Origin of the sequence: Nocardioides alcanivorans, from assembly GCF_021555175.1 — a bacterium.
GTDB classification, from domain to species: Bacteria; Actinomycetota; Actinomycetes; order Propionibacteriales; family Nocardioidaceae; genus Nocardioides; species Nocardioides alcanivorans.
On record NZ_JAKGRW010000012.1, the window covers coordinates 227,919 to 285,463 of the forward strand.

The following is a 57,545-nucleotide window of genomic DNA, read 5'->3' on the forward strand; positions in this document are numbered from 1 at the left end:
CTTCCTCCTTGAGAACGTAAAGAACCTGAAGTCGCACGACAAAGGTCGTACTTTCGAGGTGATCCGCCGCACCCTTGAAGATGACCTCGGCTACTACGTCCACACCCGCGTAATCAACGGGATCAAGTGGACACCACAGAACCGCGAACGCATCATTATCGTCGGGTTCCGTGAGTCCAACGGGTTCGAGTTCGACGATCTGCTGATTCCGAAAGCTGCGCCGAAGGTCGAAGCCATCCTTCACCGGAAGGGCGAACCGGTCGTTCCCCACGACGAGGGACGGTTCTTCAATCCCGTGACCGGCGATGTCGACCCGCGATACACCCTGACTCCACGTCTTTGGGTGTACCTACAGAACTACGCCGCAAAGCATCGCGCCGCCGGCAACGGGTTCGGCTTTGGCTTGGTACGTCCCGGGATGACCACCAGGACGCTCTCCGCGCGGTATTACAAGGATGGCTCCGAGATCTTGGTCGAGCAGCCGGGCAACAACCCTCGCCGCTTGACTCCGCGCGAGTGTGCGCGCCTCATGGGCTTCCCCGACAGCTTCGTGATCCCTGTCAGCGATACAAGGGCGTACAAGCAGTTCGGCAACAGTGTCGTGGTGCCAGCGATCCGATCCGTCGCAGACCTGATGCGGCCGCACCTTCTGGATACGAACTCGAACTCGACACGAGTGGCCTGAGCCAAACTCAAGCGGATTCCGTCGAGATCGACGGCAACGGCTGCTTCTCGGGCAAGTCAAGAATCCTGCGAAGTTCGGACGGCTCCAGCGGCGGTCGGCGTCGATGGATCATCATGTGACAGTTCGGACATAGTGGCACCAGGTCGCGAATTGGGTCAACCACATAGGTCTCGCCTTCGTACGAGGAGACCAAGACCCGGTGGTGGACATGGATATATCCGGCACCTAGATCGCCATAAGTGTCGGCGAAGCTCAGATCGCACGCCCAACAGCGTGAGCCGTAGTGCGCGATGCACTGCATCCGCGCGACCGGGTTGCGTTCGTACTTGTTGACGTCAACCCGAACCACCGCACCCTCCGACAGGTCCTCAATCATCTCGGTGGCCTGCAACTCCAAACCCGAGAGTGTTAAGGACACGGCAGCCCTACAAGCTGCTAGCGCGGCATCCCGACGTGCTTCAATCCCTCTGCCGACGGTCCGAACCACGCACTCGATCTCGAGTGTGCGGTACTCAAGGTCGGGGAGCTCCGCATTGGAGCTGAGCACCTCGTGGTCCGCGTAGACGGTGACCGTGGCCCCTGCAGACCGGACGCGTGCGAGTTGATCGATCCAGCCTCGTGGGTCAGCTGCCACGTTGGCGGCGAAGGCCCTCACCAACGGGCCGCTGAATCGTGTCGGTCGCATGGTGACCTCTACCGATCGAAAGCCGATTGCCAAGAGCAGATCAAAGCCGAGTCCTTCCTCGACTTGGGCCTGATATCCCACCCTCCATCCCGCGAATCCGTCGACCGATACCTTCGCCGCGTGGAACGGCAACCCTGTCTCGAGCGATATCTGACGGGCAGCCTCCGACGCTATCTCTTCATCGCTGACGACATCAGTCATCGTCTGGGTCCGGCAAGTCTTTCACCAGTTTCTTGAGGTTGCGGCTGACCTCAATTCGAAACTCTGCGAAGGTCTCGTGAGCATCGGTGTCGGTATTGTTCATCTCGGCTTGGGCAAGGGCATAGAAGAGATACTCGATGGCCTGCACCAAGTTCGAGTCAGCCGCGTTCGGAAGGTACGCCTTTCGATACCAAGAATGTCCCGCGTTGAGTGCCACTTGGATGCCTGCCGCGTTGGCGTACCTTGCCTCCCATAGAGCACCATCCTCCAATGTGTCATGCCTGACGACACTGAGCCCTTGCTCATCCTCATCCACGACGATCGCGACGATTCCAGTCTCTTTGCCGGCGTCGTCACGGACGGCGACCTCGCCAGCATTGTTCTTCAAGCTAATGGCGCCGCCGGGCGTCTGCTCGATTGTTGGGACCGTGAGACTGCCCTTGAGCCTATTGATCGTGCGCTCGGTCGGACGCGTTTTTTCTCCACCCTGCTTGGTCGTCGGAGTCTTGCCCTTCCTGGACAAGCGGTCCGCCTCGCGCCTCACCGGTGTCAGCAACTGTCGGAGCGCTTCAATCAGGCTCGGGTCGATGTGGACCCCGGACTTCTTGATCCCGACACCGAAGACCTCGTCCAGCTGACCGGGGAACGACAGGTCGACCCGGAGGGTGTTGAGATGCGTCTCGGTGGCGCCCGTACCGAGCCACTCGGGCCCCTCGATCATTCGGTTCTCGCGGTAGAGGTAGATGCCCTGACGATCGATGCCGATCCGAGCATCAGTGCGTGCCTCGTCGGATTGATATTCATCCTTCCTCGGAAGGATGAAGGCACGAAGCTTGACCTCGAACTCATCCGAGGATGATGCCGCCGCGTAGGCCGGGCTCATCTTCAGGGTCTTGTCGAGCGCCAGCTGCCCGCCGTTGGCGATCTGGAATGGGTCCCAAGGGCTGAGGATGTTCCCGTTGACGGCAATTGCAACATTCGGGACACGATCATCTGTGGAGTCCAAGTAGCGCTGGAAGACCATCTCCAGATGGTCGACCAAGCTCCTCTCCGTCTTCTTCAGAGCTTGGTTGCGATTCTTCGCTTCTTCGCCCGACCTGGTCTTCAACAGCTTGTCGACCTTCTGCCACATCACCACCGTTCCTGCGGAAACAGGACCGCTCGCAATGTCCGCGAGTTCTTCGGCGGCGTCCTCCCAAAGCGACTTCTCGTCGGCGTCGGCGGGCCCGATGCCTAGATTCCACTCACCAGACACCGCGAGGTCGTCGAGATCCCACACCGCAGCGTTCAGGCCTGCGGTAGCAGCGTCTCGGGACATCACCGTGAGTCGACGACAGAAACCCGTTGAGGCCGTTTTGAGCCCCAGTCCAAAGCGCCCCAAGCTGCTCCGGGTGGCCCTCTCGGGCGCGCCGTAGCGCATTGCCTCGAGGAGGCCCTCCTTGTTCATTCCGTGCCCATCGTCCGCGATGGTCAGGATGATCTCCTCGTCGGTCGTCCACCCCAAATACACGCTGACACGACTGGCATCCGCCGCAATCGAGTTGTCGATCAGGTCAGCGACTGCTGAGTTGAAGGTGTATCCGGTGTCTCGCAGGCCCTCAACCATGCGTCGCGTATCTGGCGTGACGACCACGTTCTCCCGTGTCACTTGAAGGTCCCCTTGCCTAGATGATCTCGAGCGTCCAACCGCTCTTCAATACGGTGACGGTATCTGGCTCTCCCGACAAAAGCTGCGGTTCCACAGCTAATTCGATGTCGCCGAGCGAGTTCCGCTGGAACGTGAGGCGGTCGCCAGGCTCTGCACGGAGGTCACGAAGGAGACCAGCGATCTGGGTGAGTCGATACTCCGAACGGGTGCCGATCCCCAAGTCTTTGGTGTTGTAGAAGACGAAGCGGGCTGACCAGAAGATGTCCAGTTCCGGAACCCACATCTGTACCTGCCGAGCCGGATTCTGCACGGTCTTATCCAAGGCCGGGAAGATCCCCAGGACGCGCTGATCCTTAGGAATGAGGATGCCAGACTGGTGTGTCTTGGCAGCACCGGTGTCGGTCGGACTCAGGATCTTGCCAACTTTCACGGGGTCGTCCCTTCTGTAAGGGCCGACCTGTCGGCCTGTCGGACACCTGCTTCCACGGCGTCCGCGACGTCGCGCTTGTGTTCTGCCCTGAGTACCGCGTCCTCCTCGACGGTCCCGGCGTAGTAGAACTCGTGCACGAAGACGGTGCGATGCTGACCCGTGCGATGGGCCCGGGCCGTTCCTTGATCCGTGGCCGCAGGATTCCACTCCGGGTTGAAGTGGAAGACGTGGTTGGCTGCTGTAATATTCAGGCCGACTCCGGCGGCCTTGGGGTTCATAACGAGGACTGCCGCGCCAGCGACCTGGCCGAACTGGTCGATCAGCGCTTGTCGCTCCGTTGGACTCGATCGACCGTCCACCGCAGCAACAAGGTTCACCCCGGGTATCGCTCGAATCCGCTCAACTAAGCGGTCCACGCTCAGCGTGAAGGAGGTGAATACCAATGCCTTTTCGCCACAGGAGGCCAGTTGCTCGATCAGTTCCATCAAGTGGACGAACTTCGGCTCGTTGTGAATCTCCGTTTCGGACCGCTCGGTGTCACCAAGGGCACAGAACTGTCTCTGAGCCTGCAATGCGGGCAGGCCAACCCCTAGGACGGTCGTAATCTGCTCATACCGTTGGCGCATCGCGGGCGTGAGCTCAAAGGTCACGACCTTGTCGATCCTACTCGGCAGTTGCGAACCGACCTCAGCAACTCGGCGTCGGAGGATCACCGGCGCAACCGCCCTACCGGTGCGCTCGGCCTCTGCCAGGTCACGCTCCCGCCCGACAACCGAGGCGCCGTGACAGCGAGCGACCGATGGCACCACGAACTCGACGATTGACCATATGTCAGCCAAGCCGTTCTCGACGGGCGTACCCGTGATGGCAATTCCGACCCTGCGGTTCAATCCCTTGACTGCCCTTGCGCGTTGGCTGTCGGGATTCTTGATTGCTTGCGCCTCGTCGATTATCACGATGTCCCAAGGGTGATCACCCATGAATGTCAGATCGTTCGACAGGGTCTCATATGAGGTGATCACCACGTCGTATGGCGAGAAGGAACCTGCGACGCCGACCCTGGAGCTGCCGGCATGCAGAAGCCATCGGATGTGGGGGGTGAATCGGGACAGTTCGCGCCCCCAATTCAGAAGCAGCGCGGCCGGCGCGACCACCAGTGAGATCCCCGAACTCTTCCGCTCGGCGAGAAGGGTGATCGCTTGGAGGGTCTTGCCCAAGCCCATCTCGTCGGCGATCAGAGTCCCTACGCCGTGGCCGGCCATAGACCGGATGAATGCAGACCCGGCTACTTGGTAGGGATAGAGAGTCGCGTCGACGATGGCCGCCGGCGCTACTTCGGAGGTCGCCCGCTCGGCCTCCAACGTAGGATCCAAGTGCACGTCGTCGACCAAGAGTTCGAACGCTGGGAATCCCACGATCAGTTCTTGGTACTGGCCGAGGCTCAACTTCCCGATCGTCAGCGCTGCCGCATTAAGAGCCTCGAAGGCCGAGGCCACCGCTTCCGGTTGCAGTGGATGACAGGCGGCGCCGAGTATGACGTGTTCCTGCCCTAAACGGATCTGCCGCGCCCGTGCTCCGAACTGTGCCTCCACGTTGATTGCCAAATTGTCCAAGCTGTCGCCCGTGAGGTGGATCCGGACACTCGCCGCCTTGCGAGAGGCTCGCGACAGCATGTCCGCGGGAATCTCCTCCGACGTCACGAGACGGGCGACATCTGCCCACGAAAGGTGACTCCGTTGACTGTCGGCCTCGACACGCAAGAGCTCAGATCCCAATAGTTCGAAATCCATGCTGCCGGTCCTCCTTTCCGCTGCGCGAATCGAGGCTACAGTCTTGGCGCTCAGGTCGGGCCAGTATGCGTCAAGCCGTCGAGACAGGTTGTGATGTCCGCGGCCACCCACGCGGGGTCTTGGTGCTCCCAATACCGACGGACCGTCCAACCGGCGGATTCGAGGTCCCGAGTCGACTCGAGGTCTCGAGCGCGGTTGGCGGCGATCTTCGCCAACCAGAAGCTGGTTCTGGTCTTGGGCGTCACGAAGTGCACCGGACACCCATGCCAAAAGCAGCCGTCGATGAAAACCGCCAGTCGGTGCCGCGTGAACGCGATGTCGACGGTCCGCCGTGAGCTCTCCGGGACCCGGTGGTTGACCCTGTAGCGCAGCCCCTGCCTGTGTAGGAGCGAACGCACAGCGACCTCAGGTTTAGTGTCGCGGCCCCGGGTCACCGACATCCTCCGCCGCACTGCCGGATCAACCTCGGGAACTGTCATGTTCTCATCATGCCCACTCGTGGCCGATCTTTTCTCTACAGTCCCCTAGCGCCCAACCTTGAACCAAGCCAGCGCACTGAATCGCACTGGGTTTCGTTCCGCTTGATCAGTCAGGATGGGAACGATGGCCAGGTATACGAACGAGATGCGTGAGCGGGCAGTGCGGATGGTCGCTGAGGTCCGCCCGGAGCACCCGCACGAGACGGCAGCGTTGCGGCACGTCGCGGGGTTGCTGGGGATGAACGTCGAGACCCTGCGGCTGTGGGTCCACCGTGCTGAGGTCGACGCCGGGAAGCGGCCCGGGACCACGACGGATGAGGCGGAGGAGATCAAGCGCCTCAAGCGTGAGGTAGCCGAGCTCCGCAGGGCGAACGAGATCTTGAAGTCCGCCTCAGTGTTTTTCGCCAAGGAACTCGACCGCCCCACGACGAGATGATCCGCTACATCGACGAGCACAAGGATCAGTTCGGGGTCGAGGCCATCTGCCGGGTGCTGCGTCCGGCAGTTCGTGGGTTCATCACCTCCCGTGGCTACCGGGCCGCGAAGACCAGAGCCCCGTCGGCGCGGTCGTTGAAGGACGAGTTGCTGGTGCCGGAGATCGCCCGGTTGCACGTCGAGAACTACGGCGTCTACGGGGTCCGGAAGATGCACGCCCTGATGCGACGCCAGGGCTGGGAGATCGGTCGCGATCAGACCGCTCGGCTGATGAAACTCGCCGACGTTCGTGGGGTGAAGCGGTCGAAGAAGGTGTTCACCACGAAGCCGGATCCGGCGGCGGTGAAGCCGGCCGACTTGGTCCAACGGCGCTTCCACGCGCCCGCGCCGCGGCGGCTATGGGTTGCCGACATCACCTACGTCGCGACCTGGTCGGGGTTCGCCTACGTGGCGTTCGTGACCGACGTCTACTCACGCCGGATCGTCGGGTGGAACGTCGCCGCGACGTTGAAGGCCGACATCCTCCCCTTGCAGGCGCTCGACATGGCCGCGTGGGACGCCAAGCGCGAGGGCGCGGTCGATCTGACCGGGCTGGTCCATCACGCCGACCACGGCTCGAACTACCTCTCGATCGTCTACACCGACCGAATCGGCGAACTCGGCGCGAAGCCCTCCACGGGCACCGTCGGCGACTCCTTCGATAACGCGCTGGCCGAGGCCGTCAACGGGCTCTACAAGACCGAACTCATCAGACGGCGCGGGCCGTGGCGCACGATCGAGCAGGTCGAGCTCGCGACGCTGGAGTACGTGTGGTGGTGGAACAACCAACGCCTTCACGGGGAGCTCGACATGCGCACCCCGCTCGAGGTCGAGGCCGCGTACTACGCTGCCCAAGAATCATCCCGGCCAGCACTCGCTGTCCAAGGGAACGCATAGGAACGAAACCCAGTGCGATTCACACCCCACAGATGAGATGAACCGCAGGTTGCCCTGCGGTGTACCGACAAGCTCGACAAGCGAGCTGGTGGAGCCTAGGGGGTTTCTGGGTTCAGGACATAGGCAACAGTCCAGTGGTATGTCGAAAACCAGGGGCGCCGTCTTGAAAGTCATCACCAAAGAACTGTCCGTCACCACCGCAGCAAAGAAGTATGGCTACTCCCGCCAGCACCTCCTAGCCCGATACAAAGAGGGCGGGCTCGACGCCGTCGACCCCCGCTCACGTCGGCCCCACACCACGAGCAACGCGACCAGCAGCCAGGTCCGCGACCTGATCGTCGAGCTCCGACTCCAGCTGACCAAGGACGGCCTCGATGCCGACCCCGTCACCATCGCCTAGCACCTGGCCCACCTCAACTTCGGTGTCCGGGAAAGCGGTTACAGGTCAAGACCAGCTTCCGTCGCGCCGGCAGAATGCACCACCTCGGCACCGGCCACGCCCACCGCGGCACCCGAATCGTCGCCATCGCCGACGACGCCACCGTGACCGTCATCAAGCTCGAAACCAGCGAGATCCCCTCCAGCCACACCATCGACCCCGACAGGACCTACTGGCGCAACACGCAGCGAGCCCCCGGCCGATGGCCGGGGCTCGCTGACTGTCACACATGTCGCGACTCAGGTGTCACCCATGTCTCGACTCATCACATCGGTGGAGCCTAGGGGACTCGAACCCCTAACCCCCTGCTTGCAAAGCAGGTGCGCTACCAATTGCGCCAAGGCCCCTGGTGGTCACCGCCCGGAGCGGCCCGGTGACCCAAGAGAAGACCGTCAGGCCTTCTTGTTCACGTCGTCGGTCGCTGCGGCCCAGAGAGCCTGCTCCTGCTTCGACGCGTCGAGCTTCTTCTTGGCGAAGACGGCTCCGGCGGCAGCGAGAGCGATGAGCAGCAACTTCTTCATGGGGGTCTCCCTTGGTCGTGGGTGATACGGACCCAGTGTGTCTGAAGGGGAAAAACTTGTGGGCCTAACAGGACTTGAACCTGTGACCTCTTCCTTATCAGGGAAGCGCTCTAACCGTCTGAGCTATAGGCCCTCAGCGACCGGGAAAGACTAGCCCACCCGGTCGCACGGCAGCAAAACGGGGCTCACTTCTCCTCTTCGGAGAGGGTCAGCTCGACGCCGCCGAGCAGCGCCGCAGCCATGTTGTAGAGGAACGCGGAGAGCGTGGCGATGGCCGTGATGAGTACGACGTCGATCACCGCGACCAGCATCGTGAAGCCGAGCACCCGCGACGTACCGAGGTAGTCCTCGATCGCGAAGTCGCTGCTGTTCTCGCCGATGACGTCGAGCACCATCTGGTTGATCGACGACCACACGCCGGCTGCGCCGAGCACGCCCCAGACGACGGCGACCGCCACGACGGTCACCACCCCGAGCGCCACCGACAGCAGGAACGACGTCTTCATGACCGACCAGGGGTCGATGCGGGTCAGCGTCAGCTTCGCCCGCCGGGGGCGGCGACCGCCTGAGGAGGCAGCCGCCTTGTCCTGGGCCTTCTGCGAGTGCGGGTCGGCGTTGGCCCGCATCTGGTCTGCTGCCGACGAGATCGCCGTCGAGATGCGTTCCTTGAGGGGCGTCTTCTGTTGCTCCTCGGTCATCACTCACCGTCCTCGGTGGGGGCAGATTCGGCATCGGTCGGCTCGATTGTTGCAGGGGCATCCTGAGCAACCGATTCGTCCACGGCCGGGGTCTCGCCCTCCACGCCCTCCACGCCCTCGACGGCCTCGACACCTTCAGCGTCCTCGACACCCTCGCCGTCCTCCGCCTCGTCGTCCACCCGGCTCTCGACGGAGCGGGCCACGACAGCCACGGAGTCGCCCCTCTTGGGGCTCACGAACTTCACACCCTGCGTGGAGCGTCCGGTGGGCCGGAAGTCCTCGTTGATGGGGGAGCGGACCACCTGTCCGGACTGGGTGATCGACAGGATCTCGTCACCCTCCTCCACGATGAACGCGCCCACGAGCACGCCACGCGCGTCGTTGACCAGCTGCATCGCCTTGATGCCGATGCCGCCACGCGACTGCACGCGGTACTCGGTGATCCGGGTGCGCTTGGCATAGCCGCCGTCGGTGATCGTGAAGACATACTGCGGGGACAGGCCGAAGTACGGCGACGCTGCGGGCGCCTCCTCACCTTCGGTCAGGTCACCCTCCTCCTCGGCCGCCACCTGGGCAGCGCGGACGATCGCCATCGACAGCATCGAGTCACCGTCACGGAACTTCATGCCCGTCACACCCGACGTCGCGCGGCCCATCGGTCGCAGCTGGTCGTCGGAGGCCTCAAAGCGGATCGCCTGGCCCTTGCGGGAGACGAGCAGCACGTGGTCCTCGCTGTGCACGAGCTCCGCGCCGATCAGCTCGTCGTCGTCCTCGCGGAAGTTGATCGCGATGACGCCGGCCTGACGCGGCGAGTTGTAGTCGGCCAACCGGGTCTTCTTCACCAGACCGTTGCGCGTGGCCAGCACCAGGTAGGGAGCCTGCTCGTAGTCACGGATCGCCAAGACCTGCGCGATCGATTCGTCCGGCTGGAACGACAACAGGCCAGCCACGTGCCCGCCCTTGGCGTCACGCTGCGCCTCGGGCAGGTTGTAGGCCTTGGTGCGGTAGACCCGCCCGGCAGTCGTGAAGAAGAGCAGCCAGTGGTGGTTGGTGGTGGCGATGAAGTGCTCCACCACGTCGTCGCCGCGCAGGGCAGCGCCACGCACGCCCTTGCCACCACGCTTCTGGGTGCGGTACTGGTCGGCGCGGGTGCGCTTCGCATAGCCACCGCGGGTGATCGTGACGACCAGGTCCTCATCGGGGATGAGGTCCTCCATCGACAGGTCGCCGTCGGCGGCGATGATCTGCGTACGCCGCTCGGTGCCGTACTTCTCGACGATCTCGCCGAGCTCGTCGGCGATGATCTGCCGCTGACGCGTCTCGTTGGCGAGAATGTCCTTGAGGTCCGCGATGTAGAGCTCGATCTCGGCCAACCGGTCGATGATCTTCTGGCGCTCCATCGCGGCCAGGCGACGCAACTGCGTGTCGAGGATGTAGTTGGCCTGCAGCTCGTCGATGTCGAGCAGCGCCATCAAACCACTGCGGGCGTCCTCGACCTCGGGGGAGCGGCGGATGAGGGCGATGACCTCGTCGAGCATGTCCAGCGCCTTGACCAGACCACGCCAGAGGTGGGCGTCGGCCTCCGCCTTGCGCAACCGGAACGCCGTACGCCGCTGGATGACCTCGACCTGGTGGGTCACCCAGTTGCTGATGAAGGCGTCGATCGGCAGCGTGCGCGGCACGCCGTCGACCAGTGCCAACATGTTGGCGGAGAAGTTGGTCTGCAGCTCGGTGTGCTTGAAGAGGTTGTTCATCACCACGCGAGCCACAGCGTCGCGCCGCAGCACGACGACGAGGCGCTGACCGGTGCGCGACGAGGTGTCGTCACGCACGTCGGAGATGCCCTGCACCTTGCCGGAGTCGGCGAGCTCGGCGATCTTCAGCGCCAGGTTGTCGGGGTTGACCATGTAGGGCAGCTGGCTGATCACCAAGCAGGTGCGACCCTTGTTGTCCTCCTCGATCTCCATCACCGCGCGCTGGGTGACGGAGCCGCGACCGGTGCGGTAGGCCTCCTCGATGCCCTGACGACCCACGATGAGTGCACCGTTGGGGAAGTCGGGCCCCTTGACCCGCTCCATGATCGCGTCGAGGAGCTCCTCCTTCGACGCGTCCGGGTGCTGCAGTGCCCACGTCGCGGCGTCGGCCACCTCGCCGAGGTTGTGCGGCGGGATGTTGGTCGCCATGCCGACCGCGATGCCGGCCGAGCCGTTGACGAGCAAGTTGGGGAAGCGCGACGGCAGGATCGTCGGCTCGGACGAGCGCCCGTCGTAGTTGGGCTGGAAGTTGACCGTGTCCTCGTCGATGTCGCGGACCATCTCCATGGCCAGCGGCGCCATCCGGCACTCGGTGTAACGCATCGCGGCCGCGGGGTCGTTGCCCGGGGAGCCGAAGTTGCCCTGCCCGTTGATCAGCGGAGCGCGCATCACCCACCGGCTGCGCCAGGCGCACCATGGTGTCGTAGATCGCCGAGTCGCCGTGGGGGTGGTACTGACCCATGACGTCACCGACGACGCGCGAGCACTTGCTGAAGCCCCGGTCGGGACGGTAGCCACCGTCGTACATCGCGTAGAGCACGCGGCGGTGCACCGGCTTCAGACCATCACGTACGTCGGGCAACGCGCGGCCGACGATGACGGCCATGGCGTAGTCGATGTAGGAGCGCTGCATGGAGGTCTGCAGCTCGATCTGGTCGACGCGGCCGCCACCGCCGCCGGGCGGCATCTCGTTGGTGTTCTCCGGGGGTTCTCACTCATGGAGTTCTGTCCTTCTGAAGTCTTCTACTCGTATCTAAGGGATCCACTAGAGAGTTAGATATCGAGGAATCGGACGTCCTTGGCGTTGCGCTGGATGAAGGAACGGCGCTGCTCGACGTCCTCACCCATGAGGATCGAGAAGATCTCGTCGGCCTGGGCGGCGTCGTCGAGGGTGACCTGCAGGAGCAGCCGGCTGTCAGGGTTCATCGTGGTCTCCCACAACTCGTCGGCGTTCATCTCACCGAGACCCTTGTAGCGCTGCACCGGGTTCTCCTTGGGCAGCTTCTTGCCGGCCTCGATGCCCGCCTTCATGAGCGCGTCGCGCTCGGCGTCGGAGTAGACGAACTCGTGCTCGTGGGGCTTGTTCCACCGCAGTCGGTAGAGCGGCGGCTGGGCCATGTAGACGTAGCCGTGCTCGATGAGCGGCTTCATGAAGCGGAAGAGCAGCGTCAGCAGCAGGGTGTTGATGTGGTGGCCGTCGACGTCGGCGTCGGCCATCAGCACGATCTTGTGGTAGCGCAGCTTGTCGAGGTCGAACTCCTCGTGCACACCGGTGCCGGCTGCCGAGATGATCGCCTGGACCTCGGCATTGCCGAGCACCTTGTCGATGCGCGCCTTCTCGACGTTGAGGATCTTGCCTCGGATCGGGAGGATCGCCTGGATCCGCGGGTCGCGGCCCTGCTTGGCGGAACCGCCGGCGGAGTCACCCTCGACGATGAAGACCTCGCACTCGACGGGGTTGGTCGACTGGCAGTCCGCGAGCTTGCCCGGGAGGCCACCGCCGCCGAGCAGACCCTTGCGGTTGCGGGCCAGGTCGCGGGCCTTGCGCGCGGCCATCCGCGCAGAGGCCGCAGCCTGCGCCTTGCGGACGATGTCCTTGCCCTCGTTGGGGTTCTCCTCCATCCACGCACCGAACTGGTCGTGGACCACACGCTGCACGAAGCCCTTGGCCTCGGTGTTGCCGAGCTTGGTCTTGGTCTGACCCTCGAACTGCGGCTCGCCGAGCTTGAGGGAGATGATCGCGGTCAGGCCTTCGCGGATGTCGTCGCCCTTGACCCGGTCGTCGGACTTCTTGACCAGGCCCCACTCCTCGCCCCAGTGGTTGACCAGCGAGGTGAGTGCGGTGCGGAAGCCCTCTTCGTGGCTGCCGCCCTCATGGGTGTTGATGGTGTTGGCGAAGGTGTGGACCGACTCCTGGTAGGAGTTGTTCCACTGCATCGCGACCTCGAGACTCATGTGGTTCTCCACCGTGTCCGGGGTCTCCGCCTCGAAGGAGATGACCGACGGGGTCGCCTTCTCCTTGCGGCGGTTGAGGTATTCGACGTAGTCGACGAGACCGCGCTCGTACTTGAAGACCTGCTCGAGTCCACCGGCCTCGGCACGGCGCAGCGCGTCGCTGCCTGCCTGGTCCTCGGTGTTGGAGACGGTCTCGTCCTCGACGGCGTCCGCGATGTGCTCGGAGGCGGCCCGCTCGTCACGGATCACGATCTCGAGACCCTTGTTGAGGAAGGCCATCTCGCGGATGCGCGTGGTGATCGTCTCGAGGTTGTAGGTGGTGGTCTCGAAGATCTCGGGGGACGCATAGAACGTCACCGACGTACCAGTGTGCTCGTCGTCGGCGAGTGGGCGCACCTGCTGCAGGTCGTAGTCCGGGTCGCCGAGGCTGAAGGACTGGCGCCACAGGTGGCCGCGGTTCTTCACCTCGACCACGAGCTTGTTGGACAGCGCGTTGACGACGGAGACACCAACGCCGTGCAGACCACCGGAGACCTTGTAGCCACCGCCGCCGAACTTGCCGCCGGCGTGCAGGACGGTCAGCGCGAGCGTGACGGCGGGAAGGTCCTGACCGGGCGCGGTGCCGGTGGGGATGCCTCGACCGTTGTCCTCGACACGGATGCCGCCGTCGTCCTGCAGCGTGATGATGATCCGGTCACAGTGACCCGCGAGCGACTCGTCGACCGAGTTGTCGACGATCTCCCAGATCAGGTGGTGCAGACCTCGCTCGCCGGTGGAACCGATGTACATGCCGGGTCGCTTGCGCACCGCTTCCAGGCCCTCGAGGACCTGGATGGCCGACGCGTCGTAGGTGGACCCTTCTGGGGGCGCCGTGTTCGGGGTCAAGGACTCCGGAGTGACGTTTTCGTTGTCGGCCACGCATACCTCTATCTGGCAGATCTGGACATGCAACGGGCCGCCCACGTTCTGTTTGGGGACGACCCTCGGCCATGTTACCGCGTAGAAGCCTCATAAACACGCTCTGCAGCGCCGTATGGGCGGGGCAATGGGTCCCCCTATGGTCGCGAGGCCCTCAGATCCGCATTTCGAGCCGTTGCGGAGTCGAGTCGACGCGGGTCAGCCGTAGGTGTCGCGTGGACCGCGACCGTCTCGCACCGAGAACCGGCCCTTGCGCCAGTGGGGGAGGTTGGGCCCGAGTACGTCGATCACCAGCACCGAGCCGTGGCCGAGCTCCTCGTTGAGCCGCTTCACCAGCTGTGGCGCCAACAGCTTCATCTGCGTCGCCCACGCCGTGGAGTCAGTCTGGACCGTCAGCTTGCCGTCGGCGAACGAGACCGGCGAGCAGTGCTGCGCCACGTCGTCCCCGACCAGCTGCGCCCACCGGCCGAAGACGGCGTGGACCCGCAGGTCGAGTGCCCACCCCCGGTCCGAGACGAGGCGACCCAGGCTGGAGTCGAGCAGCTGCGGGTCGCGGGCGTCGGGGTGCGCCCCGGACGACTTCGGCATGATCCGCTTGCGTCCGACCCGGCGCCGGTTGGGCTTGGGCTTGCCGCCGGGCGAGCCGGCAATCGCCTTCGACACGTAGCGGGCAAGGTCGAGACCACTCTCGTCATGTGTCTCGTCGATCCAGAAGTCACGCTCGGCCGCTTCCCCCTCGATCGCGGCGTCACCCTCGGGCGCGGCGTCACCCTCGGAGATCGAGCTGCCCTCGGAGATCGAGCCTGTCGAGATCCCGGTCTCGACAGGCTCGACCTCCGGTACCAGCTCCGTCTCCGGTGCAGGATCGACGCTCGACGGTGACGGCTCGGCCTCGGACGGCGGGGAGTCTCGAACTCGTCAGTCACGGGTCACCTCGCCGCCGGCAACCCCATAACGGGTGCCTCCGAGGAAGCCGGGTACGTCGTCGGGCACGGCGGCGGTCACCAGCACCTGTTCGGCACCGGCCACCATCGAGGCGAGCTGCTGGCGTCGCTCCGTGTCGAGCTCGGCGAACACGTCGTCGAGCACGAGGATGGGGTCGTCACCGTCACTGCTCAGCAGCTCATAGCTGGCGAGCTTCAGCGCCAGGGCGAACGACCACGACTCGCCGTGCGAGGCATAGCCCTTCACCGGCAGGCGCAGTCCGTCGGCAACACCGAGGCTGAGCTGCAGCTCGTCGCGGTGCGGTCCGGCCAGCGTCACACCACGATCGAGCTCCTCGCGGCGCTTCTCCTCCAGCACGGCCCGGAAGGCGCCTTCGAGGGGCCCCTGCTCTGGCAGCACCGCACCCAGGTCGAACGAAGGGGTCAGCACCAGGTCGGCCGCATCGCGATCCGCGCCGCGGGCCACGGCGGCGTACGCCTTGCCGAGGTAGGGGCGAAGGGCGTCGACCAGCTCGAAGCGGGCGGCCATGATCTCGGCACCGGTGCGGGCCAGGTGCTCGTCCCAGACCACGAGGGTGTCGGTGATCTCGCTCTCCACTCGACGCGATCCGCCCTTGGCGCGTGCCTGCTTGAGCAGGCTGTTGCGCTGCTTGAGCACCCGGTCGTAGTCGGCCTTGGTGCCAGCCATCCGTGGCGTCCGCAGCACCATCAGGTCATCGAGGAAGCGTCTCCGGTCGCCCGGGTCGCCCTTCACCAGGGCGAGGTCCTCGGGGAGAAGACCACGGTGCGCACCAGACCGATCAGGTCGCGGGTGCGGGGAGCACCGAACGGTTCACCCGGGCCCGGTTGGCTCGGCCGGGGTTGAGCTCGACCTCGAGCACCGCCGTACGACCGTCGCGCACCACTGCGGCCCGCACCACCGCACGCTCCGCACCGGCCCGGATGAGCGGAGCGTCGCTGGCGACCCGATGGGAAGCGAGTCGACTGAGGTAGTCGATCGCCTCGACGAGGTTGGTCTTGCCCTGGCCGTTGCGGCCGACGAAGACGTTGACGCCCGGCTCCAGCGGCAGCTCGAGGGCGGGGTAGGAGCGGAAGTCGTGCAGGGTGAGGTGGGAGACGTGCACCGTCAGGAACCCGGCTCGGGGCGAGTCGCGTGCCCACCGAACTGGGCACGCATCGCGGCAATCGCCTTCATGGCGGGGGAGTCGTCCTGACGGGAGACGAAGCGGGCGAAGAGCGCCGCGGTGATCGCCGGGACGGGTACGGCGTTGTCGATCGCGGCCTCGACGGTCCACCTGCCCTCACCCGAGTCGTCGGCGTAGCCGGCGATGCTTGCCAGACCGGGATCCTGCTCCAGGGCGTCGGTGAAGAGATCGAGCAACCAGGACCGGATGACGGTGCCCTCGCGCCAGGAGTCGAAGACCTCGGTGACGTTGTCGACGAGGTCGACCTTCTCGAGCAGCTCCCAGCCCTCGGCGTAGGCCTGCATCAGCGCGTATTCGATGCCGTTGTGGACCATCTTGGAGAAGTGCCCGGCCCCGACCTTGCCCGCATGCACGGCGCCGCGTTCACCTTCTGGCTTGAGCGCGTCGAAGACCGGTTGGGCGTGGGCGACATGGGCCGAGTCGCCGCCGTACATCAGTGCGTAACCGTTGTCGAGGCCCCACACACCGCCGGAGACGCCGCAGTCGACGAAGCCGATGCCGTGCTCGGCCAGCAGCTCGGCATGGCGGATGTCGTCGGTCCACCGTGAGTTGCCGCCGTCGACCACCAGGTCACCCGGGTCGAGGAGGTCGCCGAGCGCGATGACCGTGTCGTGGGTGGGGAGCCGGCCGGCACCATCAGCCAGAGCAGACGGGGCGTGGGCACGGCCGCCACCAGGGCCTCCAGGCTCGCGACGTCGCTCACCTCGGGGGAGCGGTCGAAGCCCGTCACCGTGAGTCCGGCGCGACGCAGCCGTTCGCGCATGTTGCCGCCCATCTTGCCCAGTCCGATCAGGCCGATGTGCATGGCAGTCTCCCGGTGGGGTCGAGCGGTCAGGACAGCAGGCGGCGCGGCATCAACAGGTAGCGGAACCCGGCAGCGGTGGTGTCGCCCTCCGTGGCGATGCCGCGCATCACCACGGGCTTCGAGGCCTGGGTGAAGGCAAGCTCGACGACCGGTTCCTCGATGGCGCCCAGGCCGTCGAGGAGGAAGGTCGGGTTGAAGCCGGTCGTGATGTCGTCGCCGTTGATGTTGGCCTCGATCGACTCGCTGGCCTGCGCCTCGTCGCCGGAACCCGCGTCAAGGGTCAACACGCCGTCGGAGAAGGCGAGCTGGACCGCGGTGTTGCGGTCGGCGACCAGGGAGACACGCTTGACCGTGCTGATGAGCGATTCGCGGTCGACGGTCGCCGTGGTCGCGTGCTCGGCGGGGAAGAGACTGCGGACCTTGGGGAACTCGCCGTCCAGCAACCGGGTCGTCGTACGCCGGGTGCCACCGGGAGCGATGCCCTCGAAGCCGATGATGCCGTCGCCGGAGCCGCTGGCCGAGAGCGCGATGGTGATCTCGCTTCCGGACGTCATCGATTTGGCGGTGTCGGCCAGGACCTTGGCCGGCACCAGCGCGGCGACGGTCTCGTCGGGGGTGCGGGGGTTCCACGGGATCTCGCGCAGCGAGAGGCGGAAACGGTCGGTGGCGAGCAGGGCGATCGAGGAACCCTCGATCTCGATGCGGACACCGGTGAGCACCGGAAGCATGTCGTCGCGGCCGGCGGCGGTGACGGCCTGGCCGACCGCGCGGGAGAAGACGTCACTGGAGACGGTGCCGGTGGCCGACGGCATGTCGGGCAGCGCGGGGTATTCGTCGACCGGCATCTTCTGGAGGCTGAAGCGTGCCGACCCGCAGGTGAGCGAGATGCGCGTGTCTTCGTCAGAGATCTCAACGGGCTTGTTGGGCAGGCTGCGACAGATGTCGGCGAGCAGGCGGCCGGAGACCAGCACCTTGCCCTCGTCGGAGACCTCTGCCGAGAGCTCCGCGCGAGCGGAGGTCTCGTAGTCGAAGGTGGAGAGCACGAGCCCGGAGTCGCTGGCCTCGATCAGGAGTCCGGCCAGGACAGGGGCGCTAGGACGAACCGGCAGGCTGCGGGCAGCCCAGGCAACGGCATCGGTGAGCACGTCTCGCTCGACGCGGAACTTCACGTAACTCTTCCTCCATGCGCGCAGTGACCGGCGGTCGGGAATGACACGTCCGGACCCAGCATCCTGCCATGCACCAAACCTTCCGGGGAGGCCCGGGTGAGATCAGTTGCTTGTCATTCGCCTCGGAGCCTGGGGGATCGGGGCGGTCGTCCACAGGCAGCAGGCCGGACCAAGCGTTTGTGGGCATCGGGAGCATCAATTGAGTTCATCGTTGTCATAGGAGCTGTGGAAGCTGTGGACAACTCTCGTTCGTGCTGGTCGTGCTGGAAATTGCTGTGCACAGGGGGTGTGCACTCGGATGTGGTGTCACCAGGTTGGGGTGTGCAGACCACGGTCTCCGAATCACAACTTCGCAGCGATCCCACAACTCACTCATTTGTAATTCGGACCCGAGGAGCTGGCTTCTCCACAGAGGAACTTGTGGTTTTGGAGCCCTCTCCTGGTCGCGAAGGGTCGGCTCTCCTGGTCTCGACAAGCTCGACCAACGGACTGTCGTCGGGCGAGCCGGACTGTCGTTGCTCGAGCCTGGACTCCCGTTGGTCGAGCGGACTCCCGTTGGTCGAGCGGACTCCCGTTGGTCGAGCGGACTCCCGTTGGTCGAGCTTGTCGAGACCACCCCGAGCGCGTTGCTCGAGCGGGCCGCCGCTGGTCGAGCTTGTCGAGACCACGATCTGCCTAGCGCAAGTCGCCGTTGGTCGAGCTTGTCGAGACCTCCCGCCGGCGCTGAACAGCGTCAGTTCTGGCGTGCCTGCATCTTGATGCGGTTCGTCAGCTCGGTGACCTGGTTGTAGACCGAACGCCGTTCGGCGAGCAGCTGGTTGATCTTGCGCTGCGCATACATGACCGTCGTGTGGTCGCGGTTGCCGAACTGGGCGCCGATCTTGGGCAGCGAGAGGTCGGTGAGCTCGCGGCAGAGATACATGGCGATCTGGCGGCCCTGCACGAGGTGCCGGCCACGGCTGGGCCCGGTGAGCTCCTCGATCGAGACGCCGAAGTAGGCGGCGGTCTGCGCGATGATCGATGCGGCGGTGATCTCGGGCTCGCCGCCCTCGGGGATCAGATCCTTGAGGACGATCTCGGCGAGAGTCAGGTCGACGTCCTGACGGTTCAGGCTCGCGAAGGCAGTGACCCGGATCAGCGCGCCCTCGAGCTCGCGGATGTTGGTGTGGATCTTCGAGGCGATGAACTCGAGCACCTCGGGCGGCGCAGTCATCCGTTCCATCGCCGCCTTCTTGCGGAGGATCGCGATGCGCGTCTCGAGGTCGGGTGGCTGGACGTCGGTGATCAGCCCCCACTCGAACCGGCTCCGCAGGCGGTCCTCCAACGCCTCGAGCCGCTTGGGTGCGCGGTCGGAGGTGAGGACGATCTGCTTGTTGGCGTTGTGGAGCGCGTTGAAGGTGTGGAAGAACTCCTCCTGCGTCTGCGTCTTTCCCTCGAGGAACTGGATGTCGTCGATGAGGAGGACGTCGACGTCGCGGTAGCGCCGCTGGAAGGTCTCGGGGCGCTTGTCCTTGATCGCGTTGATGAACTCGTTCGTGAACTCTTCACTGGAGACGTAGCGGACCTTGATGCCGCGGAAGAGGGAACGCACGTAGTGCCCGACCGCGTGGAGCAGGTGGGTCTTGCCGAGTCCGGAGTCTCCGTAGATGAGGAGTGGGTTGTAGGCCTTGCCCGGTGATTCGGCGACGGCTACGGCTGCCGCGTGCGGGAAGCGGTTGCTCGAGCCGATGACGAAGGTCTCGAACGTGTACTTGGGGTTGAGACGAGTCTCCAAGGCAGGGGGCTGCGACCCTGAGTTCTTTGTCGACATATCAACATGTCGGTTTGTCTGCTCAGGTGCCGGCTCCGGTTCGACCTCGGGAGTGCGCGGCTCCTCCTCGACCTCGACGCCGATGCCCTCATCGAGCTGTGGGTTGACCGTCACCGCGATGCGGATCTGTTGGCCGAAGGACTCGGTGAGTGAGTCCTCGAGGCGAGTGCGTAGCCGACCTTCGAGTTGGGACCGGGTGAACTCGTTGGGGACAGCGATGATCGCGGTGTTCTCGTGGAGCGTGACCGGCTCACTGGCACGCAGCCAGGCGCGTTGGTTGGGCTGCAGGTCATCGACCAAGGATCGCCACACCTGGTGCAGGTCGGGTTGGTCCTCTGAAGCAGCCACGATGGTCCTTCCGAAATTAATTGATCCACAACTTTCTCCACAGGCTGTGCATCATTCATCCAAGTGGTGGAGATCACCTTTCTCCGGACCGCGAGCGACTGCCCAAGATCTGGCATTCTCGCAGGTCAGAGGATGAATCCCTACTCCTTCCGCCAGCGTTCTCGGCGTCGGGCGAAGGCTCCTCAACGAGGCTGTCCACAGGGTGTGGAGAGGCTGAACCTAACGCGCTGCCGCCCCTGGGATCAACCCGTCATCCACAGGTTCGGTGCTCGTGGGTTTGACCCCCTCTTCCCGGGCCACGTACCGTTGCAAGGTCTGCGTCGGTGTCGACCGGTGCCGCATGCCCATGAAACCCCTCAGGGGCGTCCTGGTCGGGCGGTGCCAGCCGAAGGCTGTTGCCCCAGTTCCGGGCATCGCGTGGGCATCCCTGCAGGAACCAACCAGCCGAAAGAGCAAGCCGTGAGCAAGCGTACGTACCAGCCGAACAACCGCCGCCGTCACAAGGTGCACGGTTTCCGTCTTCGCATGCGCACCCGCGCCGGCCGCGCGATCCTCGCGGCTCGCCGCCGCAAGGGTCGCCAGAAGCTCGCCGTCTGAGTTCACAGACGGCGCCTGCGCGGCCTTGCTACCCAAGCGTTCCAGGCTGCACACCGCCCACGAATTTCGGGCGGTGACTCGTCAGGGTCGGCGAGCCGGCTCCGCGACCTTGGTCGCGCACCTGTTGGTGGATCCCGACGGCGGCCCTCGCCGTGCAGGCTTCGTGGTGAGCCGAGCGGTGGGAAACTCCGTGGTCCGCAATCGCGTGCGGCGTCGACTTCGTCATCTGGTCCGGGAGCACCTGTCGGTGCTCCCGGATTCTGGCATGCTCGTGGTCCGTGCGCTGCCAGCGTCCGCTGCTGCGACCTCTGTCCAGCTCGAGGCTGACCTCCTGAAGGCCATCGGCCGGGTCACCTCATGAAGTACGACCCGCTCCGCTGGCTGCTCATCGGCTTCCTCCGGCTCTACCGGTTGCTCATCAGCCCGCTCTACGGCCAGGTCTGCCGCTACCACCCCAGTTGTTCGTACTACGCCCTCGAGGCCGTCACGGTCCACGGCAGCATCCGCGGTGGTTGGCTCGCCGTACGCCGCCTGGGACGCTGTCACCCGTGGGCGGCCGGGGGTTATGACCCGGTACCCCCTTCCCGCCGTACGCCCGCCCCCTCACAAGGAGCATGAGTGTCCTTCTTCAGTGCCATCGGCAGCTTCATCATGCAGCCCCTCTACTACGCGGTCTCCGCCGTACTGGTCGGCTTCCACAACGTCATCGGGCTGGTCCTCGACCCGGCTTCCGGAGCTGCGTGGGCACTGTCCATCGTCGGTCTCACCATCGTGATCCGGGCGGCGCTGATTCCGCTCTTCGTGAAGCAGATCAAGGCGTCACGCAACATGCAGATGTTGCAGCCGCAGGTCAAGGAACTGCAGAAGCGCTACGGCCATGATCGGGAGAAGCTCGCCCAGGAGACGATGGCGCTCTACAAGGAGGCGGGCACCAACCCCTTCGCCTCCTGCCTGCCGATCCTCTTGCAGATGCCGATCTTCCTCTCGCTCTTCCGGCTCCTCGACCAGGCCGCGAAGAACCAGGAAGGTCGCGGCATCCTCAGCGACGAGCGGGCGACGGAGTTCGCGCACTCGGAGCTCTTCGGCGTGCAGATCTCCAAGACCTTCATCGGCGCTGACGGCGACCACGGCGTCCAGATCATGGCGCTGGTCTTCGTGCTGGCGATGCTCGTCACCACCTTCACCACCCAGCGCCAGCTGATGACGAAGAACATGCCTGCGTCGGCGATGACCGGGCCGTATGCGCAGCAGCAGAAGATCATGCTCTACGTGCTGCCGGTCGTCTTCGCTGTCGGTGGTGTCGCCTTCCCGATCGGTGTCCTCATCTACTGGACGGTCTCCAACCTGTGGACCATGGGCCAGCAGTTCTATGTGATCCGCCGCAACCCTGCGCCGGGCACGCCGGCCCACAAGGCCAAGGAGGAGCGCGAGCGCCGCAAGGGCAAGCTCCCCGCCTCGGACGACACCGTCACCGGCACTGTGGTTGACGAGCCGCCGACGCACCAGCGCGTGCAGCCGAAGCGGCAGTCGAAGAGCCAGCGCAAGAACCCCAAGAAGCGGTCCTGACCGCCCCACCTTTTCCTTTCCCTGCTCAACCCCCAGGAGTTCCACCCGTGACCGAAGAAGTGACTGAGGAGAACCCCCGTCCGTCGCGCCTCGAGCGCCTCGAGAACGAGGGCGACATTGCAGCCGACTACCTCGAGGAGCTGCTCGACATCGCCGACCTCGACGGCGACATCGACATGGACGTCGAGGGCGACCGTGCGTCGGTCTCCGTGGTCGGTGCTGAGCTCAAGCAGCTGATCGGCCGCAACGGTGAGGTGCTCGAGGCCCTTCAGGAGCTGACCCGCCTGGCCGTCCACCGGGAGACCGGTGAACGCTCCCGGCTCATGCTCGACATCGGCGGTCATCGCGCGGCTCAGCGCGAGCGGCTCGTTGCCCTCGCCGAGAAGGTCGTGGGCGAGGTCAAGGAGTCCGGTGAGAAGGTCTCCCTCGATCCGATGTCGCCCTTCGAGCGCAAGGTCGTGCACGACGCTGTTGCGGCAGCCGGCCTCCAGTCGGAGTCCGAGGGTGCCGAGCCCAGGCGTTTCGTCGTGGTCCTGCCCGGCTGACATCACCATGGGCGATGTTTCACGTGAAACACCCCCGCTGCTCCCGCCATGTCGGCGGAGGCACGGGGGTGTTCCCGTCCGAGCGACAGGTGCTCGCAGAGCGCTACGCGGCCTGGTTGGCCGACGCCGGCACCGTCCGGGGCCTCATCGGCCCCAGAGAGGTGCCCCGGCTGTGGGAGCGGCACCTCGTCAACTGCGCCGTCTTGGCCGATGCGATCCCGGAGGGGGTGCGAGTGTGCGACATCGGTTCCGGAGCCGGGCTACCGGGCCTGGTGCTCGCCATTGTCCGCCCCGACCTCGACATCACGTTGGTGGAGCCGCTGCTCCGCCGGACGACGTTCCTCACGGAGGTCGTCGATGATCTCGGCCTGGATCAGGTGACGGTCTGGCGCGGTCGAGCAGACGAGTTCGCTGAGAAGCATGCGTTCGATGTGGTGACGTCTCGCGCTGTCGCCCCGCTCGACCGGCTGTTGACCTGGTCGATGCCGTTGGTCTCCCCGCTGGTGCGCTGGTCGCGCTCAAGGGTTCGTCGGTCGCCGACGAAGTCGAGGAGCACCGGTCGGTGTGGCAGCGGATGGGGTGCGCGGCGCCCGAGGTGTTGACGCTTGGTGCGGAGCTTGCGGGCGGACCGACGTATGCGGTGCGGGTTTCGTGGGCCGATCCCAGCAGAGTAGGTTTGGGCGATCCGGGAAACGGGCCGCGGCGCTCGAAGAAGGCTCGTAAGCGGCGACGTTGATCGGCGCGGCGGTGGGAGTTATCCACCGGTCCGGTTGAACTGCTCAGGCGGGTCATCCACAGAAACACCAGGTTCATCCACAGGAAGAGGCTCAGCGTGGTTTCACGTGAAACATCGCCCGAAGGGACGTTCCGCGTCCGAACAGCAGGCGATCTGGCGCAGAACCCCGAGCACTACGCGGATGAGCTCACTCCCTGGCCAAGGCCGCCGAGCACACCGTGCTGGCTCGCTCTGCGCCTCGGGTCAGCAGCCAGCGCCCGGATGCCACCAGGATCATGGTGGTCGCCAACCAGAAGGGCGGCGTCGGCAAGACGACGTCGTCGGTGAACCTCGCCGTGGGCCTTGCTCAGCTGGGCCAGAAGGTCCTGCTCATCGACCTGGACCCCCAAGGCAACGCCTCCACGGCGCTGTCGATCGAGCACCACCGCGGTACGCCGTCGACCTACGACATGCTCGTCGACGGTCAGCCGCTGGGCGACGTCATGCACGAGAGCCCGGAGCACCCCAACCTGCGGGTCGTACCGGCGACGATCGATCTCGCTGGCGCGGAGATCGAGCTCGTCTCCGTGGTGGCGCGCGAGAGCCGCCTCGACAAGGCGATCAAGGCGCATCCATTCGTTGGTACCGCTGCTGAGGTGGGTGACGATCGTTTCGACTTCGTGATCATCGACTGCCCGCCCTCGTTGGGACTGCTCACCCTGAACGCCTTGGTGGCCGGCCAGGAGATGGTCATCCCCATCCAGGCGGAGTACTACGCCCTGGAGGGGTTGGGCCAGCTCCTGGAGACGGTGGAGATGGTGAAGCAGCACCTCAACCAGCGGCTGACGGTCTCCACGATCCTGATCACGATGTATGACGGCCGGACGAAGCTCTCGCAGGGCGTCGCCGATGAAGTGCGAGAGCACTTCGGTGACACGGTTCTCAAGACCTCGATCCCTCGGAGTGTGCGTGTGTCCGAGGCACCGTCGTACGGACAGACAGTGATGACCTATGACCCGGGCTCGCCCGGTGCGCTCTGCTATCTCGAGGCCGCCCGGGAGATCGCCGCGAAGGGAGCCCCCGCATGAGCCAGAAGCCTCAGCGACGCGGCCTGGGCCGCGGTCTCGGCGCACTGATCCCCACCGCTCCGGCGGAATCCCCGCTGAGGCTCCCGCGGCGTCCCCGACGGCGTCGCAGGCGACTCCCAGCGCGCCTGTGGGTACCGATGAGCGCTCCTCTCGTGCCGCAGCGGCCGCCGGCGCCCCACAGGGCGACAACGCGGTGCAGCAGGCGTGTGAGGGCGTTGAGGGCTCGGCCTACTTCGCGGAGCTCCCAATCCTGCAGATCGTGCCCAACGCACGTCAGCCGCGGCAGGTCTTCGAGGAGGAGGCCATGGCGGAGCTGGTGCACTCGGTGCGCGAGATCGGCCTGTTGCAGCCCATCGTGGTGCGTAGGACCGGTGCTGAGACCTATGAGCTGATCATGGGTGAGCGGCGCTGGCGTGCCTCTCAAGAGGCCGGTCTCGAGTTCATCCCGGCCATCGTGCGCCAGACCGACGACAACGACATGCTCCGCGACGCGCTCCTGGAGAATCTGCACCGCTCGGAGCTCAATCCGCTGGAGGAGGCTGCAGCCTACGGCCAGCTGCTCGAGGACTTCGGCTGCACCCATGACGAGTTGGCGCAGCGCATCGGGCGCTCCCGGCCCCAGATCAGCAACACACTGCGCCTCCTGCGCCTCTCGCCTGCGGTCCAGCGCCGGGTGGCTGCGGGAGTGCTGTCGGCGGGTCACGCACGGGCTTTGCTGTCCGTTGACGACCCCGAGATGCAGGACCGGTTGGCTCAGCGCGTCGTCGCGGAGGGCATCTCGGTGCGCGGCTTGGAGGAGATCGTCGCAGTGGGCGATCATGGCAAGAAGGCGCCGAAGCCGACCCGACGTACTCCCTCTGCCCCTGGTCTCAGTGAGTTGTCGGACCGCCTGGCCGACCGGTTCGAGACCAGGGTCAAGATCGACATGGGCAAGTCGAAGGGCAAGATCGTCGTTGAGTTCGCGACGGTCGACGATCTGCAGCGGATCATCGAGGTCATGGATCCGCGCAACCGCAGCGACCGCCCGATCTGATCGACGCTGTTTGTCGACATAGAGACTTGTCGGCTTGATAACGGACAAATTGGGTGTAAGGTGCGCGGCACTGAGCCAATCCCAAGCCCAACGGCTGTGGTCCCGTTCGGTCCACATCGCTCAGAATCGCTCTCACGGAACCGCGTGAACCTTGTGCCGTCTGCTGGCATGATGAAATGATGGCACTGAAGGCCCCTTGTGGCCACGATCTGACTTACATCGATGTCATTCGCTCCCAGAGGGCCTGATAGGCCCTCAGGGGCCGTGCTTCTCGAGGTCGTGGACGGGCCTTCCGCGGGAGTTGTCGGCGACCGTGAAGTGGGTGCGAAAGGGCCGCTGGTTCCCGGTGTGGGATCGGATTCGGCATGCCGCCACCCATTGATGTTTCACGTGGAACGAACGACCGACGGGCACCGCAGTTGAGTTCCCGATAGTGGTGCGGCGAGGGGCGCGGTCGCCGTGGTCGTCACTGGCGTGTGCGCCGGACGTGGACGCGGTCACCGGGTGGTCCTTCGAGTCAACCTGCTACCGAATCCCCGGGGACCATCACGATGACCGCTCCGCACGCTTTTGTCGACCCCAGCCGGTCTGGTTGGTGAAGCCCCTGTCCGAAGCCAGTCCTGATTTGATGCGCAGTCTGCTCCAGCCGATCAGCACCACCCTGCTCTGGGCCGACGCTGTTGTAGGTGCCGGGCACGGGTGGGTCACACTCGAGCGGGTCACTCAACGCAACGGCGAACGCCATCGCGATCTCGACACCCGCGTCGGCACCATCGACGTTGCGATCGCCAAGCTCCACTACGTCGCCGCATGGCAGCTCGAGCACCGCAAGCGTGCCGAGTCCGCCCTGATCACCGTCGTGGCCGACTTCGACCTCGACTGCGGCCTGGCCGGAGTCCGCCCGGTCACCTCAGATGCCCACGCCGGACTGAGGGACGCGATCGCCGCGAACCTGCCCGGCGCGACCTGGCAACGATGCCGCACTCACTACGCGGCCAACCTGGTGAGCGTGACACCGAAGTCGATGTGGCCAGCCGTCAAAGCGAGGCTGCACTCGGTCGACGACCTGACGCTCCCGCGGTGCACGCCCCGTTTGACCGACTCCCGGACTACGTCGCTGGCAAGCTCCCCGACGTCGGTGAGTACCTCCACGGTGCCCGTGCCGACAGCCTCGCCTTCGCCAACCTTCCCAAGGACATGTGGACCCAGAAAGCGATCGAGTTGCGGCCGTCAGACCAGGCTCCGAACGCGAGCTCAGCGACATGCTGACGTCGGTCCTGCCGCCATGGATCCACGGCAGCACCGGCCGGGGCCGGCGCGAAGGGGATTGGCCACGCGGGACTCCGCGGCCGAGAACGTCGTACGCCGCGGCACCGATGCCGACGTCGCTGCCTTTGGCGTGGTTGGCACGATCAGCCGGGTCCCGGATCGCCCGGCGGTCCGTTGAGCAGCGTTGGTCCGCCCTGCGCTGCCGAGCAATCACGACACCTCGTGCCGGGTCACCCGAACGCGGGTTGACCGTCGAGTGCGGGATCTGGGGGACTGTGTCACGTTTTTGCATGCTTGGTGGCTGTGGCTACGCACACCAAGCTCCCATTTCCCCGCCCGGGCGGGGAATCCACAAGTCGACAAAGCGACTAAGCGACAAACCTACTTCTTCTTGGCGCGCTTGGCGGCGGCCTTCTCCCGACGCCGGATCGCGCGCTGGCGCTTCTCCTCGGCGTCGATCTCCTCGGCCTCCTCGAGCGTGGGCGCGGAGCCGCCGTAGGAGGCGGGGAGCCACCAGGAGCCGGGGGCTGCTCCTCGGCGGGGTACTCCCGAATGCAGGCGTCGAGCAACTCAGTCATGCGCTCATGGAGGAGCGCGGTCTCGGCAAGGGGATCCTCGCCGGTCGGGTGGAGTGGCTCGCCGACCTTGATCAGGACGGTCTTTCCGGGCTTGAAGTCCTTGGGGTGGTCCTTGGTGAACATGCGGTGGGAACCCCAGGTCACGACCGGGATCAGCGGGACCTCGGCCTTGGCGGCGATGCGGGCTGCCCCGGTCTTCAGCTCCTTGATGAGGAAGCTGCGAGAGATGGTCGCCTCCGGGAAGATGCCGACGACCTCGCCGGACCGAAGCGCCTTCTCGGCGATCTCCATCGACTCGAGGCCAGCAGACCGGTCGACGCTGATGTGGTGGTACGACCTCATCACCGGGCCGCCGACGGGGTGGTCGAAGATCTCCCGCTTCGCCATGAAGCGCGTGTAGCGACCCTGGCTCTCTCCGGGGTAGCCAGCCATCACGTAGTCGATGTAGGACGTGTGGTTCACCGCCAACATCGCCCCTCCCTTGCGCGGGATGTGTTCGGTGCCCTCCATCTTGACCTTCACCCGACCGAGCTTGAACCAGGTCTTGGCGGCGGCGATCGTGACGGGATAGCTGATGTCGACCATGGGACAAGCATGAGGCATGGCGCCACGAATGCGCAGAGGGGCGTCCACTCGAAAGTGGACGCCCCTCTGCGACGACTGCGGTCAGGAGACCGTCACGCGATGAACTCCTCGAGCTCGCGCAGGAGCGCGGCCTTCGGCTTGGCACCGACGATGGTCTTGACGACCTCGCCGCCCTTGTAGACGTTGAGGGTGGGGATGCCGGTCACGCGGTAGTTGGACGGCGTGGTCGGGTTCTCGTCGACGTTGAGCTTGAAGAAGCCCAGCTTGTCGCCGTGCTCCCCGGCGAGCTCTTCGAGGATGGGCGCAACCTGGCGGCACGGGCCGCACCACTCGGCCCAGAAGTCGACCAGGACGGGCTTGTCGGACTTGAGGACCTCGGCCTCGAAGTCGGCGTCGGTCACTGCGGCGATGTTGCCCACGGTTGTTCCTCTCTCCTGAGCTGTTGGATGTTGGTGGAACACCGGGGTGCCGTGAGGCATTCCCGGCGCCCCGGGGTGTGTCGGATCAGACAGCCGCAGTGGCGGCCTGCGCCTGCGCGTGGTCGAGATCGGCGATGTAGCGCTCGGCGTCGAGGGCGGCCGAGCAGCCCGTGCCGGCTGCGGTGATCGCCTGGCGGTAGCTGTGGTCGACCAGGTCACCTGCCGCGAAGACGCCGGGCAGATTGGTACGTGTGGAGGGTGCCTCGACGATCACGTAGCCGTTCTCGTCCAGGTCGACCTGGCCCTTGAGGAGCTCGGAACGCGGGTCGTGACCGACTGCGATGAAGAGACCGGTGACGGGCAGTTCGCGCTCCTCGCCGGTGACGGTGTCGCGCAGGGTCAGCGACTCGAGGCTCTCGGTGCCGTTGATGGACGCCACCTCGGAGTTCCAGGCGATCTCGAGCTTGGGGTCGGCGAGTGCGCGCTCGGCCATGATCTTGGAGGCGCGGAGCTCGTCGCGGCGGTGGATCAGGGTGACCTTCGATCCGAAGCGGGTCAAGAAGGTCGCCTCCTCGACAGCGGAGTCCCCGCCGCCGACCACGGCGATGTTCTGGTCGCGGAAGAAGAAGCCGTCGCAGGTCGCGCACCAGGAGACGCCGCGGCCCGACAACGTGTCTTCGTTGGGCAGACCGAGCTTGCGGTAGCCGGAGCCGGTGGCGAGGATGACCGCGCGGGCGCGGTAGGTGTCGGTCGCAGTGCGTACGACCTTGATGTCGCCGGTCAGCTCCACCTCGACGATGTCGTCCGAGATCAGCTCGGCACCGAAGCGCTCGGCCTGGGCGCGCATCTCGTCCATCAGAGCCGGACCCATGATGCCGTCGCGGAAGCCGGGGAAGTTCTCGACCTCGGTGGTGTTCATCAACGCACCGCCGGCGGTCACGGAACCTTCGAAGACCAGTGGTTCCAGACTCGCCCGCGCGGCATAGACGGCTGCGGTGTAGCCGGACGGGCCGGATCCGATGATGATGACGTTGCGGACGGTGTCGCTCATGGGGAGTGGGCCTCCTGGCCAGATGGTGCTGCGGGTCTTGTCGTCGCAACCGATCCTAGGCATGCGACATTCCCGAGCCGAACGACGTCCGCCTCACAGTCCGTGGGCTGGGCCGGGCAGCCTCAGCTCGCGGGGACCTCGACGGTGTCGACGAGATCAGGCGGCGTGCTCGTGCAGTCGAGCACCTTCACCTCTCGGCTGCCGTCCCCGCGCTGTGGCATGAGCGCCAGTACCCGCGGCTCGCCGTCGACGACGACCAGCACGGTCCGCGCCGCCCCGTCGCTCGCCGGTGCGCAGCTCGAGGCGCGGTGGCGCTGGAACTTCGCGGACAAGTCGCCCAACGGGCTCTGGTAGCCATCGGGATCGGACCCGAGCTCGGTGAGTGTGTGGCGTACGGCGCGTTCCTCGGCGCTCGTCAGCGGCACCGCACCGAGAGGAGCGTCCCGGTCGGAACCGGCCTCCGTGTCCTCCGGTGCGCGAGAGGGGGCAGCGGCATCGGGCGCAGAATCCTCGGCGCGCGCGTCATCGTCGGCGGCGGCGGGTGCCTCGTTCATCGACTCCGACGACCTGTCACCCGCTTGATCGGTGTTCTCACCGTCGCCGAGCAACTGTCCGAGGAAGCCGGCCGCAACGATGGTCGCGGCGGCCACGAGGCCAGCCCCGGCGAACAAGGTACGGCGCCTGCGTCGACGTGCCGCCAACTCGTCGACCGGGGCTTCGGACGCATCGACCTCGGACGGGCCGGTGCCGGGTGTCGGCGTGATCCCGGGTGCGGAACGTTCGGCGACCAGGCCCGCCAGGGTCTCGTCGAGGCGGGCGGCCACGTCGGGAGGAGGCGGACCCTCGGCGCGCACCTCACGCAGGAGGCGGCGTACCTCGGTGAGGTCGGACTCGGTTGGCTCGGGCATCGGGGGCACCTCCTCTCGGTGCGGGCAGGGACGGGCTCAGACGGTCGGTTCAGCAGGGGGTCCTCGAGCAGGATCCGTGGATGGGACGGCCCGTGGTCCGATCTGGTTCCGTGGGTCCTCGTGGTCCGGGTCACCCGGTCGGTGCTCGAGCAGCAGGGTCGCCAGTTTGGCCCGACCGCGGGCACACCGGGACTTCACGGTGCCCGGCGCGCACTCGAGGATCTCGGCGACCTCTGCGACGGAGTAGCCCTCCATGTCGACCAGCACCAGGGCGGCTCGTTGCTCCGACGGCAGCGTGCCGAGAGCGCTGAGCACCGCCGTACGGCGCTCGCTCGCCTCGGCGGCATCGTCCGGCCGGGGAGCAGGGTCGCTGGTCTGCAGGGCACCTCGGTCGGCCCATTCGTCCAAGTCATCGGGAAGTGCGTCGGCAGCGCGGACCTTGTTGGCACGCATCCGATCGAGGCAGGCGTTGACGACGACCCGGTGCAACCACGTGGTCACCTGCGAGTCGCCGCGGAAGCTGCCGGCGCGCCGGAACGCGGAGATCAGCGCCTCCTGGAGTGAGTCGGCCGCCTCCTCCGGGTTGCTGCAGGTGCGCAGGGCAACGGCCCACAGGCGGTCGCGGTGGCGCGCGAAGAGCACGCCGAACGCTGCCGTGTCGCCGTCGACGTGCGCCGACAGCAGCTCCCGATCGCTGCGCAGGTCGTCCCAAGTCATCGGAGGATCCTCACCTCCGCGATCCGGCCCCGGTAGTCACCGTCGCCGGGAATCGAGGTCAGCCAGACGACCATCCAGTGCTGTGGCTGGGTGCTCTCCGGCACCAGACTCAGCGTGCCGTCCTCGGACTGGCCCTCGGCCACCTTCTGCAGGTCCTCGAGCGAGCTGGGCCGGTCCGGGCCCGCAGTGGCGAGCAGCTCGACGCCGTGGGGATCACCCTCGACCTGGATCCGCACCTCGCGGACCTGTCGCTCGCCACCGAGGTCGATCAGCAGCCCGACCCCCGGTTTGAGGCCCTCGGGCCCGAACTGGTCGCGATAGCCCTGGGTCTCCCACGCCGTGGTCGGATCGCCGTCGAACGCCAACGGGACGAGCTCGGGCTTCTCCTCCGAGTCGCCACCGAACGGGTCGAAGTCGAACGTGCCGGCGGGCGTCACTTGGACGAGTGTGTCGTCGCCGTCGGTGGTCTCCTCCGACGTCGGGTCGGACGGCGAGTCGTCCCGTGCGTCGTCACGCCCACGGTTGAAGGCATAGACCGCCGCCAGCAAGACGATGAGAGCGATGGCGAGCAGCAGCGCGCTGCGGAACCAGCCCCGCCCTGCCACCGGTTCCTCCGGTTCGGGCTCCTCCACCACCGGGACCTGACTGGGATCGGTCTCCCATGGCCAGAACTCGACCGGCTCCGGCACCACGATGTCGTCGCGCGGCACCCGCACCGGCTGCCCGTTCTCGGGCTCGGGGGCGAAGAGTGGTCGCTCGGGTGAGTCCTCGAAGGGGGCGGCGGCGGAGGCGGCTCGGGTGACGGCGTACGCCATTCGGGGTCGAGGATCTCGTCGTCGAAGCCCGGAAGCCCGACCTCGGTCTCGTCGCCGGTGTCAGGCTCCGGCTCGGGTTGCGGCGGTGGCGGTGCCCACACGAGTGCGTTGACTGCCGGGATCCGTGGACTGGTGTTGCCCCGGTTGCGCTCCACCTCCGCCTCTGCCATCGCCTGCCGGTCGCCGACGAAGTCGTAGAGCTCCACCGACACCTGCGCGGCCGTGCCCGGACGGTGGTGTCCGGCGTGGTGTGCGTGGTTGAGGACCGCATCGCACATCGTGTCGAGCACCCGGGGTACGCCGGCACGCACCTGGCGCGGTCGGAGCACCGAACCGTGGCGCCTGGGTGCAGCAGCGACCTTGGAGAGCCCCGGGCGCGGCCAGCGCCCGGTGAGACCGGCGTAGAGCACGCCGATGAGGTCGTGGAACTCCTCCTCGGGCGTGACTGCGCCGCCGCCGTGCAGGGCGGCGTCGACCGCGAACCCGATGACCTTGACCGAACCGCGCTGGTCGATGAGCACGTTGTCGGGCACCAGCCGACCGTGGGTCAGCCCCTGGCGCTGGGCGTTGGCCAGCAGCTCGGCGACCTCGCCGGCGATCCAGGCGGCGCGACGTGGGGAGAGGGGCTCGTCTGCCAACAGGATGTCGAGCGAGTCACCCTCGCCCCATTCGTTGACGACGTAGCACCAGTCGCCGACCGTGCCGGTGTCGAGCACGCGTAGCAGGTGGGGATCGTGCAGCTGGGCCGAACAGCGTGCTGCCTCACGCAGGTCGGCGGCTCGGGAGTCGTCGGCGGCGATCAGATGGATCGCGACGGGGCGCGAGAGCACGGAGTCCCAGGCACGCCAGAACCGCCCGAACCTGGCCTCGCTGAGCAGGTCGATGAGGCGGTAGCGGTTGGCCAGCACATCGCCCGGCCGCGTGGAACCCGGCACGCCCCTCCTCACTTCGCCTCCGCTCATCGTAGGCGTAGCTCGGCCTCCTGTGCGGGAGCGACGCAGAGCGGACGACAGGTTTGGGTCAGCGGCGCTTGAGACCGGGGATCCGGCGAGCCACGACCGCGACGAGCTCGTTTGCCTCACGGATGTGCATGAAACGGGCGAGGACGAGGAAGACGACCACGTCGGCCACGCATGCGCCGCCGAGCAGCAGCAACGAGACGACCTTCCCGTGGTCCTCGCCGAGGACGGCGACGATGAGCTCCCAGACCCCGCGGGCGGCAACAGCAGCGATCAGCGCGGCGATCACCGTGCGTACGACGAAGCGGAGCGTCGTGTGGGTGTCGAGGGACCCCAGCGCACGACGCAGCACGACGTAGGAGAGGAATGCACCGAGCAGGTAGGCGCCGGAGTAGGCCAGGACCAGGGCCGGGGACGTGAAGGCGGCATCGGTGCGGCCCACCAGCAGGAAGGCCAGCGCGATGTTGGTGGCCGACACCGCGCATTGGATGAAGAAGACCGTGCGGGTGCGTTCGAGTGCATAGAACCCGCGGAGCATGAAGTAGTGCACCGTGAAGAAGAGCAGCCCGGGGGCGAAGAGTGCCAGCGACGGCGTGTAGTTGTCGACCAGGTCGGCGGCGGCACCCCAACCCCAGACGATGTTGCCCAGGTCGCCGGCGATCAGGGGGAGCAGGACCGCGAACGGGATCACCAGGGTGAGGGCCGTGCGCATGGTGCTGGCCAGCGTGCGTCCCAGGTCGCGGCGCTTGTCATCGGCGGCGAACCGCGAGAGCGTCGGGAGCACCGCGGTCGCCAGCGACACCGTGACGATGGCGTGCGGGACCATGATCAGCAGGAAAGCGCTGGAGTAGACGGTGTAGCCCGTGCCGGTGTCGGCCGCGCCCACGCCGCCACAGGCACCTGCTGCGGCGGACGCCGTACCGCTCGAGGCCAACCTCACGACCACCGTGTAGGCGATCTGGTTGACGATCACGAAGAGCACGGTCCACAGGCCGAGGTGGAAGGTTCGGCCCAGTCCGGTCCCTCGCCAGTCGAAGCGGGGGCGGTAGCGCACTCCCGCCGATCGCAGGTAGGGGATGAGGATCAGCAGCTGGGCGACGATGCCCAGGGTGGAGCCGATGCCGAGCAGCAGCTCCTGGCTGGTCGTGTAGGGGCCGCAGACGTCGTCTGCCTTGCCGTGCAGCACGAGGTAGGCGACGAGGACGCCCACCGACAGCACGTTGTTGGCGATCGGCGCCCACATCATCGGGCCGAAGCTGCCGCGCGAGTTGAGCACCTGCCCGAGCAGCACGAACATGCCGTAGAAGAAGACCTGCGGCAGGCAGAAGCGGGCGAAGTCGATCAGGCTCTGGCGCTGTTCGGCCAGTGCGGGATCGTCGAAGGAGGCGTCGAGGAAGATCGACATCACCGCAGGTGCGAAGATCACCAACGCCACGGTGACGAAGCCGAGGAAGACAGCCGCGAGCGTGATGATCCGGTCGATGTAGGCGTTGCCGCCGTCCGGATCGTTCTTCATCGCCCGCACGAGCTGCGGCACCAGGACGGCGTTGAAGATCCCGCCCGCCAGCAGGATGTAGAGCATGTTGGGGATCGTGTTGGCGATGTTGAACAAGTCGGCGTGCAACGCCGGGCCGAGGGCCGCAGCGAGCAACGCCGAACGCACGAATCCGCTGGCCCGTGACACGACCGTGCCGGCGGCCATGACCGCGCCGCTGCCGATGATCGACGTCTTCTTGTGCTGTCCGCTCACGCTGGACTTCCCGTTCGCACGGCCCCGGTGCCCCTCACGCGCCGGCTCCCGCGGCGCGCACCTTGCGCACACGGCGGTAGATCCGCAGGGGTACGGCGATCGCGAGGAGGCCGAGACCACCGGCCAGGACGAACCAGATGATCTTGCCGACCGAGTTGGAACGGATGTTGAGCTCCTCGCCCACGTTGAGGGGCTGGCCGGTCGGCGAGTTCAGCTGCAGGTTGACCTCGTGCACGCCGACCTCCTTCGTGGTGGCCTCGAGCCTGATGGTGCGGGAGGTGTCGGCGGCCAGCTCGATGCTTCCGGGAGCCCGGATCTCCACCGCGCCACCGGTGCCGGCACTGATCGCAAAGGTCACCGGCTGGTCGAGCTCGTTGTGCACCGTCACCGAGAAGGGCCCGGTCTCGGAGGAGAGAATGACGAACGAGGGCGCGTCGATGCTCACCTTCGACAGTCGGTCGTCGACCCACTGACGCAGCTGGGTGAGCCGCCACACGGAGGCGCTCTCGTCGGCGAGAGCGTGCACGGACAGGTCGCTGAGCGCCTCCTTGCGCACCGTCGCGAGGATCGCGTCGTTGAGTGGGAGTACGTCGTCGAGCGCCTCGGCGCGGTGGATGGCGTCCTGCGCACTGCGGAAGCTGCCGACCGACAGCTCCCGGTCCTCCGCATTGGCGGGGTAGGTGAGCTCGTCGACCTCGGCGGCCGTGGTCGGGGAGGCATCGAGCGGGCGCCAGCGGATGAAGTCGGCGTCGAGGCCGTTGAGGAGTGCCGTCGTACGGGTGCCGGGGTCGAAGTCGTCGGGCAGGCTGACCACCATCTGCTCGGTGTCACCCGAGAGGGCGCGCACGGCCGCCTCGGCGAGGATCCGTTGCCGCAACCCGGTGGCACCGTCGGGGTCCTGTGGGTCCGCGGCGCCGGTCACATCGGTGTTGAGCAGGGCCGGGTGGCTGAGCACGCGCACCGCGTCTGCACCGCTGGTCGCGGCTGCCCCGCCTGCCCGCTGCGCGAGCACCACCGCGGTCTCCTCGGGGAGCGAGAGCAAGGTGGAGGTGGGCATCAGGCCCGTCGGCGGGATCACCGCGGGTCGGGAGGTGATGTCGTCCGCGGACAGCAGGTCGTCCGAGATCTCCTGGGCCTCGTTGATCCGACCGGGCGCCGACTTCGAGGCGCCGACGACCTCCAGGTCGCCGTAGGGAAGAGCCAGTACGTCGTGGCGCCGCAACGTTGCGACCATCCGTTCGCGCCAGGTCTGTGCGACGAGGCCGCTGCTGCTGACCGAGCCCTCGGAGGTCTGGCTTCCTGACTCGGCGGTCCCGGCTTCCGGTTCGTTCTCCGTGTCGTCGACGGTGACGGTCGGATCGAGGTTGCGGGCGGGATTGCCGCTGCTGAGCTGGTCGGCGACGTCGAGCAGGGCCGGATCGAGGGCGACCGAGACCGGGATGTCCGGCGTCTCGTCGAGGAGGTGCACGATGTTGTCGAGGCGACCGCCGCCGCCGAGCAGGCTCGCCCACCCCTCGGCATCCTCGATCTCACCGGTCTCCGCGCGGGTGACGGCCTCGCGCACCGGCACCACGATCGAGGCGTTGGTGCGGGTGTCGGTGGTGTTGACCCGGGGGACGAAGGTGCGGGCGCGGCCGTCGGCGACGCCGTCGCGGCTTCCGTCGGCTTCTGTCGCCAAGACCTGCACGCCGACCACGTAGACGCCGTCGCCGCCGGTGATCTGGAGTTTGTCGACCGGGATCGTCAAGGACCACCGAGCCGTTGCGTCGGGCTGCAGCTCGGTGATGGAGTTGTCGAGCAGCGCCAGGTCCTGGAGCCGATTGCCGCCGAAGGTGATCTCCGGGGCGGCGCTGACCGCGGCCGCCAGTTCGTCGTTGCTGGTGATCGGCGCGTAGGACGAGAGCGGGTGCACGTTGAGGTCGGTGTGCACCTCGTCGCTGACGTTGGTCACCGTGCCTGAGAGCCGGAGGTTCCCCTTGGTCGGCAGGACGCCGGGACGCACTCGGTCGATCTGCACGAGGAAGGAGTCGTCGGGGTCGACCGCCCGGCGCCCGCTGCGTGAGACCGCGTCACCGTCGGCACTCGTCCGTTCGTCCGGCTGGCCTTCGGGGTGCACCGGGGCCTGGCCCACGACGGACGTCGTCGGGGCAGCATCGACCGCGGTGGCGGGGGCCGCAGCCGCACCCGTCACCGAACTCCATGCCACACCCACTGTCACCAGTGGCGTCAGCAGAGCAGCCACCGGTCGAATCACGGCGCCGACTCTACTCAACGAGTCTGTGCGGACGGCGATCCTCTGCCGGTCAACCGGAGGTGAGCGGGACGGTAGGGTTGCCTCTCGTGTCAGGAGTCCCGTTCGAGCCCATCCAGATCTCCGAGGTCCAGGCGCGAGTCGCCAGTGAGCTCGACCGGCTCGCGCCCGTCCTCGACCCGCTGGGGAGACGCTTCGCAGAAGCCGGTCACACGCTGGCCCTGGTCGGCGGACCGGTGCGCGATGCGATGCTCGGCCGCACCGGGAACGACCTCGACTTCACCACGTCCGCGCGGCCCGACGAGACGGAGCGGCTGCTGCGCGGGATGAGTGACGCGCTGTGGGACATGGGCCGCGACTTCGGCACCATCGGCGCGCAGGTCGGTGGCTGGCAGGTGGAGATCACCACCTATCGCTCCGAGGCCTACGACCCCACCTCCCGCAAGCCGGAGGTCAACTTCGGTGACTCGTTGACCGGTGACCTGTCGCGACGCGACTTCACGGTCAATGCGATGGCGCTCACCGTGCCCGACCGCGGGTTCGAGGACCCGTTCGGTGGCCTCCTCGACCTGGCGAACCGGGTGCTGCGGACGCCGGGTACACCGGAGCAGTCGTTCTCCGACGACCCGCTGCGGATGATGCGCGCGGCGAGGTTCGCCGCCCAGCTGGGGTTCACCCCGGCCCCTGAGGTCGTGGCGGCGATGACCGACATGGCCGCCCGGATCGAGATCATCTCCGCCGAGCGGGTTCGCGACGAGCTCGTGAAGCTGGTCTGCGCGCCCTTCCCCGCCGGGGACTGGAGCTGCTCGTCGAGACCGGGCTCGCGACGTACGTGCTCCCGGAGCTGCCGGCGCTGCAGCTGGAGCGCGACGAGCACAACCGTCACAAGGACGTCTACGAGCACACCCTGACCGTGCTGGAGCAGGCGATCGAGCTGGAGAGGTCGCGGCACGGCGCGGATGCTGCGCCCGACTTCATCTCGCGTTTCGCGGCGCTGATGCACGACGTGGGCAAGCCGAAGACGCGACGCTTCGTCGACGACGGCACCGTCACCTTCCACCACCACGACGTGGTCGGTGCCAAGCTCACCCGCAAGCGGATGAAGGCGTTGCGCTTCTCCAACGACCAGATCGACGAGGTCAGCAAGCTCGTCGAGCTGCACCTGCGCTTCCACGGCTACGGCACGGGCGAGTGGACCGACTCGGCAGTACGTCGCTACGTGCGCGACGCCGGCGACCAGCTGGAGCAGTTGCACATCCTGACACGAGCCGACTGCACCACCCGCAACAGGCGCAAGGCCGACCGGTTGCGGCGCACCTACGACGACCTCGAGCAGCGGATCGCGCGGCTGTCCGAGGAGGAAGAGCTGGCCTCGCTCCGCCCCGACCTCGACGGGCAGCAGATCATGGAGCTCCTCGGGATCGAGCCCGGTCCGACGGTCGGCAAGGCCTACAAGTTCTTGATGGAGCTGCGCATGGACCACGGTCCGCAGAGTGCAGAGGCCGCCAAGGCCGCGCTCCTGGAGTGGTGGTCGGCCCAGGGCTGACCCCGCCCAGCCCCAGGCGCCCCTTGCGCCTCAAGTTTCCCCGCCCGGGCGGGGAAACCGTTGCTTGGCGGCTGTGGCCCCGCACGCCAAGCAACAGTTCTGGCGACCGAGTGTGACCACTGGGGTTCTTCCTGCGATCAGCAGTTGACAATGATTCTCATTTGCAATGAGAATCATTGTCATGAAGCAACGACGAATCATTCCTGCCCTACTCGCTGTCGGCCTGCTCGTGGCGGCTTGTGGCGAGACCGAGAGCTCTGATGACGATCGCTCCGCCGCCGCGCCTTCCCCGTGTCGGACGAGCACGCCGAGCACGACCACGGCGCAGAGGCCACCGAAGCTGCCGGTGCGGAAGCCCGGTTGGCCTTCACCCACGACGGCGGCATCACCGTCGTGCGGGCCGCGGACGGCGAGACCCTTGCCGAGATCGACCTGGACGGCTTCAACCGGCTCAACCCCGCAGGTGACGGCCGGCACCTCATGGTGTCGACCGCAGGCGGCTTCCGGGCGCTCGACGTCGGGGCCTGGACCGAGGCCCACGGCGACCACGGCCACTCCTTCGTGGCCGAGCCGCACCTGACCGACATCACCTTCGCCGCGGAGGCCCCCGGCCACGTGGTCGTGCATGCTGATCGCACCGTGCTCTTCGACGACGGCACCGGGACGATCACCAGTTTCGACCCGCACCACCTCACCGAGGGTGAGGTGCAGACCGAGACGACCGAGGGGAGGCGCACCACGGCGTGGCCGTCGTGCTCGAGGACGGCAGCATGCTGCGCACCTTGGAGAATCGCGAGGGCGCCGTTGTCATGGACGCCGACGGCGCGCAGATCGCTCGCAACGAGAAGTGCCCGGGCGTGCACGGTGAGGCCGTCGTGGGCGAGGTCGTGGTCGTCGGGTGCGAGGACGGCGTACTGCTCTTTGATGATGGCGAGTTCACCAAGGTTGCGAGTCCGGACGGCTACGGCCGGATCGGCAACCAGGCGGCTTCGGACGCCTCCCGCGTGTTGCTCGGCGACTACAAGACGGATCCGGACGCCGAGTTGGAGCGACCGACTCAGGTGAGTCTGGTCGACACCCGCTCGGGCGAGCTCTCGTTGCTGGACCTCGAGACGTCGTACAGCTTCCGCTCGTTGGGACGGGGCCCGGAGGGTGAGGCGCTGGTGCTTGGCACCGACGGTGCGCTCAAGATCATCGACCCGGAGAAGCAGAAGGTGGTCGCGAGCGTGCCGGTCGTGGCGAAGTGGGAGGAGCCGGTCGAGTGGCAGCAGCCGCGGCCGACGTTGACCGTGGTCGGCGACCTCGCCTGGATCAGTGACCCGGCGGCCAAGCGGTTGCACGCGGTGGACCTGACGTCGCAGGAGGTCGTGAACACGCTCGAGATCGACCACGCACCCAACGAGCTGGTCGGCGTCACCGGCTGATCGACGGACTCGGCGCGGGTGGATCGTGTGGGGATCCATCCGCGCCGCTCGTCGTCTCACGGAGCCCGATCGCCAGTGGTCACGTGGGAGCTGTCGCACTACGGTGTCTGGGCAGCACCTACCAGGAGGTAACACCGCATGCCACTCACCGACGTCGCGCCCATCGAGGTCAGCACCGAGATCGCCGCCCCGCCCGCCACGGTCTGGGCACTGGTCTCCGACCCGCGCAACTACTCCCGGTGGAGCCCGCAGACGTGGAAGACCGTCGTGCGTGGCGGTGAGGTGAAGCCGGGAGCACGGATGTTCAACATCAACCGCCGCAGGTTCCTGGTGTGGCCGACCCAAGCGAAGATCAAGGTCGTCGAACCTGAGAAGAAGTTCGCCTTCCGGGTCGCCGAGAACTGGTCGGTCTGGTCCTTCGAGCTCGAGCCGACGGCCACCGGAACCAGGCTCACCCAGCGCCGCGAGGCGCCCGACGGCATCTCCGACCTCAGCGTGCGCCTCACCAAGATGGCACTCGGGGGCGTCCCTGCGTTCACCGAGGAGCTCCGCACCGGCATGGAGCAGACCCTTGCCAAGGTGAAGGCCGAAGCGGAGCGCTGAGTCCCACCGGCCCCGGGAGTGGTCAAGATTCCCCGCCCGGGCGGGGAATTGGGTTCCTGTGGGCCGTAGCCACACGCACCAGGCATGCAATGTGGTGACGCAGTCTGCAGCCGACCCCGTGGAACTCCTCCCCTCAGTGCGAGCGCAGGTGCGCGAGGACGGCGAGCACACGACGGTGGCCGGAGTCGGTGGGGGCCAGGCCGAGCTTGGCGAAGATGTTGCCGATGTGCTTGGCGATCGCTGTCTCGGAGATGAAGAGAGCCCGGGCGATGTGGCTGTTGCCGTGGCCCTCGGCCATGAGAGCGAGCACTTCGCGCTCCCTCGGGGTCAGGCTCTCGATGGGGTCGTCGCGGCGCTGACGGACCATCAGCTGTGAGATGACCTCCGGATCCATCACGGTGCCGCCGTCGACGACGCGTTGGAGGGCGTCGAGGAAGGTCGCCACCTTGCCGACCCGCTCCTTGAGCAGATAGCCCAACCCGGCGGCCCCGCCGGAGACCAGGTCACTGGCATAACGCTCCTCGACATAGGCCGAGAGCACGAGGATCGGCAGGCCCGGGATGACATCACGAGCGGCGATGGCCGCGCGCAATCCCTCGTCGGTGAACGTCGGTGGCAGCCGTACGTCGAGCACGGCCACGTCGGGGCGCAGCTCGGTCAACCGGGCGAGCACGTCGTCGGCGTTGTCCGCTGCCTGGACCACCTCGATGCCCTCGTTCTCCAGCAACAGCACCAGACCCTCGCGCAACAGCGCGTCGTCCTCGGCGATCACGACCCGCATGGCAGCTCCACTCTCAGCAACGTCGGCCCGCCGTCCGGGCTCGACACCTCGACCAGTCCGGAGAAGGCTTCCACCCGTCTCCGGATCCCGATGATGCCGGTGCCGCCGGCGGTACGTCCGGCCCCACCGACGCCGTTGTCCCGGACCTCGACGACCAGTCGCTCATCGGCCGCGCTGCCCTCCGTGCGCACCGTGACCGACGCTCGGTCGGCATGGCTGTGCCGAGCCACGTTGGTCAGGGCCTCCGAGATCACGAAGTACGCCGCGGACTCGATCGCCGTGGGCGCTCGCCGCAGTCCCTCCGTGTCGAGCGTGCAGGGCACCGGGCATCGGGCCACGGCATGGGCGACGGCTCCGTCGAGTCCGTGCTCGTCCAGCACCGGCGGATAGATGCTGCGTACGACGTCACGGAGCTCGGCGAGCGCCGTACCGGCGGCAGCCTGGGCCTTCTCCAGCAGCGGCCGGACCTGGTCGGGCTCGCGACCCAGCGAACGCTCGAGGATCCCGAGGTGCATGACCACCCCGACCAGCTTGTTCTGGGTGCCGTCGTGGAGATCACGTTCGATGCGCCGCAGCTCGGCGCGGTGGGCCTCGAGGGCGGAGGCACGGCTGGCGGTCAGGACGCTGACCTGCTCGCTCAGGTGCGCAGCCCGGTCGAGACCCAGGAACCGCACCGTCCACCACACCCGCAGCCGCGCCGTCGGAGGCAACAGCCAGAGGGCGAGAGCGGCATAGCCGAGGCCGATCACGAACGTCGCCCACGCCAGCGGCCAACTGGTCACGTCGAAGACCGTTGCCGCAGGTTGGTCCGTCGGAAGCACCCACCAGTACCCCGGAATCAAGAGGGCGTTGGCGGCCCCCAGCGGCAGCGCGACCACCAGCAGGGTGATCAACAGGCCGGGTAGGCCGTGCCCGGCCACCCAGGTCAGCTCGCGGCGTACGGCGCGGTCGTGGAGCATCGCCTGGGCGCGCTCGAGATAGCTGCCTTCGCGCGGCTGCCTGGCCGAGACGATGCTCTGGCCCGTACGGGCTCCGATGCGTCGCCGGTTCACGTCGGCCCATCGACCCAGCAGGTCGATCGCCCACGGGAGCGCCAGCCAGCCGACGGTGATGGCGATGGCCAGGAAGAGGATCAGGAAGAAGAGCAGGAACGACACGAAGGACGCGCCGACCTCGGCGAGGAGGAACGGCAGGACGCGCGCCGCCTCGACGGCACGCGTCCTGATCCGTGGCAGCAGGCCTGAGGTCACAGCCGCGACCCTAGCGGCACTGCCGGCTGCTCAGGGGTCACGTCGGCTGCCCGAGCGGCCGGTCCCGTCGGGCGGTCCTGATGGCCCGGCCACCAGGCCCGGTGCCCGATGAGCGCGGTCAGCGCCGGGGTCAGCAGGATCGCCATCACGAAGGCGACCAGCACGATCCCGATCGCGATCCCGAAGCCCATCTGCTGCAAGGTGGCGTTCTCCGCGAGCATCAGCACTCCGAACGTGCCGGCGAGGATCAGACCGGCCACCGCGATGGTCGGAGCCGTGTGCCGTACGGCGAGACTGGCTGCGGCCCGCGGGGCATGGCCGGCCCGCGCCTCCTCACGCAGTCGGGCGACCATGAGGATGTTGTAGTCGGTGCCGATGGCCACCACGAAGAGATACATCATCAGCGGCAGGCTGAAGAGCAGCCCGGGCTCGTCCATGAAGCCCTGGAAGACGATCACCGTGGTCCCGAGCGAGGCGAGGAACCCCAGCGCGACCGCGCCCATGAGATACCAGGGCGCCACCAGGCTGCGCAGGAGCAGCGCGAGCACGATGAGGATGAGCAGTCCAGCGACGGGGAAGACCACCTTGTAGTCCACGTTGACGGCATCCTCGACGTCCGCGAGCACCGAGGTGAGGCCGCCGACGTACGCCTCGGTATCGGCCGGAGCGGCCGCGTGCACGACGTCGCGCAGCTCGCCCCGGACCAGGCTGAGGGCGGCCTCCGACGAAGGCGCTGCGTCGAGCACGACGGACACCTGGGCGGCGGTCCCGGCCTCGTTGAAGACAGGCGGCGCGACCCGGGCGACGCCGTCGACCGTGCCGATGCGGTCCGCCAGCGCTTCCACGGCACCGGCGTCCAGCGTGGTGTCGGCCGTGGAACGCACGAGTACGTCGGTGGGCCGGGTCTCGCCAGCGGAGAAGCCCTCCTCCAGGTCGGACAGGGCGCGGGCCGACTCGCTGTCGGGGGCCCCTCCGGACTGGTCGAAGGTGGCGACGAACCCGGTCGCCCCCAGGGCCAGTGCCGCCAGCAGTAGGCCGGTGGTGACGACGACCGCCTTGGGGCGGCGAGCCACCAGGTTGCCGAGTCGGCTCGAGATCCGTTCCTTGGGCGTGTGCTGCCACGACCGTGAGGGCCAGAAGACCTTGGAGCCGAAGAGGGACACCACGGCCGGTACCAGGGTGAGGCCCGCGGCCAGCGTGACCGCGACGGCGATGGCCAGTGCCGGGCCCCAGGCGCGCAGCTGGCCGAGCGTCGAGAGCGACAGTGCCAAGAACGCGATGATGACGACTGCGGCGGCCGAGGTGATCGCCTCGCCCACGCGGCCCACCGCTTGGATCATCGCGTCGCGGGGAGCGATGCCGGCGCGCAGCCGCTCGCGATAGCGGAACATCAAGAAGATGAAGTAGTCGGCTCCGACGCCGAAGAGCACGATGATCAGCAGTTGGTTGATGGTGGTGTCGACCTGCAGGCCGAACATCTCGCTCGCCCAGCTGATCAGACCGGTCGAGGCGATCATCACGAGTGCGATCGACGCGATCGGCAGCAGTGCGATGACGGGACTGCGGAAGATCAGCAGGAGCAGGACGACGATCAGCACCAGGGTGGCCATCATGATCAACTGGTCGATGTCACCGGTCGCCTCGAGGTCGTCGAGCATCATGGCCGTGTCACCGGTGACGCCCAGCTGCAGTCCGGTGCCCTCGAGGAGCGGAGCGGCATCGGAGCGCAGCTCCTTGATCGAGTCCATGAGGGTCTCGCCGTAGATGACGTCGTCGCTGTCGGCGCGCGGCTCGAGGTTCGCGATCAGGATGGTGCCGTCCGCCGAGACCTGCTCGCTGAGGGTGATCCGGTCGACGTCGTCATAGCCGTGGCCGTCCAGCTGGTCCACGATGCCGCTCGCTGCGGCGACGTCGGAGTCGGACATCGCGGTGCCGTCGGCGTGCTTGAACACCAGGATCGCCGCGGGCTCGCGGATCTCCGGAAACGCCTCCTCGGCGATCTCCGCTGCTTGCGCGGACTCATAGGTCGACGGCAGGAAGTCGGCCTGGTCCTGGGTCGTCGACAGCTGTGGAGCAGACAGGACGACGGCCGCCGTGACCACGAACCAGGCGACGATGGTGAGCCAGGGGTGGTGTACGACGCCGCGTCCGATGCGCTCGAACATGGGTACTCCTTCGGGTGGGGATGGACTACCCATGACGCTAGGAATCCCCGCGCCTCGGTGACATCCTGCGGACGCCCGTTCGGGGGTGGTGCCAGCACCACCCCCGAGGTGTCGAGGACTGCACCCCGGTCGGCTCTCGCAACCCGCGACGTACCGGCGTCGTGGGCCGCAAGAAGTGCCACCTCCCTGCACGCGAGGTGCTCCTTCGCGGGTTGGGACCGGGGTGGGCGGGGAAGGATCGGCGCCATGAAGAGCGAACTTTTCGACCAGGCCCACCGGTTGGTCACCAGCGACCAGCGGTGGGCGTTGCAGAACGAGCAGATGCTCCGGGTGGGCCTCGGGCCGGACGTGTTGGCGTCCAAGGGGTCGATGGTCGCCTACCAGGGCAACGTTGCCTTCCACCACGAGAAGTCCGGGTCGATGGGGAAGCTGGCCAAGAAGGTCGTCACCGGTGAGGACGTCTCGCTGATGCGGGTCTCGGGGCAGGGCGAGGTGTTCTTCGCCGATGCCGCGGGTTATGTCTTCACGATCGATCTAGAGAACGAGGGGATCAGCCTCAACTTCCGCAACCTGCTTGCTTTCGACGCGACCTTGACGTGGGACATCAACCGCATCAAGGGCGCCGGGATCATGGCGGGCAACGGTCTCTTCAACACCACGGTCGGCGGCACCGGCACCGTGGCGGTGACCTCGGTCGGCAGGCCCACCGTCTTCGACTGCTCGAAGGCACCGGTCGCGGTCGATCCCAACTCCACCGTGCTCTGGTCGGCCAACCTCGCGCCCACCCTCAACAACTCGATGAACATGAGCTCGATGTTGCGTGGTGGTTCGGGCGAGGCGATCCAGTACGTCTTCCACGGCCCGGGGTTCGTGGTCGTGCAGGCCTTCGAGTGGTCGCCGCTGGCGACGACGGGGCGCTGACATGAGGAGCCTGCTCTTCCGGGAGACCCAGCCCGTCGACTCCGAGCGGCGCTGGGTCAAGCAGAACCGGAACGCGCTGCGCGTCGGCCTCGGGCCCGACGTGCTCGCCGCCAAGGGGACCATGACGTCCTACCTCGGCGATGTGGCCTTCCACCACGAGAAGTCCGGGTCGATGGGGAAGCTGGCCAAGAAGGTCGTCACCGGTGAGGACGTCTCGCTGATGCGGGTCTCCGGGCAGGGTCAGGTCTGGTTCGCACAGAATGCCGGCTATGTCTTCACGATCGATCTAGAGAACGAGGGGATCAGCCTCAACTTCCGCAACCTGCTTGCTTTCGACGCGACCCTGACGTGGGACATCAACCGCATCAAGGGCGCCGGGATCATGGCGGGCAACGGTCTCTTCAACACCACCGTCGGCGGCACCGGCACCGTCGGCATCAATTCCATCGGGCGCCCGGTCGTCCTCGACTGCTCGAAGGCGCCGGTGTCGGTCGATCCCCACTCGGCGGTCGCCTGGTCGGCCAACCTCGCGCCCACCGTCAACAACTCGATGAACATGAGCTCGATGTTGCGTGGCGGTTCGGGCGAGGCGATCCAGTACGTCTTCCACGGCCCCGGGTTCGTCGTGATCCAGGCCTACGAGTGGACCGCCGTGCAGCAGGCGGAGAACAAGGGCAAGGGCGCGATCAGCGGCGCCATCAATCTCTTCACCTGAGCCGACAGGGGCGGTACGTCGGCACGCGAGTGACGGCGTACAGTGGCGTCAGCCGAGCAGGAGAGTGGGGTGGTCGTGATGGAGAGTCAACCTCCGAGTCCCCACGTCGCCCCATCCGTCGACCTGCCGCGCCCCGGTCAGCAGTCCTGAACTGCGCGGCGGTCCGATCCTGAGGACCTGCCATGTCTGACGCCACCTTCCGCAACGCCCTGCGTGGGATCTCCCGCGGGCGCCGGCCCCTGTCTGCCTCCGTGGGACCCGTCGAACAGAACCACGCCGCGAGCGACGAGTCCATCGACCGGGCCTCCTCGAGCCTCATCGATGCTGCCGTCTACGCGGATGGTGACCGCATCGAGACCTCGACGACGCTTGCCGACAGCTATCGCGCCCTGCGCGAGCAGGAGGACGGCGTCGCCTGGATCGGGCTCTATCGGCCCGACCACCACGACCTGGCATCGGTGGCGGCCGAGTTCGGCCTGCACGACCTGGCCGTGGAGGACGCCATCGTGCGCCACCAGCGACCCAAGCTCGAGCGCTACGACGAGACGCTCTTCGTGGTGCTGCGGGCGGCCCGCTACCTCGACGACGTCGAAGAGGTGGAGTTCGGCGAGGTGCACGTCTTCGTCGGTCCGGACTTCGTGGTGAGTGTGCGCCACAGCGAGTCGCCCGACCTCGCTGCCGTGCGTCGCCGACTGGAGAGCAATCCCGATCTGCTGGCGCTCGGGCCCGAAGCGATCCTCTATGCGATCCTCGACCGGGTCGTCGATGACTACGCGCCGGTCGTGGCGGGGCTGGCCAACGACATCGACGAGATCGAGACCGAGGTCTTCGGCGGCGATCCGACGGTCTCCCGCCGCATCTATGAGCTCAATCGCGAGGTGATCGAGTTCGAGCGGGCCACCCGGCCGCTGGCCGACGTCGTCCGCGCGTTGACGGCGGGTTTCGCGAAGTACGACACCCACGACGAGCTGCAGCGCTACCTGCGCGACGTCGACGACCACCTCACCCTCGTGATCGAGCAGGTCGACGCCTTCCGGCAACTGCTGCGCGACATCCTCACCGTCAACGCCACGCTGGTGGCGCAGCAGCAGAACGAGGAGATGAAGGCACTCACCGAGTCCAGCCTCGACCAGAGCGAGGAGGTCAAGAAGATCTCTGCATGGGCCGCGATCCTCTTCGCCCCGACCCTGGTCGGCACCGTCTACGGCATGAACTTCGACGACATGCCCGAGTTGCACTGGAGCTTCGGTTATCCCTTCGCGGTGGCGCTCATGGGGTTGGTCAGCCTCTGCCTCTATGCCGTCTTCCGTCGTCGCGACTGGCTCTGACCGACTGCTCCGGGGCGCGGGGTCGCTGGGCTGGTGCGGTGCCGGGCGGCCGGGCGGGGCAGCACTTTGTCACCAAAACTGCTGCTTGGTGGGCGTGGCTACAGCCGCCAAGCGCACAGTTCCCCGCCCGGGCGGGGAATCGTGAGGCGCACGGGGTGCGCGGGTCAGGAGGGGCCGAAGGCCCACACCAGGGCGTCGGCGACGGTGCCACGCCACCAGGCGTAGTCGTGGCCGCCGTTCACCACCTGGGGGTGTACGTCGACGCCGGTCGTCATCAGCCTCGAGGCCAGGTCGGTGTGTGGTTCGGTGAGCACCCACTCCTGACCTCCGTGGGCGAGGTGGATCCGGGGCGCGGGGCCGTCGAGGGGGAGACGAGGTCGGTGAGGTCGTCGAGCCACAACGAGGCGGACTGACTGAGCACGGTGCCGCACAGGTCGGGGCGGCGTAGTCCGAGTCGGAGAGCAGTCAGCCCTCCCAGGCTCTGCCCGAGCACGGCCACCTGACGTGGGTCGCGCGGCAACCACCCCCGGCCCTGCGCCCAGGGCAGCAGGTCGTCGGTCAGGTAGGAGGTGCCGTCGTCACCGAGCTCGGCCCAGCGGTGCTCACGCCCGCCCGAGGCCACCAGCAGCGCGCGGCAGGGTGGCAGCATGGCGTCGGCGACGAGGTTGTCGAGCGTGGTCGGCAGGTCCTGCGGGCCGGTCCACACCTCGCCATCGAGCACCAGCAACAGCGGCGCCTCAGGTGGCAGCAACCCGGCTGCGGTCCAGCTCCACCCCTCACGTCCCCCGGGGAGTGCCTCGGACCTCAGCGTGCCGGCAGGTGTGCCGGGACGGCGTACGAGGAAGGGCTGGGGCGGGGAGTCCGGGAGCGCGACGACCGACTGCACGACGCCGGCCCGGTTGCGGCAGGTCGCCGGGTTGTGTGGATCAGGATGGCCGCGGTCGAGGGTGGCGCGGATCTGGACCTGGTCGCCCTCGGCCAGCCAGGGCGCCCGCTCACCCGGCCGCTGCACCACGAACGCGTACGACGCGCGCCAGTCGCTGCGCATCACGACGCTGAGGGCCCACAGGTCGGTGCCCGGCAGTGGTGACAGCAAGGTCTCGGGCAGCCGGGTCTCGTCGGTGAGCCGGTTGGCGAAGAGCAGCACCTGCTCGGCGTCGGCGTCGTGCCAGACGAAGGTGACGAGACGTTCGTCGGGGTTGTCGACGGGCTCGACGAGGGGAAGCACCGCGTCGGTCAGGAAATCGGTGACCGCGGCCGGATCCGAGACCGTCCGCTCGGCGAGGGCAGTCAACGTGGGTGACATTCCGTGCTGCAACGGATGCGGTCGCGGCACCTTCGGCGGGCGACGGCCGGGGCCAGGCGGCGTACTTTTCTGCGGGTTCGCCGCGTCTAGCTGAAGGTTCGCCGCGTCTGACTGAAGGTTCGCGGGATCTGACTGTGGGTTGGTCATCGGGCGTACTCCGTGCCGGCGAGCGGCAGCACCAGGGGGTGCCCGACAACGGGTCCGGGATCACTCGGCACGGGAGGTCGTAGACCTCCTCCACCAGCTCCGCGGTGACCACGTCACGGGGGTCGCCGGCAGCGACGATCTCGCCGTCGTGCATCACGATCAGGTGGTCGGCGTAGCGGAAGGCGAGGTTGAGCTCGTGGAGCACGGCGACCACGGTACGGCCCCCTGCCTCAGTCGGCGGGCGAGCTCGAGCACCTCGACCTGGTGGCTGATGTCGAGATAGGTCGTCGGCTCGTCGAGCAGCAGCACGTCGGTCTCCTGGGCCAGGGCCATCGCCAGCCAGACCCGCTGCCGCTGGCCTCCGGAGAGCTCTTGCACCGAGCGGTCGGCCAACTCGGTGACGTCAGCCGCCGACATCGCCGCATCGACGGCCTCCTGGTCGCGTCTCGACCACTGTTTCAGGAGGCTCTGGTGCGGATAGCGACCGCGAGCCACGAGGTCGGCCACCGACATGCCGTCGGGCGCCGACGGTGACTGGGGCAGCAGCGCCAGCTCGCGGGCCAACTCCTTGCTGCCGTAGCTGCGCAGCGACCGACCGTCGAGGGAGACGTCGCCGCCGGTCGGCGTCAGCAACCTCGACAACGCCCGCAGCAGCGTCGACTTCCCGCAGGCATTGGGTCCGACGATCACCGTCATCACCCCGGTGGGCACCGCGACGGTCAGGTCGTCGACGACGGTGCGGTCGCCGTACGCCAGCGTCAGGTCGTTCGCGGTCAGCCGCGGGCCGAGGGTCTGCTCAGACATGGTTCCTTCTCCACTCCCCGGCCAGCAGGATGATCAGATAGATGCCGCCGACCGCGCCGGTGACCACACCCACGGCGAGCTCGTCGGGGGCGAAGAGGCGTTGCGCGACCAGGTCACTGACCTGCACGAGCAACGCGCCCATCAGCGCGGACCCCACCACCCCGGGCGTCGGTACGCCGGCAAGTCGGCGAGCGAGCTGAGGTGCGGCGAGTGCGACGAAGGCGATCGGGCCAGTCGCGGCCGTGGCCACCGACACCAGGGCGACTCCGGTGAGGACGGCGCCGGTCCGGACCCGGCGGACGGGGATGCCGGCCGAGGAACAGGTGTCGTCGCCGAGGGCGAGCATGCCCAGCGGACGGGCGAGCAGCAGCGCCGGGATGCTCAACACGGCGACCGCGACGATGACCAGCGTCGCCCGCGGCCACAGCACTGCATTGAGGGAGCCGGCCAGCCACTGCGCCGCGGTCTGGGCCGCCACCAGGGAGGCGCGCACCATCAGCAGGGAGTTGACCGCGCCGAGCGCGGCCCCGACCCCGATGCCGACCAACACCAGGCGCCCGCCGTCGAGCCCACTGGAGCGGGCCAGGCCGAGCACGATCGCCGCGGTCGCGAAGCCGCCGATCAGGGCTCCGACGCCGACTGCATGCGTGCTGGCGCCGGCGACGATGATCTGCACCAGCGCGCCCGTGGCGGCACCGGTGGTGAAGCCGATGACGTCCGGTGAGCCGAGCGGATTGCCGGTGACGTTCTGGAAGAGGCAGCCGGCGATGCCCAGCGCGGCACCGACCACCAGTGCGGTGACCACGCGCGGCAGTCGTACGTCGCGCACGAAGTACTCGGCCAGCGGGTCGTCGCCCAGGAGCAGCGCGGCCCTGATGGTCTCGGTGAACGTCATGTCGTAGTCGCCGATGAGCAGACCGGCGAGAGCTGCGGCAACGATGGCGAGCAGCACGAAGCCGCCAGCCCGTGCTGCCCGAGGCGGGAAACGCAGGCTGAAGGCACCGACCTCGAGTGTGCGTCGGCGAGCACTCACAGCGAGACCACCTTTCGACGGCTGACCATGGCGACGAAGATCGGGGCGCCGAGGATCGCGGCGACGACGCCGACCTGCACCTCCTGAGGAGCGATCACCACCCGGGAGAGCACGTCGGCAGACAGGAGCCAGGCGCCGCCGAGCACGATGCTCAGCACCGAGATCCAGCGCTGGTCGTGCCCGGCCAGCGCGCGGGCAGCGAGCGGCACGGCGAGCCCGACGAAGGCGATGGGCCCGACGGCCGCGGTTGCGGCTCCGCACAGCAGCGTCGCGGAGATCATCGTGCCGGTGCGGATCCTGCCGAGCTTCACGCCGAGTCCCTGGGCGGTGTCGTCACCGAGCGCCATGGCGTTGAGCGCCGGCCCCAGCAGCAGGGCGAGCGCCGCGCCGACGAGCAGGAAGGGTGCCACCGCGCCCAGCACCGGCCAGCCGCGGCCCTCGGTCGAGCCGACCACCCAGAAGCGGAACTCGTTGAACGCCACCTGGTCGGCCAGGATCACCGTCTGCACCAAGGCGGTCATCGCGGCGCTGACCGCGACCCCGGCCAGTGCGAGACGCACCGGGGTGGCCGAAGCGCGTCCCACGCCGGCGAGGAAGTAGACGCCGACTGCTGTGACCGCAGCGCCGAGGAAGGCGAACCACAGGTAGAACCAGATGCCTGCGACCCCGGCGATCGCCACGGCCAGCACGACGGCCAGCGAGGCACCTGCGTTGATGCCGAGGATGCCCGGCTCCGCCAGAGGATTGCGGGTCAGTGCCTGCATCAGTGCACCGGCCAGGCCGAGCGAGGCGCCGACGGCTGCGGTGAGCACGGTGCGCGGGATCCGTTGCTCGTGGATCACCCCCGACAGCACGCTGTCGTCGGGGTGCCACAGCAGCCGCCAGGTCTCCTTGGGCGCGATCGAGTGGGAGCCGAAGAAGATGCTCAGGCCGGCTGCGCCGACCAGCACCACCAGGCCGAGTGCGAGCAGGAGCGGGGCGGGGAGACGTCTGTCAGCCACGGGCCCGCAGGCCCCGCCGCAGCACGAGACCGGCACCGACCACGGCGACCACCAGCACCCCGGTGCCCACGAACGGGAAGGGGTCGTCGGGGTCGGCCGCCGCCTGTGTCGTCTGCTCGCCGGACGTGGGTGCGACCTCGGTGGTCTCGGGCTCCACGGGGTCCTCCGTGGATGCCGTCTCCTCGTCGGTCCCTGCCGAGTTGTCGTCGGACGTCTTCGGGGCCTTCACGCCCTTGGGCAGTTCCAGCGTCAGCTTCTTCCCAGCGGCCACCACGTCGTCGGTAGACGTCGCCGACGACCCCGGCTCGCTCGACGAGGAGGAGTTGGAGGAGTCGTCGCTCGACTGGTCGGACGACGACGAGTTGTCGCTGTTGCCGGAGTTGTTGTTGCTCGAACTGCCAGCGGTGACGGTGAAGTTGGCGCCGCCGCGCAGGGTGTAGCCCTTCACGCCCTGATAGGTGCCCTGGGAGTCGAACATCTCCTCACTGGCGAGGAAACGCAGCCAGTGCTTGCCCGGCTTGAGGTCGGCGGGCAGCACCAAGGAGCCGGAGACCGACCCGTTGGCGGAGATGCGCTGCTGGTGCACGACGCAGGCACCGTGCACACCGGCCTGGGCGCAGAACTGTCCGTCGTCGATCTTGACGTAGACGATCTCGCCGGCGGGGAAGCCGGAGATCCGGAAGCTCAGGGTGTCGCCGGCCCGCAGCGTGCTCGGGGAAGCGCTCGCCGACGTACCGGGGGTGTCCGGGCCGGCGCCGCTGTCGGGGATGGCGGAGGCAGTGGGCGTCGAGACGAAGGCCAGCGCCGCGGCCAGAGCCAGACCTCTCAGCAGGCGCTTCATGCGACCGCTCCCCGACGCCGCAGGGCAATCGCTCCCCAGGCGGCGAACAGGAGGGCGACCCCGATTCCGGAAAGCACGCCGTCGAGGGCGCCGACGGGAGCTGAGTTCTTCGGCGATGCGGAGGTCGGCGTCGTGGCCGGGCTGACCGTCTCGGTGCCGTCGAGTTCCTCGGCGACCGGTTCGACGGTGGGCTCGTGCTGGTACCAGCCGAGCAGCTTGCCGTCCTCGTCCTGGACCGCCAGGCGCAGCTCGGTGTCGGCGAGGTTGCCCAGGTCGACCAGCAGCCGGCGCTGCTTGTCGAAGATCGCGCCACCGATCGGCACGACCGACGTGCCGACGTACGCCGTCACAAAGCCGATCTGGCCCTTGTCGGCCGCTGGCACCTCGAGGGTGAGGGTGGTGCCGTCGAGGGTCGCGGAGACGGCCCGCTGGTTGTTGACCCTGAGCTTCTTGGCCGCCACCGGCACGGGCGGTTCCCGCAGTGCCTGTTCCTGCTGCGGTGTGGGTGCCGGGGCGGACGGCGTCGAGCTCACCGTGGGGTTGTTCGTCGGCTGCTTCGGGGTGTCGTCGCCCGGGTCCTCCTCGGCGCCGGGGAAGGTGATGTCGTCCCAGCCGAGCAGCCTCCCTTGCGACCGAGGTTACCGTCCTGAGCGACCAGCTTGAGCTTGCCGGTGATGGCGCCGTCCTTGGGCAGCGTGACCATGATGCGGCCCCGGGCATCGGCTCGGAACCACTTCTCGCCCCACGGGTAGCGCGGCGAGTCGTCGTCGGTGTAGGCGCTGAGGAAGACCCAGTCGCCCTTCTGGGCACCCTTGACCTTGACCGTGACGTCCTTGCCCGACTGGGTGACCTCGAGGCCGTTGCGCTTGCCCTTCTTGAGCTTGCCGACGGGGGCGGGGATGCCATTGGGCTTGTAGGCGCCGACCACGAACTCCTCGCTCTGGAGGGTGCGGACCTGGTCGCCCGGGAGCAGTGAGCCGGAGAGCAGTCGGAGCGTGTGGGCGCCGGGCTTCAGTGCGGGGGTCGAGGTCTTCGTCGTGCCGTCGGGCAGTCGGATCTCGGCCGTGAAGGTGCCGTCGCTGTGCCTGGCCTGCACGAGCGCCCAGATGGTGCGGTTGGCGTGCACGGACGAGTCGAGGTGGCTGATGCCGCCCTCATCGATCTTCACGCCCAGCTTGGAGCCACCGCCAGCGGGATTGCACCAACCGGTGCCGCTGATGGTCAGCATGCCGCCGAACGTGGCGCTGGGGTTCTCGATCGTGACCGTGGGTTGATCGGAGGTGGGCTTGCACTCGACGTCGCTGTTGTCGTCGCCTCCTTGCCACTTCTCGCCGTCGACCGTCAACGACGAGGTGGTCGCGGTGCGCTGCGTGTCGCCGGAGGCGAACTTGCCGGAGAAGAGGGAGACGGTGAAGTACTGGCCCTTCGTCAGGCCCGGCGGGAGGTCGACGTCGGTGTCGAAGTTGCCGTCGGCGTCAACCACCGAAGCGTCGAGCAGTGCCCAGATGGTGGCGTCCCCCTGGAGGATCCCGGAGCCCGTCCGCCGGGCCTGCTCACCGTTCTCGGTGAGGTTGATCTTGAGCGCGATCGTCGACGGACCACCCTGCGGGTGGGTCCAACCGGTGCCGGCGAGCTTCAGGCGACCACCCGGGGTGACCGCGCTCTGGACCCAGGCGGTCGCGCCGCCGTTGCGCACCTCCTCGTGCGCCCATGCGGGTGCGTCCGGGACCACCTCGTCGGCGGGGAGGACGGTGAAGGCGTTGGTCGCCACGGTGCGCATCTCGTCACCGGCCGCGAGCGATCCGCTCAGCAGGCGCAGGGTGTGCTCGCCGGTCTCCAAGGCGGGGGCCGAGGTGGCTGCGGTGCCGTCGGGCAGCTCGATCTCGGCGTCGAGCGTGCCGTCGGTGGAGTCGGCCTCGACGATCGCCCAGATCGTCTTGTTGGCGTGCACCGCGGTGTCGAGACGACTGATGCTGCCCTCGTCGATCTTGACCCCGATGACCGAGCCGCCGCCCGCCGGGTTGCACCAGCCAGCGCCGGTGATCTTGATCGTGCTGCCCACCTGGACGCTCCTCGTGGAGACCGTCGCGGAGGCATTGCCGGCGGTGGGAGTGCAGGAGCCGGCCTCGGCAGCGGAGGTGTCGGCGTACGTCGGCACCGCCCAGACGACGCCGGCTGCAGCGGTCAGCGCGAGGGTGGTGGCGAACCTGCCGAGATGGGAGATGGTGGTGTTCACGTGAGACTCCGGAGGACGTCGTCGATGAGGCGTTGCATGAGGATCGGGCCGCCGGTGGAGGTCCACAGCGAACCGTCGACCGGCATCACGTGGCCGGCCCGGTAGGCCTCGAGGTCGGTGAAGCCGGGCACCTTCTCGGCCGCGGCCAGGGCCTTCTCGGCACCCGTCACGTCACTGGTGCCGCCGGCGTCGGGGTTGCCCTGGGACGAGCCGCCGAGGGTGCCGAAGAACATGTGGTCGGCGTCGATCGTGGCCAGGTTCTCCAGTGAGACCGGCTCACTGTGGCCGCGCCCGCGGCGGTCCTGGCCGGCGGGTCGTTTGAGGCCGAGATCGGCCAGTGCGATGCCGCCTGGCAGCTCGTTGAGGATGAGGGAGGCCGAGCCGCCCTGCCACCGGACGACGGAGAAGGTGTCGTTGCTGTAGGTGTCCTTCAGCTGCTTCCGGGCACTTGCGACCGCTGTGTCGTAGTCCGCGATCACGGCTTCGGCCTCGTCGGCCTTGTTCAGCGCGTCGGCGATGTTGGTGAAGGTGCCCCGCCAGTCGGCCCCGGCGTAACCCGCGTAGTAGGTCGGCGCGATCTTGCGGAGGATCTCGATCGCCTCGGGATTGTTGTTGATGCTGGTGCCGTCGACGAGGATCAGGTCGGGCTTGGCGTTGGCGATCACGTCGTAGTTGGGCTGGGCGACGCCACCGAGCAGGGGGATGTCACCCGCCTTGTCGGCCAGGTAGTGGGGCACGCCCTTCTGGCCGCGACCGCTGATGGTGCCGATCGGAGTGATGCCCAGCGCCAGTGCCCCGTCGAGAGCCGGCTCGCTCAGGGCGACGACCCGCTGGGGGTCGGCCGGGACCAGCATCTCCGTGCCCTCGACATCGGTGACCGTGCGGGTCTCACCCGTGGGTTCGGCGTTGCCGCTGCCGCCGCAGGCAGTGAGCCCGACCGTCAGACAGGCGAGGGCGATCAGCGCGGCGAGCGCGCGGACGGTGCGGAGGCGCCGAGGGGCGGGCGGGCGCGGGGAAGCGGTTCGAGGCACGATGGATCCACGTCATTCTAGGCTTTGGTAAGCCAAGCCTAACATCCATCAGATGTTTCCCGGCAGCCGCTGGTCAGCGCGGCCGGACAGCGCTCAGTCGAGCACGCGCAGGTCGTGGCAGGCGTGGCTCGCCGCGAGGCCGGCGGCCAGTGTGCTGTTGCCCGATTCGATCGCCGCCAGCAGGGCGCCGTGCTCCTCCTGGCGTTCCACCGCGGGCTGCAGGTTGTCGAGTGCGCCGCGGCGCATGCCTTCGCGCAACGCCGACATGAGGCTGGCGTAGAGGTCGGCGAGCAGGGCGTTGCCCGACAGGTCGACCAGCAGGGCGTGGAACTGGCCCGGTGTCCGGCCCCGTTCGGTGGCCTTGTCGCCGGAGACGTCGGCGTCGTGGGCGGCCCGGAGCTTCGCCAGGCCCTCAGGGGTACGTCGCTGGGCGGCGAGGTCGGCTGCCTGCACCTCCAGCGCCCGTCGGACGTCGAGGATGTCGCGCCAGGAGTGGGTCGAGGCGAAGTCGGAGAGCACTCCCCGCACGGGGTTGAGGGAGCGTACGAAGGTGCCACGGCCCGGCGCGGGCTCGAGCATGCCGAGGTGCGCCAGGCTCCGGACCGCCTCGCGGATGGTGCTGCGACCGACCCCGAACTCCGCAGCGAGCTCGGCCTCCGTGGGGATCCGACCATTGATCGGCCAGCGTCCTGAGGTGATGTCGGCCTGAAGGCGCTTCACGGTGTCCCGTGCGCGCTCGCTGCCCATCGCCACGTGTCGTGCTCCTTGTCGTCCGGAGGTCGGTCCGCCCGCGAGTGCGGGCGCCCGATCGATCGTCCCAGTCTTCCAGCCTGCTGGGGAAACTTTGCCGAAGGTCTCGACAATCACCAGCGATGTGTTTAGGGTTGCCTTACCTAATGCGGAGTGCACGGACTTCGCGGCGGTACCCGGTGATCGTTGCCCCTGCCACAGGTGACGGCACCCGTACGACCCAGGCCTGGGCGCCCAGGCAGCACCATTGAGCGCCCTCCAGAAGTCCTCACTGGTCCTGATTCCCCAAGTCAGCCGGTGCCCAGGCCAAGGGTCGGCGAGTCACCGGTCGACGAGCCAGGCGCCGACGTACGTCCGCTCGGCGGTGCCGCCGCTCCACTGCCGCACCCGGGGCGTGGCGAGTGCCGGCCAGCGACCGGCGGTCGTGAGGGTGCCGAGGCCGGCCTTGACCATCGCCTCCTTGACGACCCAGAGCTGGGAGAAGGCGGTCGCAGGATCGACGGCCGCGTCGACCCGGGCGATTTCCTCGGCGGTCAGGACCTGGCGGCGGACGCCGTCGGAGACCACACGCACCCGCTCCACCGAAGCGGCGTACGAAACGACGAATCGCGGGTCGGTTCCCCGAAGTCACGGTAGGCTGCATATCCATAAACACCACCTTCCCGAATTGAACGAAGTACAA

Annotated in this window: 51 protein-coding genes, 2 tRNA genes and 5 pseudogenes (1 of these 58 only partly in view); 20 read left to right on the forward strand and 38 right to left on the reverse strand. The window is 67.4% G+C overall.

What is annotated here, in order from left to right:
- A protein-coding gene (gene dcm, locus L1066_RS07335; protein ID WP_312007239.1) for a DNA (cytosine-5-)-methyltransferase crosses the window boundary here: on the forward strand, positions 1-685 show its 3' portion. 371 nt of this gene lie to the left of the window's left edge; only the last 685 of its 1,056 coding nucleotides appear in the window; the start codon falls outside the window, past its left edge; its stop codon occupies positions 683-685.
- A gap of 7 nt (positions 686-692) precedes the next feature.
- Here dcm and L1066_RS07340 read toward each other — a convergent pair whose 3' ends face one another.
- Genes L1066_RS07340 through L1066_RS07360 form a run of 5 tightly spaced genes read right to left on the reverse strand, consistent with a single transcriptional unit; the run spans position 693 to position 5,918 of the window.
- On the reverse strand, positions 693-1,571 hold the full coding sequence (locus tag L1066_RS07340) for an HNH endonuclease (RefSeq protein ID WP_235735716.1): 879 nt from the start codon (positions 1,569-1,571) through the stop codon (positions 693-695).
- Positions 1,564-3,219 carry an ATP-binding protein gene (locus L1066_RS07345; RefSeq protein WP_235735717.1) on the reverse strand — a complete coding sequence of 552 codons (1,656 nt, stop codon included), beginning with the start codon at positions 3,217-3,219 and terminating at the stop codon, positions 1,564-1,566. The genes L1066_RS07340 and L1066_RS07345 overlap by 8 nt, the downstream gene beginning before the upstream one ends.
- 16 nt (positions 3,220-3,235) lie before the next feature.
- Positions 3,236-3,649, reverse strand: coding sequence for an EcoRII N-terminal effector-binding domain-containing protein (locus tag L1066_RS07350; RefSeq protein ID WP_235735718.1), 414 nt, complete (start codon positions 3,647-3,649; stop codon positions 3,236-3,238).
- Positions 3,646-5,439: a DEAD/DEAH box helicase gene (locus L1066_RS07355; RefSeq protein WP_235735719.1), complete on the reverse strand. Its 1,794-nt coding sequence runs from the start codon at positions 5,437-5,439 to the stop codon at positions 3,646-3,648. The genes L1066_RS07350 and L1066_RS07355 overlap by 4 nt, the downstream gene beginning before the upstream one ends.
- A 50-nt stretch (positions 5,440-5,489) precedes the next feature.
- Positions 5,490-5,918: a very short patch repair endonuclease gene (locus tag L1066_RS07360; RefSeq protein ID WP_283095315.1), complete on the reverse strand. Its 429-nt coding sequence runs from the start codon at positions 5,916-5,918 to the stop codon at positions 5,490-5,492.
- A gap of 115 nt (positions 5,919-6,033) precedes the next feature.
- On the opposite strand from L1066_RS07360, the gene L1066_RS07365 reads away from it, so the two are divergent.
- The 3 genes from L1066_RS07365 to L1066_RS07375 all read left to right on the forward strand — a co-directional run bounded on the left by L1066_RS07365 (position 6,034) and on the right by L1066_RS07375 (position 8,012).
- Positions 6,034-7,289 (forward strand): IS3 family transposase gene (locus tag L1066_RS07365; protein WP_235734405.1). Its coding sequence is split into 2 segments (ribosomal slippage): positions 6,034-6,319 and positions 6,319-7,289, totalling 1,257 coding nucleotides; the frame shifts between segments, so codons are not numbered across the junction.
- A 163-nt stretch (positions 7,290-7,452) separates the two neighbouring features.
- The gene (locus L1066_RS07370; protein WP_235735720.1) at positions 7,453-7,689 is read left to right on the forward strand and encodes a leucine zipper domain-containing protein; all 237 of its coding nucleotides are present in this window, start codon (positions 7,453-7,455) and stop codon (positions 7,687-7,689) included.
- A 74-nt stretch (positions 7,690-7,763) separates the two neighbouring features.
- Positions 7,764-8,012, forward strand: a complete 249-nt coding sequence (locus L1066_RS07375) for a hypothetical protein (protein ID WP_235735722.1) — start codon at positions 7,764-7,766, stop codon at positions 8,010-8,012.
- Here the strand turns inward: L1066_RS07375 and L1066_RS07380 are convergent.
- From L1066_RS07380 to dnaA, 11 genes and pseudogenes are all read right to left on the reverse strand, one after another.
- Positions 8,003-8,075, reverse strand: a tRNA-Ala gene (locus tag L1066_RS07380). The genes L1066_RS07375 and L1066_RS07380 overlap by 10 nt on opposite strands.
- A 45-nt stretch (positions 8,076-8,120) precedes the next feature.
- The gene (locus tag L1066_RS07385; protein WP_235735723.1) at positions 8,121-8,249 is read right to left on the reverse strand and encodes a DLW-39 family protein; all 129 of its coding nucleotides are present in this window, start codon (positions 8,247-8,249) and stop codon (positions 8,121-8,123) included.
- 59 nt (positions 8,250-8,308) lie between these two features.
- Positions 8,309-8,382, reverse strand: a tRNA-Ile gene (locus tag L1066_RS07390).
- Between the two features lie 52 nt (positions 8,383-8,434).
- Positions 8,435-8,947 carry a DUF3566 domain-containing protein gene (locus L1066_RS07395; RefSeq protein WP_235735724.1) on the reverse strand — a complete coding sequence of 171 codons (513 nt, stop codon included), beginning with the start codon at positions 8,945-8,947 and terminating at the stop codon, positions 8,435-8,437.
- A pseudogene (gene gyrA / locus L1066_RS07400) lies at positions 8,947-11,614 on the reverse strand (DNA gyrase subunit A). The gene L1066_RS07395 and the pseudogene gyrA overlap by 1 nt, the downstream one beginning before the upstream one ends.
- A 140-nt stretch (positions 11,615-11,754) precedes the next feature.
- Positions 11,755-13,821, reverse strand: a complete 2,067-nt coding sequence (gene gyrB, locus L1066_RS07405) for a DNA topoisomerase (ATP-hydrolyzing) subunit B (protein ID WP_235735774.1) — start codon at positions 13,819-13,821, stop codon at positions 11,755-11,757.
- 231 nt (positions 13,822-14,052) lie between these two features.
- Positions 14,053-14,517 (reverse strand): DciA family protein, encoded by a 465-nt coding sequence (locus L1066_RS07410; protein ID WP_235735725.1) that lies wholly within the window; start codon positions 14,515-14,517, stop codon positions 14,053-14,055.
- A 255-nt stretch (positions 14,518-14,772) separates the two neighbouring features.
- Positions 14,773-15,922, reverse strand: a pseudogene (recF, locus tag L1066_RS07415) (DNA replication/repair protein RecF).
- Positions 15,923-15,924: 2 nt separating this feature from the next.
- Positions 15,925-16,808 (reverse strand): annotated as a pseudogene (gene gnd, locus L1066_RS07420) (phosphogluconate dehydrogenase (NAD(+)-dependent, decarboxylating)).
- Between the two features lie 26 nt (positions 16,809-16,834).
- Positions 16,835-17,977 (reverse strand): DNA polymerase III subunit beta, encoded by a 1,143-nt coding sequence (gene dnaN / locus L1066_RS07425; RefSeq protein ID WP_235735726.1) that lies wholly within the window; start codon positions 17,975-17,977, stop codon positions 16,835-16,837.
- A gap of 733 nt (positions 17,978-18,710) precedes the next feature.
- Positions 18,711-20,135, reverse strand: a complete 1,425-nt coding sequence (dnaA, locus tag L1066_RS07430) for a chromosomal replication initiator protein DnaA (RefSeq protein ID WP_235735727.1) — start codon at positions 20,133-20,135, stop codon at positions 18,711-18,713.
- Positions 20,136-20,594: 459 nt separating this feature from the next.
- Between dnaA and rpmH the strand changes: the two genes are divergently transcribed.
- The 10 genes and pseudogenes from rpmH (at position 20,595) to L1066_RS07480 (ending at position 27,126) form a co-directional block, all read left to right on the forward strand.
- Positions 20,595-20,732, forward strand: a complete 138-nt coding sequence (gene rpmH, locus L1066_RS07435; RefSeq protein ID WP_235735728.1) for a 50S ribosomal protein L34 — start codon at positions 20,595-20,597, stop codon at positions 20,730-20,732.
- Positions 20,733-20,757: 25 nt separating this feature from the next.
- Positions 20,758-21,093, forward strand: a complete 336-nt coding sequence (gene rnpA / locus L1066_RS07440; RefSeq protein ID WP_249224409.1) for a ribonuclease P protein component — start codon at positions 20,758-20,760, stop codon at positions 21,091-21,093.
- Positions 21,090-21,350, forward strand: coding sequence for a membrane protein insertion efficiency factor YidD (gene yidD / locus L1066_RS07445; RefSeq protein ID WP_235735730.1), 261 nt, complete (start codon positions 21,090-21,092; stop codon positions 21,348-21,350). Before rnpA ends, yidD begins: the two co-directional genes overlap by 4 nt.
- Complete coding sequence (gene yidC, locus L1066_RS07450) at positions 21,351-22,298, forward strand: membrane protein insertase YidC (RefSeq protein WP_235735732.1); 948 nt, start codon at positions 21,351-21,353, stop codon at positions 22,296-22,298. It abuts the gene before it with no gap.
- 47 nt (positions 22,299-22,345) lie between these two features.
- On the forward strand, positions 22,346-22,843 hold the full coding sequence (locus L1066_RS07455; RefSeq protein ID WP_235735733.1) for a Jag family protein: 498 nt from the start codon (positions 22,346-22,348) through the stop codon (positions 22,841-22,843).
- A 68-nt stretch (positions 22,844-22,911) separates the two neighbouring features.
- Positions 22,912-23,445 (forward strand): 16S rRNA (guanine(527)-N(7))-methyltransferase RsmG, encoded by a 534-nt coding sequence (gene rsmG, locus L1066_RS07460; RefSeq protein WP_376707657.1) that lies wholly within the window; start codon positions 22,912-22,914, stop codon positions 23,443-23,445.
- A 352-nt stretch (positions 23,446-23,797) separates the two neighbouring features.
- On the forward strand, positions 23,798-24,646 hold the full coding sequence (locus tag L1066_RS07465) for a ParA family protein (protein ID WP_312007252.1): 849 nt from the start codon (positions 23,798-23,800) through the stop codon (positions 24,644-24,646).
- Between the two features lie 127 nt (positions 24,647-24,773).
- The gene (locus L1066_RS07470) at positions 24,774-25,679 is read left to right on the forward strand and encodes a ParB/RepB/Spo0J family partition protein (protein WP_235735734.1); all 906 of its coding nucleotides are present in this window, start codon (positions 24,774-24,776) and stop codon (positions 25,677-25,679) included.
- A 551-nt stretch (positions 25,680-26,230) separates the two neighbouring features.
- Positions 26,231-26,888, forward strand: a pseudogene (locus L1066_RS07475) (transposase); the annotation flags it as partial.
- A 76-nt stretch (positions 26,889-26,964) separates the two neighbouring features.
- Positions 26,965-27,126 (forward strand): hypothetical protein, encoded by a 162-nt coding sequence (locus L1066_RS07480; RefSeq protein ID WP_235735735.1) that lies wholly within the window; start codon positions 26,965-26,967, stop codon positions 27,124-27,126.
- Between the two features lie 190 nt (positions 27,127-27,316).
- On the opposite strand, the gene L1066_RS07485 is transcribed toward L1066_RS07480, so the two are convergent.
- The 9 genes from L1066_RS07485 to L1066_RS07525 all read right to left on the reverse strand — a co-directional run bounded on the left by L1066_RS07485 (position 27,317) and on the right by L1066_RS07525 (position 36,984).
- Positions 27,317-28,111: a lysophospholipid acyltransferase family protein gene (locus L1066_RS07485; protein ID WP_235735736.1), complete on the reverse strand. Its 795-nt coding sequence runs from the start codon at positions 28,109-28,111 to the stop codon at positions 27,317-27,319.
- A gap of 92 nt (positions 28,112-28,203) precedes the next feature.
- On the reverse strand, positions 28,204-28,530 hold the full coding sequence (gene trxA / locus L1066_RS07490) for a thioredoxin (protein ID WP_312007255.1): 327 nt from the start codon (positions 28,528-28,530) through the stop codon (positions 28,204-28,206).
- A gap of 85 nt (positions 28,531-28,615) precedes the next feature.
- Positions 28,616-29,581, reverse strand: a complete 966-nt coding sequence (gene trxB, locus L1066_RS07495; RefSeq protein WP_235735737.1) for a thioredoxin-disulfide reductase — start codon at positions 29,579-29,581, stop codon at positions 28,616-28,618.
- 122 nt (positions 29,582-29,703) lie between these two features.
- Positions 29,704-30,489: a hypothetical protein gene (locus L1066_RS07500; protein WP_235735739.1), complete on the reverse strand. Its 786-nt coding sequence runs from the start codon at positions 30,487-30,489 to the stop codon at positions 29,704-29,706.
- A 36-nt stretch (positions 30,490-30,525) separates the two neighbouring features.
- Positions 30,526-31,206 (reverse strand): RNA polymerase sigma factor SigM, encoded by a 681-nt coding sequence (gene sigM, locus L1066_RS07505; RefSeq protein ID WP_235735741.1) that lies wholly within the window; start codon positions 31,204-31,206, stop codon positions 30,526-30,528.
- Positions 31,203-31,643 (reverse strand): hypothetical protein, encoded by a 441-nt coding sequence (locus L1066_RS07510; protein WP_235735742.1) that lies wholly within the window; start codon positions 31,641-31,643, stop codon positions 31,203-31,205. Before L1066_RS07510 ends, sigM begins: the two co-directional genes overlap by 4 nt.
- Positions 31,640-32,956: a protein kinase family protein gene (locus tag L1066_RS07515; protein ID WP_235735743.1), complete on the reverse strand. Its 1,317-nt coding sequence runs from the start codon at positions 32,954-32,956 to the stop codon at positions 31,640-31,642. Before L1066_RS07515 ends, L1066_RS07510 begins: the two co-directional genes overlap by 4 nt.
- A gap of 85 nt (positions 32,957-33,041) precedes the next feature.
- Complete coding sequence (gene murJ / locus L1066_RS07520) at positions 33,042-34,730, reverse strand: murein biosynthesis integral membrane protein MurJ (protein ID WP_235735744.1); 1,689 nt, start codon at positions 34,728-34,730, stop codon at positions 33,042-33,044.
- 34 nt (positions 34,731-34,764) lie between these two features.
- On the reverse strand, positions 34,765-36,984 hold the full coding sequence (locus L1066_RS07525; protein WP_235735745.1) for a DUF6049 family protein: 2,220 nt from the start codon (positions 36,982-36,984) through the stop codon (positions 34,765-34,767).
- Positions 36,985-37,094: 110 nt separating this feature from the next.
- Here L1066_RS07525 and L1066_RS07530 point away from each other — a divergent pair.
- The 3 genes and pseudogenes from L1066_RS07530 to L1066_RS07540 all read left to right on the forward strand — a co-directional run bounded on the left by L1066_RS07530 (position 37,095) and on the right by L1066_RS07540 (position 40,554).
- Positions 37,095-38,527 (forward strand): annotated as a pseudogene (locus L1066_RS07530) (CCA tRNA nucleotidyltransferase).
- A gap of 743 nt (positions 38,528-39,270) precedes the next feature.
- Positions 39,271-39,951 carry a hypothetical protein gene (locus L1066_RS07535; protein WP_235735747.1) on the forward strand — a complete coding sequence of 227 codons (681 nt, stop codon included), beginning with the start codon at positions 39,271-39,273 and terminating at the stop codon, positions 39,949-39,951.
- 138 nt (positions 39,952-40,089) lie between these two features.
- Entirely contained in the window at positions 40,090-40,554 is a 465-nt protein-coding gene (locus L1066_RS07540) for an SRPBCC family protein (RefSeq protein ID WP_235735748.1), read from the forward strand.
- 133 nt (positions 40,555-40,687) lie between these two features.
- On the opposite strand, the gene L1066_RS07545 is transcribed toward L1066_RS07540, so the two are convergent.
- Genes L1066_RS07545 through L1066_RS07555 form a run of 3 tightly spaced genes read right to left on the reverse strand, consistent with a single transcriptional unit; the run spans position 40,688 to position 44,750 of the window.
- Positions 40,688-41,335, reverse strand: coding sequence for a LuxR C-terminal-related transcriptional regulator (locus L1066_RS07545; RefSeq protein ID WP_235735749.1), 648 nt, complete (start codon positions 41,333-41,335; stop codon positions 40,688-40,690).
- A complete protein-coding gene (locus L1066_RS07550) occupies positions 41,323-42,585 on the reverse strand; it encodes a sensor histidine kinase (RefSeq protein WP_235735750.1) in 1,263 nt (420 codons plus the stop codon). Before L1066_RS07550 ends, L1066_RS07545 begins: the two co-directional genes overlap by 13 nt.
- A complete protein-coding gene (locus L1066_RS07555; RefSeq protein ID WP_235735751.1) occupies positions 42,582-44,750 on the reverse strand; it encodes an MMPL family transporter in 2,169 nt (722 codons plus the stop codon). Before L1066_RS07555 ends, L1066_RS07550 begins: the two co-directional genes overlap by 4 nt.
- A 246-nt stretch (positions 44,751-44,996) precedes the next feature.
- Here L1066_RS07555 and L1066_RS07560 point away from each other — a divergent pair, with 246 nt between their 5' ends.
- The 3 genes from L1066_RS07560 to L1066_RS07570 all read left to right on the forward strand — a co-directional run bounded on the left by L1066_RS07560 (position 44,997) and on the right by L1066_RS07570 (position 47,714).
- Positions 44,997-45,671, forward strand: coding sequence for an AIM24 family protein (locus L1066_RS07560; RefSeq protein WP_235735752.1), 675 nt, complete (start codon positions 44,997-44,999; stop codon positions 45,669-45,671).
- Between the two features lies 1 nt (position 45,672).
- Positions 45,673-46,386: an AIM24 family protein gene (locus L1066_RS07565; RefSeq protein WP_235735753.1), complete on the forward strand. Its 714-nt coding sequence runs from the start codon at positions 45,673-45,675 to the stop codon at positions 46,384-46,386.
- A gap of 182 nt (positions 46,387-46,568) precedes the next feature.
- Complete coding sequence (locus L1066_RS07570; protein WP_235735754.1) at positions 46,569-47,714, forward strand: magnesium and cobalt transport protein CorA; 1,146 nt, start codon at positions 46,569-46,571, stop codon at positions 47,712-47,714.
- 274 nt (positions 47,715-47,988) lie between these two features.
- Here L1066_RS07570 and L1066_RS07575 read toward each other — a convergent pair whose 3' ends face one another.
- From L1066_RS07575 to L1066_RS07620, 10 genes are all read right to left on the reverse strand, one after another.
- A complete protein-coding gene (locus L1066_RS07575) occupies positions 47,989-49,020 on the reverse strand; it encodes an enterochelin esterase domain-containing protein (protein WP_235735756.1) in 1,032 nt (343 codons plus the stop codon).
- A gap of 306 nt (positions 49,021-49,326) precedes the next feature.
- Positions 49,327-49,971 (reverse strand): ABC transporter ATP-binding protein, encoded by a 645-nt coding sequence (locus L1066_RS07580; protein WP_312007264.1) that lies wholly within the window; start codon positions 49,969-49,971, stop codon positions 49,327-49,329.
- Positions 49,964-51,004: a FecCD family ABC transporter permease gene (locus tag L1066_RS07585; protein ID WP_235735758.1), complete on the reverse strand. Its 1,041-nt coding sequence runs from the start codon at positions 51,002-51,004 to the stop codon at positions 49,964-49,966. Before L1066_RS07585 ends, L1066_RS07580 begins: the two co-directional genes overlap by 8 nt.
- Entirely contained in the window at positions 51,001-52,005 is a 1,005-nt protein-coding gene (locus L1066_RS07590; RefSeq protein WP_235735760.1) for a FecCD family ABC transporter permease, read from the reverse strand. Before L1066_RS07590 ends, L1066_RS07585 begins: the two co-directional genes overlap by 4 nt.
- Positions 51,998-52,846 (reverse strand): hypothetical protein, encoded by an 849-nt coding sequence (locus L1066_RS07595; RefSeq protein WP_235735761.1) that lies wholly within the window; start codon positions 52,844-52,846, stop codon positions 51,998-52,000. The genes L1066_RS07590 and L1066_RS07595 overlap by 8 nt, the downstream gene beginning before the upstream one ends.
- The gene (locus tag L1066_RS07600; RefSeq protein WP_235735762.1) at positions 52,843-53,379 is read right to left on the reverse strand and encodes a hypothetical protein; all 537 of its coding nucleotides are present in this window, start codon (positions 53,377-53,379) and stop codon (positions 52,843-52,845) included. Before L1066_RS07600 ends, L1066_RS07595 begins: the two co-directional genes overlap by 4 nt.
- Positions 53,376-55,082: a hypothetical protein gene (locus L1066_RS07605; RefSeq protein WP_235735763.1), complete on the reverse strand. Its 1,707-nt coding sequence runs from the start codon at positions 55,080-55,082 to the stop codon at positions 53,376-53,378. Before L1066_RS07605 ends, L1066_RS07600 begins: the two co-directional genes overlap by 4 nt.
- Positions 55,079-56,113 carry an ABC transporter substrate-binding protein gene (locus tag L1066_RS07610; RefSeq protein ID WP_235735764.1) on the reverse strand — a complete coding sequence of 345 codons (1,035 nt, stop codon included), beginning with the start codon at positions 56,111-56,113 and terminating at the stop codon, positions 55,079-55,081. The genes L1066_RS07605 and L1066_RS07610 overlap by 4 nt, the downstream gene beginning before the upstream one ends.
- 93 nt (positions 56,114-56,206) lie before the next feature.
- Positions 56,207-56,860 carry a FadR/GntR family transcriptional regulator gene (locus L1066_RS07615; RefSeq protein WP_235735765.1) on the reverse strand — a complete coding sequence of 218 codons (654 nt, stop codon included), beginning with the start codon at positions 56,858-56,860 and terminating at the stop codon, positions 56,207-56,209.
- A gap of 324 nt (positions 56,861-57,184) precedes the next feature.
- Positions 57,185-57,445, reverse strand: coding sequence for a 4'-phosphopantetheinyl transferase superfamily protein (locus L1066_RS07620; RefSeq protein ID WP_235735766.1), 261 nt, complete (start codon positions 57,443-57,445; stop codon positions 57,185-57,187).
- Positions 57,446-57,545: the final 100 nt, after the last annotated feature.

Bases quoted from the DNA above. Each gene is read 5' to 3' on its own strand.
- L1066_RS07340 (WP_235735716.1), bottom strand. From the start codon at position 1,571: ATGACTGATGTCGTCAGCGATGAAGAGATAGCGTCGGAGGCTGCCCGT.
- L1066_RS07355 (WP_235735719.1), bottom strand. From the start codon at position 5,439: ATGGATTTCGAACTATTGGGATCTGAGCTCTTGCGTGTCGAGGCCGAC.
- L1066_RS07360 (WP_283095315.1), bottom strand. From the start codon at position 5,918: ATGACAGTTCCCGAGGTTGATCCGGCAGTGCGGCGGAGGATGTCGGTG.
- L1066_RS07375 (WP_235735722.1), top strand. From the start codon at position 7,764: ATGCACCACCTCGGCACCGGCCACGCCCACCGCGGCACCCGAATCGTC.
- L1066_RS07385 (WP_235735723.1), bottom strand. From the start codon at position 8,249: ATGAAGAAGTTGCTGCTCATCGCTCTCGCTGCCGCCGGAGCCGTCTTC.
- L1066_RS07395 (WP_235735724.1), bottom strand. From the start codon at position 8,947: ATGACCGAGGAGCAACAGAAGACGCCCCTCAAGGAACGCATCTCGACG.
- yidD (WP_235735730.1), top strand. From the start codon at position 21,090: ATGAAGTACGACCCGCTCCGCTGGCTGCTCATCGGCTTCCTCCGGCTC.
- L1066_RS07480 (WP_235735735.1), top strand. From the start codon at position 26,965: ATGGATCCACGGCAGCACCGGCCGGGGCCGGCGCGAAGGGGATTGGCC.
- L1066_RS07485 (WP_235735736.1), bottom strand. From the start codon at position 28,111: ATGGTCGACATCAGCTATCCCGTCACGATCGCCGCCGCCAAGACCTGG.
- trxB (WP_235735737.1), bottom strand. From the start codon at position 29,581: ATGAGCGACACCGTCCGCAACGTCATCATCATCGGATCCGGCCCGTCC.
- L1066_RS07500 (WP_235735739.1), bottom strand. From the start codon at position 30,489: ATGCCCGAGCCAACCGAGTCCGACCTCACCGAGGTACGCCGCCTCCTG.
- sigM (WP_235735741.1), bottom strand. From the start codon at position 31,206: ATGACTTGGGACGACCTGCGCAGCGATCGGGAGCTGCTGTCGGCGCAC.
- L1066_RS07540 (WP_235735748.1), top strand. From the start codon at position 40,090: ATGCCACTCACCGACGTCGCGCCCATCGAGGTCAGCACCGAGATCGCC.
- L1066_RS07545 (WP_235735749.1), bottom strand. From the start codon at position 41,335: ATGCGGGTCGTGATCGCCGAGGACGACGCGCTGTTGCGCGAGGGTCTG.
- L1066_RS07555 (WP_235735751.1), bottom strand. From the start codon at position 44,750: ATGTTCGAGCGCATCGGACGCGGCGTCGTACACCACCCCTGGCTCACC.
- L1066_RS07560 (WP_235735752.1), top strand. From the start codon at position 44,997: ATGAAGAGCGAACTTTTCGACCAGGCCCACCGGTTGGTCACCAGCGAC.
- L1066_RS07565 (WP_235735753.1), top strand. From the start codon at position 45,673: ATGAGGAGCCTGCTCTTCCGGGAGACCCAGCCCGTCGACTCCGAGCGG.
- L1066_RS07570 (WP_235735754.1), top strand. From the start codon at position 46,569: ATGTCTGACGCCACCTTCCGCAACGCCCTGCGTGGGATCTCCCGCGGG.
- L1066_RS07575 (WP_235735756.1), bottom strand. From the start codon at position 49,020: ATGTCACCCACGTTGACTGCCCTCGCCGAGCGGACGGTCTCGGATCCG.
- L1066_RS07580 (WP_312007264.1), bottom strand. From the start codon at position 49,971: ATGTCTGAGCAGACCCTCGGCCCGCGGCTGACCGCGAACGACCTGACG.
- L1066_RS07595 (WP_235735761.1), bottom strand. From the start codon at position 52,846: ATGAAGCGCCTGCTGAGAGGTCTGGCTCTGGCCGCGGCGCTGGCCTTC.
- L1066_RS07615 (WP_235735765.1), bottom strand. From the start codon at position 56,860: ATGGGCAGCGAGCGCGCACGGGACACCGTGAAGCGCCTTCAGGCCGAC.